This is a genomic window from Pseudomonas sp. FG43, from assembly GCF_057809175.1.
Genome location: NZ_JBMDJL010000030.1, coordinates 1 through 52703, shown reverse-complemented (window position 1 = coordinate 52703; position 52703 = coordinate 1). Strand labels below are relative to the sequence as shown.

At 57.2% G+C, this 52703-nt stretch carries 52 protein-coding genes, 3 tRNA genes, 1 pseudogene and 1 riboswitch; of the genes and pseudogenes, 12 read left to right on the top strand and 44 right to left on the bottom strand.

Annotated elements, in window-relative coordinates; all coding sequences use genetic code 11:
• Window positions 1–140: 140 nt before the first annotated feature.
• From ACODS3_RS25610 to ltaE, 6 genes are all read right to left on the bottom strand, one after another.
• Window positions 141–217: transfer RNA gene (locus tag ACODS3_RS25610), tRNA-Arg, on the bottom strand.
• Window positions 218–326: 109 nt separating this feature from the next.
• Window positions 327–417 (bottom strand) — tRNA-Ser (locus tag ACODS3_RS25605).
• Between the two features lie 62 nt (window positions 418–479).
• Window positions 480–668: a carbon storage regulator CsrA gene (gene csrA / locus ACODS3_RS25600; RefSeq protein ID WP_002554426.1), complete on the bottom strand. Its 189-nt coding sequence runs from the start codon at window positions 666–668 to the stop codon at window positions 480–482.
• Between the two features lie 175 nt (window positions 669–843).
• On the bottom strand, window positions 844–2076 hold the full coding sequence (locus ACODS3_RS25595) for an aspartate kinase (protein ID WP_122313746.1): 1233 nt from the start codon (window positions 2074–2076) through the stop codon (window positions 844–846).
• A 93-nt stretch (window positions 2077–2169) separates the two neighbouring features.
• The gene (gene alaS, locus ACODS3_RS25590; RefSeq protein ID WP_201017835.1) at window positions 2170–4794 is read right to left on the bottom strand and encodes an alanine--tRNA ligase; all 2625 of its coding nucleotides are present in this window, start codon (window positions 4792–4794) and stop codon (window positions 2170–2172) included.
• A 144-nt stretch (window positions 4795–4938) separates the two neighbouring features.
• Window positions 4939–5943: a low-specificity L-threonine aldolase gene (ltaE, locus tag ACODS3_RS25585; RefSeq protein ID WP_201003414.1), complete on the bottom strand. Its 1005-nt coding sequence runs from the start codon at window positions 5941–5943 to the stop codon at window positions 4939–4941.
• Window positions 5944–6155: 212 nt separating this feature from the next.
• Window positions 6156–6324, top strand: a riboswitch (FMN riboswitch).
• A 124-nt stretch (window positions 6325–6448) separates the two neighbouring features.
• On the opposite strand from ltaE, the gene ACODS3_RS25580 reads away from it, so the two are divergent.
• Window positions 6449–6961: a 6,7-dimethyl-8-ribityllumazine synthase gene (locus ACODS3_RS25580; protein WP_201017836.1), complete on the top strand. Its 513-nt coding sequence runs from the start codon at window positions 6449–6451 to the stop codon at window positions 6959–6961.
• Window positions 6962–7031: 70 nt separating this feature from the next.
• Here the strand turns inward: ACODS3_RS25580 and astE are convergent, their stop codons facing one another.
• The 14 genes from astE to acs form a co-directional block, all read right to left on the bottom strand.
• Entirely contained in the window at window positions 7032–8024 is a 993-nt protein-coding gene (gene astE / locus ACODS3_RS25575) for a succinylglutamate desuccinylase (protein WP_201017837.1), read from the bottom strand.
• A gap of 14 nt (window positions 8025–8038) precedes the next feature.
• Window positions 8039–8329: a topoisomerase II gene (locus ACODS3_RS25570; RefSeq protein WP_201003420.1), complete on the bottom strand. Its 291-nt coding sequence runs from the start codon at window positions 8327–8329 to the stop codon at window positions 8039–8041.
• 64 nt (window positions 8330–8393) lie between these two features.
• Window positions 8394–9740 carry an N-succinylarginine dihydrolase gene (astB, locus tag ACODS3_RS25565; protein ID WP_201003421.1) on the bottom strand — a complete coding sequence of 449 codons (1347 nt, stop codon included), beginning with the start codon at window positions 9738–9740 and terminating at the stop codon, window positions 8394–8396.
• Window positions 9741–9794: 54 nt separating this feature from the next.
• A complete protein-coding gene (astD, locus tag ACODS3_RS25560) occupies window positions 9795–11264 on the bottom strand; it encodes a succinylglutamate-semialdehyde dehydrogenase (RefSeq protein ID WP_489036818.1) in 1470 nt (489 codons plus the stop codon).
• A complete protein-coding gene (gene astA, locus ACODS3_RS25555) occupies window positions 11261–12286 on the bottom strand; it encodes an arginine N-succinyltransferase (RefSeq protein WP_201017839.1) in 1026 nt (341 codons plus the stop codon). The genes astD and astA overlap by 4 nt, the downstream gene beginning before the upstream one ends.
• A 61-nt stretch (window positions 12287–12347) precedes the next feature.
• A complete protein-coding gene (gene aruF, locus ACODS3_RS25550) occupies window positions 12348–13379 on the bottom strand; it encodes an arginine/ornithine succinyltransferase subunit alpha (protein WP_201017840.1) in 1032 nt (343 codons plus the stop codon).
• Window positions 13380–13514: 135 nt separating this feature from the next.
• Window positions 13515–14732 carry an aspartate aminotransferase family protein gene (locus tag ACODS3_RS25545; protein WP_201003429.1) on the bottom strand — a complete coding sequence of 406 codons (1218 nt, stop codon included), beginning with the start codon at window positions 14730–14732 and terminating at the stop codon, window positions 13515–13517.
• Window positions 14733–14964: 232 nt separating this feature from the next.
• Window positions 14965–15957 carry a GlxA family transcriptional regulator gene (locus ACODS3_RS25540; protein ID WP_201003431.1) on the bottom strand — a complete coding sequence of 331 codons (993 nt, stop codon included), beginning with the start codon at window positions 15955–15957 and terminating at the stop codon, window positions 14965–14967.
• 132 nt (window positions 15958–16089) lie between these two features.
• On the bottom strand, window positions 16090–16854 hold the full coding sequence (locus tag ACODS3_RS25535) for an ABC transporter ATP-binding protein (protein ID WP_201003433.1): 765 nt from the start codon (window positions 16852–16854) through the stop codon (window positions 16090–16092).
• Window positions 16855–16876: 22 nt separating this feature from the next.
• A complete protein-coding gene (locus ACODS3_RS25530; protein ID WP_201003435.1) occupies window positions 16877–17989 on the bottom strand; it encodes a succinylglutamate desuccinylase/aspartoacylase family protein in 1113 nt (370 codons plus the stop codon).
• A gap of 1 nt (window position 17990) precedes the next feature.
• Window positions 17991–18689, bottom strand: coding sequence for an ABC transporter permease (locus ACODS3_RS25525; protein ID WP_201017841.1), 699 nt, complete (start codon window positions 18687–18689; stop codon window positions 17991–17993).
• Entirely contained in the window at window positions 18686–19375 is a 690-nt protein-coding gene (locus tag ACODS3_RS25520; RefSeq protein WP_201003439.1) for an ABC transporter permease, read from the bottom strand. Before ACODS3_RS25520 ends, ACODS3_RS25525 begins: the two co-directional genes overlap by 4 nt.
• A gap of 84 nt (window positions 19376–19459) precedes the next feature.
• On the bottom strand, window positions 19460–20236 hold the full coding sequence (locus ACODS3_RS25515) for an ABC transporter substrate-binding protein (RefSeq protein ID WP_201017842.1): 777 nt from the start codon (window positions 20234–20236) through the stop codon (window positions 19460–19462).
• A gap of 522 nt (window positions 20237–20758) precedes the next feature.
• A complete protein-coding gene (acs, locus tag ACODS3_RS25510) occupies window positions 20759–22714 on the bottom strand; it encodes an acetate--CoA ligase (protein WP_201003443.1) in 1956 nt (651 codons plus the stop codon).
• Window positions 22715–22940: 226 nt separating this feature from the next.
• Here acs and phhA point away from each other — a divergent pair, with 226 nt between their 5' ends.
• Both phhA and ACODS3_RS25500 read left to right on the top strand, forming a co-directional pair.
• Window positions 22941–23744: a phenylalanine 4-monooxygenase gene (gene phhA, locus ACODS3_RS25505; RefSeq protein WP_489036811.1), complete on the top strand. Its 804-nt coding sequence runs from the start codon at window positions 22941–22943 to the stop codon at window positions 23742–23744.
• Between the two features lie 14 nt (window positions 23745–23758).
• Window positions 23759–24115, top strand: coding sequence for a 4a-hydroxytetrahydrobiopterin dehydratase (locus ACODS3_RS25500; RefSeq protein WP_201003447.1), 357 nt, complete (start codon window positions 23759–23761; stop codon window positions 24113–24115).
• 5 nt (window positions 24116–24120) lie between these two features.
• Here ACODS3_RS25500 and ACODS3_RS25495 read toward each other — a convergent pair whose 3' ends face one another.
• On the bottom strand, window positions 24121–24531 hold the full coding sequence (locus ACODS3_RS25495) for a hypothetical protein (RefSeq protein ID WP_489036809.1): 411 nt from the start codon (window positions 24529–24531) through the stop codon (window positions 24121–24123).
• Here ACODS3_RS25495 and ACODS3_RS25490 point away from each other — a divergent pair.
• Together ACODS3_RS25490 and ACODS3_RS25485 are read left to right on the top strand one after the other, a co-directional pair.
• On the top strand, window positions 24511–24690 hold the full coding sequence (locus ACODS3_RS25490; protein ID WP_201003449.1) for a hypothetical protein: 180 nt from the start codon (window positions 24511–24513) through the stop codon (window positions 24688–24690). The genes ACODS3_RS25495 and ACODS3_RS25490 overlap by 21 nt on opposite strands.
• Before the next feature lie 150 nt (window positions 24691–24840).
• The gene (locus ACODS3_RS25485) at window positions 24841–26055 is read left to right on the top strand and encodes an MFS transporter (RefSeq protein ID WP_201017844.1); all 1215 of its coding nucleotides are present in this window, start codon (window positions 24841–24843) and stop codon (window positions 26053–26055) included.
• Here ACODS3_RS25485 and arfB read toward each other — a convergent pair.
• Window positions 26049–26462, bottom strand: coding sequence for an alternative ribosome rescue aminoacyl-tRNA hydrolase ArfB (gene arfB / locus ACODS3_RS25480; protein ID WP_201003453.1), 414 nt, complete (start codon window positions 26460–26462; stop codon window positions 26049–26051). The genes ACODS3_RS25485 and arfB overlap by 7 nt on opposite strands.
• Before the next feature lie 169 nt (window positions 26463–26631).
• Here arfB and ACODS3_RS25475 point away from each other — a divergent pair, with 169 nt between their 5' ends.
• A complete protein-coding gene (locus tag ACODS3_RS25475) occupies window positions 26632–27540 on the top strand; it encodes a LysR family transcriptional regulator (protein WP_201017845.1) in 909 nt (302 codons plus the stop codon).
• A 105-nt stretch (window positions 27541–27645) separates the two neighbouring features.
• Here the strand turns inward: ACODS3_RS25475 and ACODS3_RS25470 are convergent, their stop codons facing one another.
• The gene (locus tag ACODS3_RS25470; protein WP_489036805.1) at window positions 27646–28662 is read right to left on the bottom strand and encodes an XdhC family protein; all 1017 of its coding nucleotides are present in this window, start codon (window positions 28660–28662) and stop codon (window positions 27646–27648) included.
• Between the two features lie 289 nt (window positions 28663–28951).
• Here ACODS3_RS25470 and ACODS3_RS25465 point away from each other — a divergent pair, with 289 nt between their 5' ends.
• Window positions 28952–29845 carry a LysR family transcriptional regulator gene (locus ACODS3_RS25465; RefSeq protein ID WP_201003458.1) on the top strand — a complete coding sequence of 298 codons (894 nt, stop codon included), beginning with the start codon at window positions 28952–28954 and terminating at the stop codon, window positions 29843–29845.
• 24 nt (window positions 29846–29869) lie between these two features.
• Here ACODS3_RS25465 and ACODS3_RS25460 read toward each other — a convergent pair whose 3' ends face one another.
• From ACODS3_RS25460 to ACODS3_RS25375, 18 genes are all read right to left on the bottom strand, one after another.
• Window positions 29870–30340, bottom strand: a complete 471-nt coding sequence (locus ACODS3_RS25460) for a cyclophilin-like fold protein (protein ID WP_489036803.1) — start codon at window positions 30338–30340, stop codon at window positions 29870–29872.
• A gap of 292 nt (window positions 30341–30632) precedes the next feature.
• Window positions 30633–30708: transfer RNA gene (locus ACODS3_RS25455), tRNA-Lys, on the bottom strand.
• A 63-nt stretch (window positions 30709–30771) separates the two neighbouring features.
• Window positions 30772–31446, bottom strand: coding sequence for a 7-cyano-7-deazaguanine synthase QueC (gene queC / locus ACODS3_RS25450; RefSeq protein WP_201003805.1), 675 nt, complete (start codon window positions 31444–31446; stop codon window positions 30772–30774).
• A 16-nt stretch (window positions 31447–31462) separates the two neighbouring features.
• Entirely contained in the window at window positions 31463–32110 is a 648-nt protein-coding gene (gene queE / locus ACODS3_RS25445) for a 7-carboxy-7-deazaguanine synthase QueE (protein ID WP_201003460.1), read from the bottom strand.
• A 172-nt stretch (window positions 32111–32282) separates the two neighbouring features.
• Window positions 32283–33098 carry a tol-pal system protein YbgF gene (gene ybgF / locus ACODS3_RS25440; RefSeq protein ID WP_201003462.1) on the bottom strand — a complete coding sequence of 272 codons (816 nt, stop codon included), beginning with the start codon at window positions 33096–33098 and terminating at the stop codon, window positions 32283–32285.
• A gap of 6 nt (window positions 33099–33104) precedes the next feature.
• A complete protein-coding gene (pal, locus tag ACODS3_RS25435) occupies window positions 33105–33602 on the bottom strand; it encodes a peptidoglycan-associated lipoprotein Pal (RefSeq protein ID WP_201003464.1) in 498 nt (165 codons plus the stop codon).
• Between the two features lie 52 nt (window positions 33603–33654).
• A complete protein-coding gene (gene tolB, locus ACODS3_RS25430; RefSeq protein ID WP_201003466.1) occupies window positions 33655–34956 on the bottom strand; it encodes a Tol-Pal system beta propeller repeat protein TolB in 1302 nt (433 codons plus the stop codon).
• Complete coding sequence (gene tolA / locus ACODS3_RS25425; protein ID WP_201003467.1) at window positions 34953–36020, bottom strand: cell envelope integrity protein TolA; 1068 nt, start codon at window positions 36018–36020, stop codon at window positions 34953–34955. Before tolA ends, tolB begins: the two co-directional genes overlap by 4 nt.
• The gene (gene tolR, locus ACODS3_RS25420) at window positions 36020–36484 is read right to left on the bottom strand and encodes a protein TolR (protein ID WP_374005020.1); all 465 of its coding nucleotides are present in this window, start codon (window positions 36482–36484) and stop codon (window positions 36020–36022) included. Before tolR ends, tolA begins: the two co-directional genes overlap by 1 nt.
• A 14-nt stretch (window positions 36485–36498) precedes the next feature.
• On the bottom strand, window positions 36499–37194 hold the full coding sequence (tolQ, locus tag ACODS3_RS25415; RefSeq protein ID WP_201003469.1) for a protein TolQ: 696 nt from the start codon (window positions 37192–37194) through the stop codon (window positions 36499–36501).
• A complete protein-coding gene (gene ybgC, locus ACODS3_RS25410) occupies window positions 37184–37651 on the bottom strand; it encodes a tol-pal system-associated acyl-CoA thioesterase (RefSeq protein ID WP_201003471.1) in 468 nt (155 codons plus the stop codon). Before ybgC ends, tolQ begins: the two co-directional genes overlap by 11 nt.
• A 136-nt stretch (window positions 37652–37787) precedes the next feature.
• The gene (gene ruvB, locus ACODS3_RS25405; RefSeq protein ID WP_304575002.1) at window positions 37788–38846 is read right to left on the bottom strand and encodes a Holliday junction branch migration DNA helicase RuvB; all 1059 of its coding nucleotides are present in this window, start codon (window positions 38844–38846) and stop codon (window positions 37788–37790) included.
• Window positions 38847–39455 (bottom strand): Holliday junction branch migration protein RuvA, encoded by a 609-nt coding sequence (gene ruvA / locus ACODS3_RS25400; RefSeq protein ID WP_201003474.1) that lies wholly within the window; start codon window positions 39453–39455, stop codon window positions 38847–38849.
• Between the two features lie 115 nt (window positions 39456–39570).
• Complete coding sequence (gene ruvC / locus ACODS3_RS25395; RefSeq protein ID WP_201003476.1) at window positions 39571–40095, bottom strand: crossover junction endodeoxyribonuclease RuvC; 525 nt, start codon at window positions 40093–40095, stop codon at window positions 39571–39573.
• Between the two features lie 129 nt (window positions 40096–40224).
• Entirely contained in the window at window positions 40225–40971 is a 747-nt protein-coding gene (locus ACODS3_RS25390; RefSeq protein WP_025259001.1) for a YebC/PmpR family DNA-binding transcriptional regulator, read from the bottom strand.
• A gap of 133 nt (window positions 40972–41104) precedes the next feature.
• The gene (aspS, locus tag ACODS3_RS25385) at window positions 41105–42880 is read right to left on the bottom strand and encodes an aspartate--tRNA ligase (RefSeq protein WP_201017857.1); all 1776 of its coding nucleotides are present in this window, start codon (window positions 42878–42880) and stop codon (window positions 41105–41107) included.
• A gap of 266 nt (window positions 42881–43146) precedes the next feature.
• Window positions 43147–43485, bottom strand: coding sequence for a ribbon-helix-helix domain-containing protein (locus tag ACODS3_RS25380; RefSeq protein WP_201003808.1), 339 nt, complete (start codon window positions 43483–43485; stop codon window positions 43147–43149).
• 385 nt (window positions 43486–43870) lie between these two features.
• The gene (locus ACODS3_RS25375; RefSeq protein WP_201003482.1) at window positions 43871–44344 is read right to left on the bottom strand and encodes a Dps family protein; all 474 of its coding nucleotides are present in this window, start codon (window positions 44342–44344) and stop codon (window positions 43871–43873) included.
• A 448-nt stretch (window positions 44345–44792) separates the two neighbouring features.
• Here ACODS3_RS25375 and ACODS3_RS25370 point away from each other — a divergent pair.
• Window positions 44793–45053, top strand: a pseudogene (locus tag ACODS3_RS25370) (cold shock domain-containing protein membrane protein); the annotation flags it as partial.
• Window positions 45054–45161: 108 nt separating this feature from the next.
• Complete coding sequence (locus ACODS3_RS25365) at window positions 45162–45383, top strand: cold shock domain-containing protein (RefSeq protein ID WP_004667445.1); 222 nt, start codon at window positions 45162–45164, stop codon at window positions 45381–45383.
• 67 nt (window positions 45384–45450) lie between these two features.
• On the opposite strand, the gene ACODS3_RS25360 is transcribed toward ACODS3_RS25365, so the two are convergent.
• Both ACODS3_RS25360 and ACODS3_RS25355 read right to left on the bottom strand, forming a co-directional pair.
• The gene (locus ACODS3_RS25360) at window positions 45451–45657 is read right to left on the bottom strand and encodes a SlyX family protein (RefSeq protein ID WP_201003485.1); all 207 of its coding nucleotides are present in this window, start codon (window positions 45655–45657) and stop codon (window positions 45451–45453) included.
• Between the two features lie 2 nt (window positions 45658–45659).
• Entirely contained in the window at window positions 45660–46085 is a 426-nt protein-coding gene (locus ACODS3_RS25355) for an HIT domain-containing protein (RefSeq protein WP_201003487.1), read from the bottom strand.
• A 963-nt stretch (window positions 46086–47048) separates the two neighbouring features.
• Here ACODS3_RS25355 and ACODS3_RS25350 point away from each other — a divergent pair.
• From ACODS3_RS25350 to ACODS3_RS25340, 3 genes are all read left to right on the top strand, one after another.
• Window positions 47049–48395 (top strand): OprD family porin, encoded by a 1347-nt coding sequence (locus ACODS3_RS25350; RefSeq protein ID WP_201017859.1) that lies wholly within the window; start codon window positions 47049–47051, stop codon window positions 48393–48395.
• Window positions 48396–48567: 172 nt separating this feature from the next.
• Window positions 48568–50283 (top strand): proline--tRNA ligase, encoded by a 1716-nt coding sequence (locus ACODS3_RS25345; RefSeq protein ID WP_201003491.1) that lies wholly within the window; start codon window positions 48568–48570, stop codon window positions 50281–50283.
• A gap of 67 nt (window positions 50284–50350) precedes the next feature.
• The gene (locus ACODS3_RS25340) at window positions 50351–51313 is read left to right on the top strand and encodes a hypothetical protein (RefSeq protein WP_201003493.1); all 963 of its coding nucleotides are present in this window, start codon (window positions 50351–50353) and stop codon (window positions 51311–51313) included.
• A gap of 32 nt (window positions 51314–51345) precedes the next feature.
• On the opposite strand, the gene dinB is transcribed toward ACODS3_RS25340, so the two are convergent.
• Entirely contained in the window at window positions 51346–52404 is a 1059-nt protein-coding gene (dinB, locus tag ACODS3_RS25335) for a DNA polymerase IV (protein ID WP_489036794.1), read from the bottom strand.
• Window positions 52405–52703 lie beyond the last annotated feature (299 nt).

The following is a 52703-nucleotide window of genomic DNA, read 5'->3' as shown; positions in this document are numbered from 1 at the left end:
CTGTGACCGCTCGGTTCGTAGCCGAGTACTCTATCCAGCTGAGCTACGAGTGCATTGGTATTTTTAGACCAGATCACCTCTGGTTGAAGCCAGTTATCTGGAAGTCTGTATTTAACTACATCAGACCAGTTAACCTTAAATGGTGCACTCGACAGGATTCGAACCTGTGACCGCTCGGTTCGTAGCCGAGTACTCTATCCAGCTGAGCTACGAGTGCATGTGTTGGTGCCGCGCATTATAGGTCGTTAAATCATTTTGTAAAGCACTTTTTCTAGTAATTTCAACAACTTACAGAAGAAGCCAGATTCAACGCACTACAGAAATAATGGCGGAGAACGGGGGATTCGAACCCCCGACACCCTTGTGAGGTGTACTCCCTTAGCAGGGGAGCGCCTTCGGCCACTCGGCCAGCTCTCCGCAACACGGGGCGTATAATAACCACCCTTTTCCCCGTTTGCAAACCAAAAATTCAATAAAAATTAATGGCTTGGTTCTTCGTCCTTCTCTTTCTTGATGCGCAGGTAAATTTCTTCACGATGCACAGCGACTTCCTTGGGCGCATTGACACCAATACGCACTTGATTACCCTTGACGCCGAGCACAGTCACTGTGATTTCACCATCACCAATGATCAGGCTTTCTGCGCACCGACGAGTCAAAATCAGCATACCTTTCTCCTTATGCATTTCAGGAACAACAGTCTGCAAAACCAGTAGGCACAAGCCTGCGACGAAAAAGCCACGAGCCAAGCCTGAGTATTGACTAACGCGAAGAAAAGAACAGTCTTTGCGTGCAGCACAGGAAAACGAAAGGCGCGGTCAAGCCGCGCCCGTCAATGGCAGATCACTCACCCTGCCGAGGAGCATCCAGCTCAAAGGCTGTGTGCAATGCGCGCACGGCCAGCTCCAGATACTTCTCTTCGATCACCACCGAGACCTTGATTTCCGAAGTGGAGATCATCTGGATGTTGATACCTTCCTTTGCCAGAGCCTCGAACATGCGGCTGGCAACACCTGCGTGGGAACGCATGCCGACGCCGACGATGGAAACCTTGGCAATCTTGGTATCACCGGAAACCTCACGAGCACCGATTTCGCGGGCGGTGGTTTCCAGGACCTGCAACGCCGACTGATAGTCGTTGCGATGGATCGTGAAGGTGAAATCGGTGGTGTTATCGTGCGCGACATTCTGCACGATCATGTCGACTTCGATGTTCGCAGCACTGATCGGGCCGAGAATCTTGAAGGCAACACCCGGCGTGTCTGGCACACCACGGATAGTCAGCTTGGCTTCATCGCGGTTGAAAGCGATGCCGGAAATGATCGGCTGTTCCATGGATTCCTCTTCATCAATGGTAATGAGGGTGCCCGGCCCCTCCTTGAAGCTGTGCAGAACGCGCAGCGGGACGTTGTATTTGCCTGCGAACTCTACCGCACGGATCTGCAGCACCTTGGAACCGAGGCTGGCCATTTCCAGCATCTCTTCGAAGGTGATCTTGTCCAGACGCTGAGCTTGCGAAACGACACGCGGATCGGTGGTATACACGCCATCCACGTCGGTGTAGATCTGGCACTCGTCGGCCTTCAAGGCAGCAGCCAGCGCCACGCCAGTGGTGTCGGAACCGCCACGACCGAGCGTGGTGATGTTGCCGTTCTCGTCGACACCCTGGAAACCGGCGACAACCACGACACGACCTGCCTTGAGGTCGGAGCGGATCTTCTGATCGTCGATCTGAAGGATACGCGCCTTGTTGTGGGCGCTGTCGGTCAGGATACGCACCTGATTACCGGTGTAGGACACCGCAGGCACGCCGCGCTTCATCAGCGCCATCGCCAGCAAGGCAATGGTGACCTGCTCGCCGGTGGACACGATCACATCCAGTTCACGAGGAACCGGCTGATCGCTGATCTGTTTGGCCAGTTCGATCAGGCGATTGGTTTCACCGCTCATGGCCGACAATACGACCACCAGATCATCGCCCGCTTCACGGAACTTCTTAACCTTGTCGGCTACCTGCTCGATGCGCTCTACAGAGCCAACAGAGGTGCCTCCAAATTTTTGTACGATCAAAGCCATCTCAAAGCCGCCTCAGAACCCGTTAAGGGCACCCATTAATTCTCAAATCCAAGTGCCGGGCCTGTCATGCACTGACAGGCCTGGAGGTTCGACTCAGATACCCTGCTCTACAAAAGGAACGGTCAGAGCCAGCGCTGCATCCAGAGCACCGGCATCGACACCACCACCTTGAGCCATGTCAGGACGCCCGCCACCTTTACCACCGACGGCAGCGGCCGCTTGTTTCATCAAATCACCGGCTTTGAGTTGGCCAGTCAGGTCCTTGGTCACGCCTGCAACCAAGACAACCTTGTCCTCATGAACACTGCCGAGCAGGATCACTGCGCGGCCGAGCTTGTTCTTCAACTGGTCGACCAGCGCCAACAGCGCCTTGCCATCCTGACCATCCAGGCGGGTAGCCAGAACCTTGACCCCTTTGACGTCCAGGGCAGCGGCAGACAGATCATCGCCCGCCGCGCTGGCAGCCTTGGCCTGCAACTGCTCCAGTTGTTTTTCCAGCTGACGGTTGCGCTCAAGCACAGCCGACAACTTGTCCAGCAGGTTGTCGCGATTCCCCTTGACCAGGGTCGCGGCTTCCTTGAGTTGATCTTCAGCCGAGTTCAGCCAGGCCAGTGCGGCTGCACCGGTCACAGCTTCGATACGGCGCACGCCTGCGGCCACGCCACCTTCGCTGACAATCTTGAACAGTGCGATATCACCGGTACGGTTGGCGTGAATACCGCCACACAGCTCAACGGAGAATTCACCGCCCATGCTCAGTACGCGCACGCTGTCGCCGTACTTCTCGCCGAACAGCGCCATGGCGCCCTTCTTCTTGGCGGTTTCGATATCGGTTTCTTCAGTGACGACCGGAGTGTTCTTGCGAACCTCAGCGTTGACGATATCTTCCAGAGCCCGCAGTTGCTCGGGCTTGATGGCCTCGAAATGGCTGAAGTCGAAGCGCAGACGCTGACTGTCGACCAGCGAGCCTTTCTGCTGGACATGCTCACCCAGCACCTGACGCAATGCAGCGTGCAGCAAGTGAGTGGCAGAGTGGTTCAGCGAAGTCGCAAGACGAACCTCGGCAGCAACCTGGGCTTCAAGCTGCACACCGACTTTCAGGCTGCCAGCGACAACAACGCCGTGGTGCAGGAATGCGCCGCCGGTCTTGGTGGTATCGCGAACATCGAAACGTACGGCACCCGCCTGCAAGTAACCGCTGTCACCGATCTGACCACCCGATTCGGCATAGAACGGCGTGGTGTCGAGAATCACGACGCCCTCTTCGCCTTCGCTCAACTGCTCGACCGACTGACCGTCCTTATAAAGAGCAACGATCTGTGCTGCACCGCTGGTGGCGGTATAGCCGGTGAACTGGGTCGCGACATCAACCTTGACCAGGCTGTTGTAGTCCATGCCGAACGAACTGGCCGAACGGGCACGCTCACGCTGGGCTTCCATCTCGCGCTCGAAACCCGCCTCGTCGAGGGTCAGGTTACGTTCGCGGGCGATATCGCCCGTCAGGTCCATCGGGAAACCGTAGGTGTCGTAAAGCTTGAACACGATTTCGCCAGGCACAACAGTGCCCTTGAGCTCGGCCAGATCCTGTTCAAGGATTTTCAGGCCCTGCTCCAGAGTCTTGGCAAACTGTTCTTCTTCAGCCTTGAGCACACGCTCGATATGCGCCTGCTGCTGAGTCAGCTCAGGGAATGCAGTGCCCATCTCGGCAACCAGAGCGGCCACGATCTGATGGAAGAAGCTGCCCTTGGCACCCAGCTTGTTGCCATGGCGGCAGGCCCGACGAATGATGCGGCGCAATACATAGCCACGACCTTCGTTGGACGGCAGAACACCATCGGCAATCAGGAAACCGCAGGAGCGAATGTGATCCGCTACGACCTTGAGCGATGCCTGATTGTCGTTGCTGCAACCGATGGCCTTGGCCGAAGCGGCCAGCAGGCTCTGGAACAGGTCGATTTCATAGTTGGAATGCACGTGCTGCAGGACTGCGCTGACACGCTCAAGCCCCATACCGGTATCCACCGACGGTGCTGGCAACGGGTGCAGTACGCCATCGGCAGTACGGTTGAACTGCATGAAAACGTTGTTCCAGATTTCGATGTAACGGTCGCCGTCTTCTTCCGGCGAGCCTGGCGGGCCACCCCAGATTTCAGGGCCGTGATCGAAGAAAATCTCGGAGCAAGGGCCGCACGGGCCGGTATCGCCCATGGTCCAGAAGTTGTCGGACGCATAAGGCGCGCCTTTGTTGTCGCCGATACGGACCATGCGCTCGGCCGGAATGCCGATGTCCTTGGTCCAGATATCGTAGGCTTCGTCATCGGTGGCGTAGACCGTTACCCAGAGTTTTTCCTTGGGCAGGTTCAGCCACTTTTCAGAAGTGAGGAAGGTCCAGGCGTAAGTGATCGCATCGCGCTTGAAATAGTCACCGAAGCTGAAGTTGCCCAGCATCTCGAAGAAAGTATGGTGACGAGCGGTGTAGCCGACGTTTTCCAGATCGTTGTGCTTGCCACCGGCACGCACGCATTTCTGGCTGGTGACAGCGCGGGTATAGGCACGCTTTTCCTGGCCCAGGAAGCAATCCTTGAACTGGTTCATACCTGCGTTGGTGAACAGCAGGGTTGGGTCATTGCCCGGAATCAAGGAGCTGGAGGCGACACGTGTGTGGCCTTGCTCTTCGAAGAAGCCAAGGAAGGCTTCACGGATTTCTGCGCTTTTCATAGGTTCTTCCACGGAGACTGCGGCCAGAAGCAGTGCATGACGCCAAAATGACGTAGCAACGGCAAAGGGCCGCATTATATAGGCGTTGCGTCCTCGGTACAGCGTGTTTGTACGATAGAAACCAGTAACTGGACTATCGGCATCTTATATGCGTGAAAACTCGGCGAATACTGCAATGACCCGTTCAAGCTGAGCACGGGATACATCAAGGTGAGTAACCATGCGCAGGCGTGGCGCAGCGCTGAGCTTGATGTCGCGCTCGGCACAGAATGCCTTGAGCGAATGAGCACGCTCACCCATCTGCACATACACCATGTTGGTCTGCACAGGCTCGACCTCATACCCCAGCTCGCTCAAGCCCGCGGCCAGAAATGCCGCATTGGCATGGTCCTCGGCCAGGCGTTCGACCTGATGATCAAGCGCATACAAACCGGCAGCCGCCAGAATCCCGGCCTGACGCATGCCGCCACCGACCATCTTGCGCAGGCGACGAGCCTTGGCGATCAGTTCCGGTGAGCCGCACAGCACAGACCCCACTGGTGCGCCAAGCCCCTTGGACAGACACACCGACACCGAATCGAAGTAGCCAGCAATTTCACGGGCATCGACGCCAAGCCTGACCGCTGCGTTATATAAACGCGCACCGTCCAGATGCAGGGCCAGACCGTGCTCTTCGGTGAACTTGCGGGCCGCTGCCAGATAGCTCAATGGCAACACCTTGCCCTGCATGGTGTTTTCCAGAGCCAGCAGACGTGTGCGGGCAAAATGAAAATCATCGGGCTTGATGCTTGCCAGCACCTGATTCAGGTCCAGCGAACCATCGGCCTGGACTTCCAGCGGCTGAGGCTGGATCGAACCCAATACCGCCGCTCCGCCACCTTCATATTTATAGGTGTGAGCCTGCTGGCCGACGATGTATTCATCACCACGCTCACAATGCGCCATCAAGGCCAACAGGTTGCTCATCGTACCCGTGGGCACAAACAGAGCCTCAGCAAAACCCAGGCGCTTCGCCAGTGTGGCTTCAAGAAGATTGACTGTGGGGTCCTCACCGTAGACGTCATCCCCGACGGGGGCATGCGCCATAGCGTCAAGCATGCCAGCGGTTGGCTGGGTCACAGTGTCACTACGCAGATCGATAACAGTCACGAAAACGCTCCCTGAAAACTCGAAGGCCGATAATGCAGGCAACCTCAAGGTTGCAACAAGGCATTACTGAGGTTTGACATGATAATCAAGGTCCCAGGCCGACGGCACTCCAATCCTCTTATAAGCAAAAGGTAGGGACACCGTACGAAAGTGTCCATGCATGATGGAAAAAACTGTGATAAAAATCCCGCCCCGACAACAGACAATGTCGGTAACGTTCTCAGGGCGGGGTGTAATTCCCCACCGGCGGTAATGGCGCGCAATGCGTCTAGCCCGCGAGCGCTTGGCGGGATTCAGGCTTGAACTGAAGCTCTTCAAGGTCAGCAGACCCGGTGTGATTCCGGGGCCGACGGTCATAGTCCGGATGAAGAGAGAACGGGATAGCGTCCACAGGACCGTCTGCAAAACCTCTGCATGAACTACAAGGTTCATGAGGTTTTCTTACGTAACCTGCATCCCTTTCGATCCAATGCCCTGTTTTTTTCATAAACAGGAGTCAGAACACGTGCAACCTACTGCAATCGACAGCAAAAGCAAAAACCACTCGAACGAGCGCATTGCCTTTATCCAGGCCTGCTGGCACAAGGATATTGTCGACCAGAGCCGCAAAGGCTTCGTCGCTGAAATGGCCAACCATGGCTACACCGAGAGTGATATCGATTTCTTTGAAGTCGGCGGCGCCTTTGAAATTCCCCTGCATGCAAAACTGCTGGCCAACACTGGCCGCTATGCAGGCATCATCGCTGCCGGTCTGGTGGTGGATGGCGGTATCTATCGTCACGAGTTCGTGGCGCAATCAGTGGTCAGCGCACTGATGCAGGTTCAACTGGAAACCGAAGTGCCGGTTTTCTCGGTGGTCCTGACCCCTCACCATTTCCATGCAGGCGAAGAGCATCACAAGTTCTTCTTCGAGCATTTCGTACACAAGGGTGAGGAAGCGGCCAAGACCTGTGCCGATACCCTGAACAAGGTTCGCGCACTGCGCCGTCTTGAGCCGCTGCAGAAAGCCGCCAGCTGATTTTCGCGAATAAATTCGCTCCTACACCGGTCCAGTAGGAGCGAATTCATTCGCGAAGAAGCCGATAAAGTTACACCGCCGGGACGATCAGAATCCCGGCGCGCAAACCATTCCCGACTTTCGGATTGGGGAAGATGATCCGCGCCCCTTCCTCCTCCACCACCCAGCGCGAGCCACCCGCGTCTTCGGCAAGCACATAGCCTTTTTCCAGCGGCGCAAAATTTTGCACGTCGTCAGGCAGGTTGAGGGTGAATGCATCGCTGCGCTTGATGATCTCCCGCGCCACGCTGAATAGCTGCAAGCCCTCCAGGTCATCGCTCGACTCAGGTTCGACACCTTCGATCATCTGCTCCAGAACCTTGCGCAGAGGCGTGAGGTTAACCTGCTGGTTATGACCAAATGGCCGGGCCTTGCCCAGTTCCAGCGTGAAAGACTCGGCTCCGAGCTGATCGTAGGTATAGGCACTGAATACGATGGAAGGCTTGTTCTGCAGCAGTACCGCGCTCATGCCGGCAGTGCGCAGGCGCGCCAGTTCACGGCGGGAATGCTGGCGTCCTTCTTTCCAGGGATACAGGGCAAACTGCTCGATCTTCGAGCCGCGAATGGCCGTGTGCAGGTCGTAATGCAAGCGATAGCGGTCCGGCACACTGAAAAAGCTGGCCGCCAGACGCTCCAGCTCACAGGCACGCATGGCCTCTGAACCGCCACTTTGCTCATGACGCCCATTGAACAGCCGGTTGACGTCCTGCTCGACATAACGAGCGCCACGTCGCATGGCCTCGGGGTTGCCGAACAGGAACAGAATGCGGGCACGCGGCTTGAGGTCGCCGCGTGCAATGCTGCGGATCAATTCGTCCAGCAGCTCGATGGGCGCTGTTTCGTTGCCATGGATACCGGCGGAAAACAGCAAGTCAGTGCCGTTGTCCAGGTCCTGAGGCGCACGCACTTCCAGCGCACCTTCGCCCAGCCAGCGCATACGCACGCCGCCGACGGTCAGTTGAGTCTTTTCCGTGGGCTCGCGCCCGGCCAGAGTCAGTTCAAGCAGTTTACCGAGGGCGAGCATAGGCAGGCTCCTGATCAGTGATTGCAGTCCGGGCCGTGTACGTGACCGTCTTCTTCAGCGTCACTCGGATCAGCCGGCTCCATTTCCAGTTGCAGGCTGACCAGGTTGGTGGCCAGAGGGCGCAGCAGGAGGTTGGCGTATTCGGCATCGCCTTCTTCAACGTCGACACCAATCAGCAACTGGCCACGGCCGTCTTGCTGAATCCACAGCTCTTTACCCTGCCAGAGGACGGCTACGCGGGTGCAGGAAGTTTCCAGCTGGGTGCCATCGGTGTCTTCAAGGATCAGTTGCAGGGCGTCGCTCATGTTCGGGATTCTCTATAGAGATGGAAATCACGCGCAGGGCATCAGTGCCTGCGCGTCAGAACTTTCAAACCAGTTGAAAGGGGTAAACGCTGCCCAGTTTAAGGATTTGCGTGAGCTCATCCAATGCTGTGCGGCATTCAGTCAACAATTGTGGATCAGCCAGATCGCTTTCGCTCATGCGATCACGGTAGTGCTTATCGACCCATCGGGTCAGGGTTTCGTATAACGGCACGGTCATGATGACGCCAGGGTTGACCGCCGCCAGCTCGGTTTCGTTAAGGGCCACACGCAAGCGCAGACACGCCGGACCACCACCGTTCTGCATGCTTTGCTTGAGGTCGAAGACCTTCACTTCCCGGATCGGGCCGCCATCGGCAAGCAGTCGCTGCAAGTAATTCCAGACGCGCAGATTGGCCTGGCACTCCTGAGGCACGATCAACAGCATCGAACCATCGGCGCGGGACAAGAGCTGGCTGTTGAACAGGTAGGAACGCACGGCGTCCTCGACCGACACTTCGTCTCGCGGCACGCAGATCGCCTGAAACAGGCCACCGGTACGGCTGAGCTTGTCGTGCAGTTCGTTCAGCATCGATTCGGTATTGAGAAACGCATCCTCGTGATGGAACAGCACTTCGCCATTGCCCACCGCGATGACGTCGTTATGAAACACGCCCTGATCGATCACGGCCGGGTTCTGCTGACCGTAGACCACGCCGCTATCACTCAGGCCGTGCAGCCGGGCCACAGCCCTGGACGCTTCAAGGGTCTGCCTGGCCGGGTATTTCTGCGGCGCAGGGTAGCGCGTGTCAAAAGCACTGCGCCCGAACACGAAAAACTCCACCCCCGCCTGGCCATAATCCCGGCAGAAGCGCGTATGGTTAGCCGCACCTTCATCGCCAAACTGTGCAACTGCTGGCAGCGCAGCATGATGGGCAAAATGGTGCTCGTTGGCGAACATCGCGCTCAGCACACGGCTGGTGGTCGGATGCTCGATGCTGCGGTGATATTTGCAGTTCAGGTTGGCGGCCGTGAAATGCACGCGGCCATCGGCGGTGTCGGCACTCGGGCTGACAGTCGCGGCATTGGCGACCCACATGCTCGATGCCGAACAACTGGCGACCAGCAGCGGCATATCATCCTTTGCAGCCTGCTCGATCACCTGAGCATCGCTGCCACTGAAACCCAGTTGACGCAGGCCCGCCACATCAGGACGCTCCTGGGGTGCAAGTACACCCTGGGTAAATCCCATGTCCATCAGCGCCTTCATTTTCGCCAGCCCCTGCAATGCCGCTTCGCGAGGGTTGGAGCACTGCTGGCTATTGCGCTGAGAAGCCACATTACCGTAGGACAGACCGCCGTAGTTGTGAGTAGGCCCAACCAGACCGTCAAAATTGACTTCACAGGATTTCATCGGCAAGGCTCCGTAGATCTGTTTTTATAGGTGCATCTTTGTGCAGTGCTGCTATCAATCAAGCTTGACGCCCGGTGTCAGCGCTGCGGGCAAGGTCAACGCCCCAGCCTCCAGCGACGCTACCGGATAAGCGCAATAATCCGCGGCGTAATAGGCGCTGGCCCGATGATTGCCCGAAGCCCCGACACCACCGAAAGGCGCACTGCTCGCCGCCCCGGTCAGTTGCTTGTTCCAGTTGACGATACCGGCGCGGCTTTGCAGCCAGAACTGCTTGTAACGCGCTTCGGAGTCCGACAGCAGGCCTGCGGCCAGACCATATTGCGTGTCGTTGGCTTCAGCGATGGCGGCATCGAAATCGGCGTAGCGAATCACCTGCAACAACGGGCCGAACAGTTCCTCGTCAGGACGCTCGCTGACAGCGCTCACATCGAGAATACCCGGCGTGAGCAAGGCGGCCTGATCCTGCGGCCGGGTCATTTCCAGCAACGCAACTGCGCCTTTGGCCAGCAGATCCGCCTGAGCGGCAAGCAATGCAGAAGCCGCTTCCAGAGAAATCACCGACCCCATGAACGGCGCAGGCTGCCGGTCGAACGCTCCGACTTCAAGGGTTGCAGTCACTGCCACCAGCCGAGCCAGGAATGCATCGCCCCAGGCACCTTGCGGCACCAGCAAGCGACGGGCGCAGGTACAGCGCTGGCCCGCAGAAATGAAGGCCGATTGAATCACGGTGTACACCGCGGCATCGACATCCTGAACCTGATCGACCACCAGCGGGTTATTGCCACCCATCTCCAGTGCCAGAATCTTGTCCGGACGCCCGGCGAATTGCTGATGCAAGGCATTGCCGGTACGGCTGGAGCCGGTAAAGAACAGGCCGTCGATCCCCGGATTGGCCGCCAGAGCAATACCCGTCTCGCGCCCGCCTTGCAGGAGATTCAATACACCAGCGGGCAAGCCGGCTTCGATCCAGCACTTGACCGTCAACTCGGCAACCTTTGGCGTCAGCTCACTGGGTTTGAACAGCACCGTGTTGCCCGCCAGCAGTGCAGGCACGATATGCCCATTGGGTAAATGGCCGGGGAAATTGTAAGGGCCAAAGACCGCCACCACGCCATGAGGCTTGTGGCGCAACACCGCTGTGGCATCGCCCAGCGGACCACTCTTTTCGCCGGTTCGCTCACGGTAGCTCTGCACCGAGATGGCAATCTTGTTGACCATGCTGGTCACTTCGGTAGCCGACTCCCAGAGCGGCTTGCCGGTTTCCTCACCAATGCAATGCGAAAGTTCGTCCGCATGATTCTTGAGGCTGGCAGCAAACGCTTCCAGCACCGAAATACGATCTTCCAGCGAGCGCGAAGCCCAGCTCGCAAAAGCCTGACGCGCCGCCTGCACGGCCGTCTCGACCTGAGCGGCACTTGCACTCTGACCGGACCACAGCACTTGCTGGGACACCGGGTTCAACGAATCGAATGCTTCGCCCTGTCCGGCCTGCCAGGCACCTGCGATATACAGCGTGCTCATCAAACGCCCTCCCGCACCGCAGACAAAGGCACCGCACGCACATTGTCGCCCGGGCTCATGCGCAGACGCCGGGCCGTCAGCGGGTCGACCACCAGCGCACCGGCCGCCATGCGAGCCTGCCCGATGGTAATCCGGCCCTCTTCGCGCTTGCGGTTATAGATCAGGAATTTCGGCGCATCATCACCGGGCGTACCGATGGCCAGCACCAGTGTCTGGCTGTCACGCACGGCACGGATCCTGGTGGTTTCACACTCGATGGCAGGGCCTGCATCGAAAATGTCGACATAACCCTGATAGTTGAACCCCTCGCTCTTGAGCATCGTCAGAGCGGGTTCGGTGTCAGCATGAACACGGCCAATGACACTGCGCGCATCTTGCGAAAGAAAACAGGTGTACAGCGGAAACTTGGGCATCAATTCGGCGATGAAAGCCTTGTTGCCAACACCGGTCAGGTAATCGGCCTGGCTGAACTCCATCTTGAAGAAGTGTCGCCCCAGACTTTCCCAGAACGGGGAACGCCCGTTCTCATCGGACATGCCGCGCATCTCGGCGATGATCTTGTTGCCGAACAGTTTCGGGAACTCGGCAATGAACAGCATGCGCGCCTTGGACAGCAGGCGGCCATTGAGACCGGTGCGCGAATCGCTGTGCAGGAACAGCGAGCACAGTTCGGAGTTGCCGGTCAGGTCGTTGGCCAGGAACAGGGTCGGAATCTCACGATAGATATTGAGTTCCTGAGAGGCACTGACTGTCAGCCCGACGCGGTAGTTGTACCAGGGCTCGCGCAATCCCACGGCGCCGGCAATGGCAGAAATCCCGATCACACGCCCGTCATCGTCTTCGAGCACGAACAGGTAATCGGCATCGGCACGCTCGGCTTCGCCACGAAAGGACTTCTCTGCCCAACCCACCCGATGCGCCAGGCGCTGCTCATTGGCAGGCAATGTCGTCAGGCCTGCGCCAGTGCTGCGCGCCAACTCGATCAGTGCGGGCAGGTCACTGCTGCGTACGGGGCGAACGATCATGTTATCTCCTCGACCGGGCTCTCATGGAGCCCGGAAAACTGGCTAATCTGCTGGATCGAAATCAGACTGCGACAAGGCGCACACTGGCACCTTCGCCGACACCCAGAGCCTCGGCGGCCTTCAGGCTCAACACCACCGGGCGACCGGGTGCCCAGTCCAGCTCCAGCAAGGTTGCGCGGTAATCCTGCAACAGCCCATTGGTCACCAGATACAGGCGCCCGCCTTTTCCGGCATCGTCCGTTGCGCCGGTGTCGATCTTGACCGGCACCAGACGGCTCTGGGCAATCGAACGAATACCCGATACCCGAGCGTGCAAGGTCGGGCCACCGTCGAAAATATCGATGTAATGATCTGTCTCGAAGCCTTCGCGCATCAGGATGTCGAAGGTGATCTGGGCACGAGGATGTACTTGCCCCATGGCCTCCTGAGCGGCGTCGGTCAGGAGCGGAACATAGATCGGATAATGCGGCATCAGTTCGGCCAGGAAGGTCCGGCTTTTCAGGCCACACAAGCGTTCGGCCTCGGCGTAGTTCAGGTCGAAGAAGTTGCGGCCGATGGCATCCCAGAACGGTGAGTCGCCGTTCTCGTCGCTGTAGCCCACGATCTCGGTCACCACCGAATCGGCGAAACGCTCGGGGTGGCTGGCGACAAACAGCAAGCGGCCGCGGGAATTGAGCTCCGACCAGGCCGTGCCCACCAGTTCGGGGATCACATAGAAGCTGGTCAGCAGGCTGTTGCCGGTCAGGTCATGGCACTGGGACAGGACGTGGATCTTGTTATGGATCTTCAGCTCGCGGGAGGCATGCACGAATGTCTCGTTACGAAAGCTGTAGAACGGCTCGGAGTAACCCGCGGAAGCGACGATGCCGGAACAACCCACCAGACGACCGTTCTCGCTGTCTTCAAGCACAAAGAAGTAGGTTTCTTCGCCATTGAAACTGACTTCAGCCGCGAACGATGCTTCCGAAGCGCTGATCTTGTCGCCCAGGCGACCAGCATCGTCAGGCAGGGACGTCACACCAATCGGACTGTCGGCGGCGAGGCGCTGGACTTCTGCCAGGTCAGCCATTTGCGCGGGGCGCATCACCAGCATGGTGCCACTCCTTACCAGATCACAGGCCGGAAACACCGGCACTAAAAAGAGCACCGAGCAGCCTGAAAGCCGCCCGGCACAGGAAAAATGTCCGGCGCCCGCCACAAGGCGAACACCGGAAGGTCAAGCGATGAATCAGGCTGTCAGTTTGGCGATGGCGCGCTCGAAGCGGTTCAGGCCTTCTTCGATGTCGGCATCTTCGATCACCAGACTTGGCGCGAAGCGAACCACGTCCGGGCCGGCTTGCAGGATCATCAGGTTCTCGGTTTCTGCCGCGTTGAAGATGTCCTTGGCCTTGCCTTTCCAGGCATCGGACAGCACGCAACCGATCAGCAGGCCAAGGCCGCGCACTTCAGTGAACACGCCGTATTGCTGGCCGATCGCTTCCAGACGGGTCTTGAACTTCTGATGCTTGCTTTCTACGCCCTTCAATACCTCAGGGGTATTGACGACATCGATCACCGCCTCGCCTACCGCACAAGCCAGCGGGTTGCCGCCGTAGGTCGTGCCGTGTACGCCAACGGCAAAGTGCTTGGCCAGTTTCTCGGTGGTCAGCATTGCCGCCAGAGGGAAACCGCCACCAATGCTCTTGGCACTGGAAAGGATGTCCGGGGTCACGCCGTAATGCATGTAGGCAAACAGATGGCCGCTACGGCCCATGCCGCTCTGCACTTCATCGAAGATCAGCAATGCATTGTGCTCGTCGCACAGCTTGCGAGCGCCTTGCAGATATTCAAGCTCGGCAGGCAAGACACCGCCCTCGCCCTGGATCGGCTCCAGAACCACGGCGCAGGTCTTGTCAGTCACGGCGGCTTTCAGTGCTTCCAGATCGTTGTATGGCACATGGCTGATACCCGTGATCTTCGGCCCGAAACCATCGGAGTACTTGGGCTGGCCACCGACGCTTACGGTAAACAGGGTGCGGCCGTGGAAGCTGTTCAGGGCCGCGATGATTTCGTACTTTTCCGGGCCATGAAGGTCGTGGGCAACGCGACGCGCCAGTTTGAAGGCCGCTTCGTTGGCCTCGGCACCGGAGTTACAGAAGAACACGCGCTCGGCGAAGGTCGAGTCCACCAGTTTGCGGGCCAGACGCAAGGTCGGCTCGTTGGTGAAGACGTTGGAGACATGCCACAGATTGTTGGCCTGCTCAGTCAATGCACCGACCAGCGCCGGATGGCAATGGCCCAGTACGTTGACGGCAATCCCGCCGGAGAAATCCACCAGCTCACGCCCGGCCTGATCCCAGACCCGGGAGCCCGCGCCACGCACGGGGATGAACCCGGCCGGTGCATAGTTGGGGACCATCACCTGGTCGAAATCGGCGCGTTGCACCGCAGCTTGCTCAACGGACATCGGAGTCTCCTGAAGAGGAACGCCTGCCTGAAACCGGCAAGCGATGGGAAGATTGTAAGGATTGATTTCTGTTCGGCCTTGTCGCCAGGCGACATCTTGTTACAGCGCAAAACCGGTTTTTTTCAGAGTTTTCGGCAATGCGACATATTGCGTCACAAAGGCGCAGTTTATCTGCTTTCGCGAATGAATTCGCTCCTACACCTCGCAGGAGCGAATTCATTCGCGAAGCCCATCAACCACGCTCGGCTGGAACGGAAGATAGCTCGAAAGGGCTGTTGCTGCGGCGCTGGTTGCGGTCTTCACGCGGGGTGGCGCCGAAGAAATTGCGGTAGGCGCTGGAGAAGTGCGGGCCGGAGGAGAAGCCGCAGGACAGGCCGATCTGGATGATCGATTTGCTGGTCTGCATCAGCATCTGCCGCGCCTTGTTGAGACGCAGCTCCAGGTAATACTGACTTGGCACGCGATTGAGGTACTGCTTGAAGATCCGCTCCAGTTGCCGACGCGACACGCAGACATGCTGGGCGATTTCATCGGTGGTCAGCGGCTCTTCGATATTGGCCTCCATCAGCAGGACCGCCTGGGTCAGCTTCGGATGGCTGGAGCCCAGACGATTCTGCAACGGAATGCGCTGGCGCTCGCCGCCTTCGCGAATGCGCTCGACCACCAGCTCTTCGGAGACGGCACCGGCCAGTTCCGCGCCATGATCACGGGACAGGACCGCCAGCAACAGATCCAGCACCGACATACCGCCACAGGCGGTCAGCCGGTCACGATCCCAGTCAAACAAGTGACTGGTCGCAATGACTTTGGGGAAGCGCTCGCTGAAATCGTCCTGCCAGCGCCAGTGCACGGCGGCCCGATAACCGTCGAGCAAGCCAAGCTGAGCCAGCGGGTACACACCGGCAGAAAGACCACCGATCGCACACCCGGCACGCACCACTTGCTTGAGGGCACTGGCCAGGGCCGCCGACATCGGAGCGGGCGGCTCGTCCGCCAGCAGGAACAGCTTCTGAAACCCGTCGATGCGACCGGTCCACGGCTCACCCGGCAATTGCCATGCACCCGCGACAGCAGGTTCGTCGGCAACCTCGGCCTGGAGGAATGACAATTCATAGACCACGTCAGGGTGAACGCTCTGGGCAACACGCAAGGCTTCCTCAGCCAACGCCAGGGTCAAGGCTTTGGTGCCGGGCCAGACAAGGAAACCTATTCGATGGGCAGTCATTGGGACATCCGATACGTATCGCCTCAAGGGCTGAACCTCAACAGGCTCGCTCTGGAGTGGGCAGGTCATGTTGCGTGGTGCGCAGCATGCCCTGTTCTGTTGTAAAAGACATCGCCGAAGCGACGCCGATGATTACTTGAGGCTGCCCGAGAGGAACTGTTGCAAACGCTCGGACTGCGGATTGACCAGCACCTCTCGCGGGTCGCCCCGCTCCAGCACCACACCCTGGTGCAGGAAAATCAGCTGGTTCGACACCTCACGGGCAAAACCCATTTCGTGAGTGACCACCACCATGGTCCGGCCCTCCTGAGCCAGCCCCTGCATGACCTTGAGCACGTCGCCGACCAGCTCCGGGTCCAGCGCAGAGGTCGGTTCATCGAACAGCATGACCTCCGGCTCCATGGCCAAGGCACGGGCTATCGCCACTCGCTGCTGCTCGCCACCGGACATATGACCCGGATAGGCATCCTTGCGATGGGCTACGCCCACCTTGGCCAGATAATGCTCGGCCTTTTCCAGCGCTTCCTTTTTCGGCACGCCCAGCACATGCACCGGCGCTTCGATAATGTTCTGCAAGGCCGTCATGTGCGACCACAGGTTGAAGTGCTGAAACACCATGGACAGACGCGAGCGCATGCGCTGCAACTGCTTGGGGTCGGCCGCCTTCAGGCCGCCTTCCTTGTTCGGCACCAGCTTGAGTTCTTCGTTGTTGAGCAGGATCTTGCCGGCATGGGGTTGTTCAAGCAGATTGATGCAACGCAGAAATGTGCTTTTACCCGAGCCGCTGGAGCCGATGATACTGATGACATCGCCTGCCTTGGCTGTCAGGGAAACTCCCTTGATCACTTCATGACTGCCATAACGCTTGTGCAGGTCCTGGACTTCCAGTTTGTTCATGCTTTCGATTCTCACAAGACAGTCAGTCACTGAGCAGACGCCCGTGACGCAGCGCAGTGCGCCCCGCCACTTTGGCCAGCCAGAAACCCGGTTGAGCATAGCGAAGCCGCTCGATAGCGAATAACACACCGGCAGTATTCGCACAGATGGTGCTGACCCGATCGGATAACGGATCGATGACTTCAAACAAGGGCTCGCCGACCTCGACCCAGCTCCCGGCAGCGCGCAGGAACGTCACCACGCCGGGATGAGGTGCATAGAGCAATTCGGTGCCCTCGAACGGCATGCCTTCGCAGGCCTCTCGATCGGGTTTCGGCCAATCGCCGCTGATAAAGCCCTGCTCGGCCAGAAAAGCCAGAATGCCTTCGGCATGAGCTTCGGCCTCGGCCTTGCCGGTATCGGCCTGACCGCCCAGTTCGATGGTCGTCGCCAGACAGGCCAGGGGAATCTGTGCCTCGGGGAAAATTCGCGAAAGGCGCAACCACGGCAACGAACAGGCTTCATCGAAGGAACTGCCGCCAGAGTCTTCAGCCAGCAGCGCGACCTTCACATCCAGATGCGCCGACAGTGAACGCCACTGCGGCCAGTGTTGCGGCAAGGCATACATGTGCAGCGCCGCATCGGCATCGCAATGCAGATCGAGCACCACATCGGCGGTGCAGGCATGACCGAGCAGCACACGCTGCATGCCTTGCAACTCGCTTTGCGGCGCAGGCAGACGCTCAAGCGCAACGGTCATGGCCTGACGAATCAGTTGAATATTGGCGCGGGGATCGTCACCCAACTGGCCTTCAAGCAACTCGGCGACAGGCTCGCTCAGTTCGGTGAAATCGCGGTTGAAGTTCTTGCCGCTGCCAAACTCGAAACGCCCTTGATGCGCGCCCTGCAGCAGTTGCCCAAGCCCCAGCGGATTGGCCACAGGCACCAGCTCGATAACGCCCTTGAGCGCGCCCTGCTCTTCAAGCTGGCCGAGGCGCTTTTTCAGCTCCCAGGCCGTACGCATACCCGGCAACTCGTCAGCGTGCAGGCTGGCCTGGATATAGGCCTTGCGTTCGCCGCTGCCGAAGCGGAAGACACTCAGTTGACGCTCGGTGCCGAGGCTGCCCCACGGCAATACATGATCGGTTCTTTGCATGTCAGACCTTCCGTGGGGCCAGGTAACCCAGCCAGCGACGTTCAGCTATCTTGAACAGCCGCACCAGAATGAATGTCAGGCACAAATAGAAAACGCCTGCGGTTATATAAGCCTCGAAAGGCAGGTAGTACTGAGCATTGACCGTGCGCGCCGCGCCCGTGATGTCGATGAGGGTCACGATGGAGGCCAGACTGGTGGTCTGCAGCATCATGATGACTTCATTACTGTATTGCGGCAGCGCCCGGCGCAGCGCGGAGGGCAGCAGAATGCGGCGATACATCTTGAACGGAGACATGCCCACAGCCCTGGCCGCTTCGATCTCGCCGGCCGGTGTTGCCTTGAGACTGCCGGCAATGATCTCGGCCGTGTAGGCGCTAGTATTGATCGCAAACGCCAGACAGGCGCAGAAGCTGGCACTGGACAGCAGCGGCCACATGACGCTCTCGCGTACTGCCTCGAACTGGGCCAGCCCGTAATAGATCAGGAACAACTGCACCAGCATAGGCGTGCCACGAATCACGTAGGTATACAGCCATGCCGGCAGATTGACCCAGCGGCGCTTTGATACCCGCATCAAGCCCAGCGGCAAGGCCGCGAGCAAACCGAAAGCCAGGGAAATACCGAGCAGTTTCAGGGTTACCAGCAAGCCGCCAAAGTACAGCGGCAGGCTTTCCCAGACGACGTTGTAGTCGAAGATCATAGGTCAGCCGCCTTTACGCCCACGGAGTAGCGTTTTTCCAGATAACGCAAGGCGAGCAGCGAAACACTGGTAATCACCAGATACATCGCAGCTACCGCCAGGAAAAAGGTAAAAGGCTCGCGGGTGGCATCTGCCGCCTGCTTGGCCTTGAACATCATGTCTTGCAGGCCGACCACGGAAATCAGCGCGGTCGCCTTGGTGAGTACCAGCCAGTTATTGGTAAAACCGGGAATCGCGAGGCGAATCATCTGCGGCACCAGTATCCGGAAAAACACCTTGAGACGGCTCATGCCATAAGCCATGCCTGCCTCGGCCTGCCCCTTGGGAATGGCCATGAAGGCACCGCGAAAGGTTTCGGAGAGGTAGGCACCGAAGATGAACCCCAGCGTACCGATCCCGGCCAGCAAGGGATTGAGGTCGATGTAGTCATCGAAGCCCAGCAAGGGCGCGACCCTGTTGAGCAGGTCCTGACCGCCGTAGAAGATCAGGAGAATCAGGACCAGATCGGGAATGCCGCGAACCACCGTGCAATACAGATCCCCCAGCCACGCCAGCCAGCGCAGCGGCGACAGACGCAGCGCCACGCCAATCAGACCGAGAACGATTGCCAGGGCCATCGATGACAGGGCCAACTGCAAGGTCAGCCAGGCACCTTCGAGGATTACAGCCCCGTAGCCTTTCAACATGTGTGTGCGGTCCTCAAGCATGGGTATAAAAAATGGCGCAATCCAGGCTGCCCTGTTTGCGCCATCCAGATCAGGAACCTGACGTTACTTGCCGTAGATATCGAAATCGAAGTACTTGTCCTGGATTGCCTTGTACTTGCCGTTGGCACGAATCGCAGCGATGGCAGCGTTGATCCGGTCCAGGTTGGCCTTGTCGCCCTTGCGAACGGCGATGCCGATACCTTCACCGAAGTATTTCGGATCGGTGAACGAAGGCCCGGCGAAAGCATAGCCCTTGCCAGCGTCGGTTTTCAGGAAGCCGTCCTGCAACAGAGTCGCGTCAGCCACGGTGCCGTCCAGACGACCAGCGGTGATATCCAGATAGATTTCGTTCTGGGAACCGTAAGGCGTGACTTCTACACCCAGCGGTGCCAGGGCTTCACGGGCAAAACGCTCATGGATCGAGCCACGTTGCACACCGATTTTCTTGCCCTTGAGTTCAGCGAGGCTGTCGCTGACCGCAGTGCCTTCCTTCATCACCAGACGAGCCGGGGAATTGTAGTACTTGCCGGTGAAGTCCACGGACTTCTTGCGATCGTCCGTGATGGACATCGAAGACAGGATTGCGTCGATCTTGCGCACCTTGAGTGCCGGGATCAGGCCGTCGAACTCCTGCTCGACCCAGGTACATTTGACCTTCATCTCTTCACACAGGGCATTACCGATGTCGTAGTCAAAACCCACGATGCTGCCATCGGGTGCTTTGGAGGCGAACGGAGGGTAAGCGGCTTCGATACCGATCTTGAGCGGTTTTTCATCGGCAAAAACCGGCTGGGCAAGCACAGACAACGCCAGCGCGCCAAGAAGCATGAGCTTTTTCATTTACAGGACTCCATCGGTAAAACACGACAAATGGCAAAGTGAGCGGTAGCCCAAGATGCGAAAGAACAATCCGGAGAGAGCGACGCCAGGCAACTGATACCGAATTCCGGCCAGAGGACCTCTGACAAGTGAGGGGCATTTTAGCGGCAGGTACGAAGTCGATATTTCTTCAATGCGACAACTAGTTACAGATGCACCGAGAAACCCACAACACCTCATTGACTTATCAAAAACTTCATGATTCTAAAAATCAAGAAAAGCAGTTAGTGCAGCAAAAATCGCGCCCATTATTGGCAAAGCCTTCTAATACGGCAAGTCCAGCATTGCATACCGCTGACGAGAGGCCAGTAATTGCACCGTATTCCTACAAATCCCTATCAATTCGTCCCACAAGGAAGCACGCCTGATGCGGGCTGAGTGAACGGGTAACACATCGATATATATCCCTTTTCAAAACCATGAATCCGCTCCTGAAAATGAAAACGCCCCGTACTGGACGGGGCGTTTCGTTGGCTCAGGAGGTCATGCAGCGCTCATGGTCTTGTGGGTATCGACCAGATGCTGGACCACGCCCGGATCGGCGAGGGTCGAGATATCGCCCAGTGCGTCGTATTCGCCCGTGGCGATCTTGCGCAGGATACGGCGCATGATCTTGCCAGAACGGGTTTTCGGCAAGCCCGGCGCCCACTGAATGAAATCAGGTGAGGCAATCGGCCCGATTTCCTTGCGCACCCAGTTACGCAACTCGATACGCAATGCTTCGTCCGGCACTTCGCCTGCATTGAGGGTGACGTAAACGTAGATGCCCTGCCCTTTCAGATCATGGGGCACACCCACCACAGCGGCTTCGGCGACTTTCGGGTGCGCAACCATCGCGCTCTCGATCTCGGCAGTACCCATGCGGTGGCCGGAAACGTTGAGCACGTCATCCACGCGCCCGGTGATCCAGTAGTAGCCGTCTTCATCACGACGGGCACCATCACCTGTGAAGTACATGCCACGGAAGGTCTTGAAGTAGGTATCGACGAAACGGTCATGGTCGCCATACAGCGAGCGTGACTGCCCAGGCCAGGAATCCAGAATCACCAGATTGCCTTCAGCCGCACCTTCGATCAGGTTGCCCAGATTGTCCACCAGCGCCGGAATAACGCCGAAGAACGGACGTGTGGCCGAACCGGGTTTCAGGGCTGTTGCACCCGGCAACGGGCTGATCAGGATGCCGCCGGTTTCGGTCTGCCACCAGGTATCGACAATCGGGCAGTTTTTCTTGCCCACGGTGTCGTAGTACCAGCCCCAGGCCTCAGGGTTGATCGGCTCACCCACCGAACCCAGCAGGCGCAGGCTGGAACCGTCTGCCCCCTCCATGGACTTGGTGCCTTCGGCCATCATGGCGCGAATCGCAGTCGGGGCGGTATAGAGGATATTGACCTTGTGCTTGTCGACGATTTTCGACAAGCGAGTGATGTCCGGATAGTTCGGCACGCCCTCGAACAACAGAGTGGTCGCGCCATTGGCCAACGGGCCGTAGACAATGTAGCTGTGACCAGTGACCCAGCCCACGTCCGCCGTACACCAGTAGATTTCGCCTGGCTTGTAGTCGAACACGCGCTCATGGGTCAGCGCGGCATACAACAGATAACCGGCAGTGGTGTGCAGTACGCCTTTGGGCTTGCCGGTGGAGCCGGAGGTGTAAAGGATGAACAGCGACTCTTCAGCGCCCATCTCTTTCGGCGCACAGATGCTCGATGCCACTTCCAGCAGAGCGTGGTACCAGATGTCGCGATGACGGTTCCACTCGATCTCGCCACCGGTACGCTTGCAGACAATGACCTTCTGCACGCTGCTGGTTTCAGGGTTGGTCAATGCCCGGTCGACGTTGGCCTTGAGCGGGGTTTTCTTACCGCCGCGCAAACCTTCGTCGGCGGTGATCACGACCTTGGAATGGCAGTCGATGATCCGGCCGGCCAGCGCTTCAGGCGAGAAGCCGCCGAACACGACCGAGTGAATCGCTCCGATCCGGGCGCACGCCAGCATGGCGACCACAGCCTCGGGGATCATGGGCATATAAATGGTGACGACATCACCGCGATGCACATCCTGACCACGCAGAGCGTTGGCGAACTTGCAGACTTCTTCATGCAACTCGCGGTAGGTGATGTTGCGGTGCTCGGAAGGGTCATCGCCTTCCCAGATGATCGCGATGCTGTCGCCACGCTCTTCCAGATGGCGGTCCAGGCAGTTGTAAGCGACGTTCAGTGTGCCGTCGGCAAACCACTTGATGTCGACCCGGTGATCGTCAAAGGAAGTCTGTTTGACGTTAGTGAATGGTTTGATCCAATCGAGGCGCCCGGCCTGCTCGCGCCAGAAACCGTCGGGGTTGACCACCGACTGTTGATACATGGCCTTGTAGGTCGCCTCATCGGTCAGCGTATTGGCTACGACTTCTGGGCGCACGGGGTACAGAGAAGCTGCACTCATCTTGGATACCTCGGTGGAATAGTTGTTGTTTTATGACTCTGTTGTATCCCGCCACAACTCATGGGGCCATTCGACGATGGTCTTACCGCCTTTACTCTTTCGCGCCCCCATGCGCAAGGGGGACAAGCCGAAGAAAAAAGTTCAGCGCGCCCACAACGGTATGTCGCCGCCAGCCCAATCAGGCTACCCTGTAAAAAAACAATAACTCCCCGAGGGAGAGGTCAGCATGAGCCAGACGCAATACGTGGCCCGCGAACCCGACGCCAGAGGCTTCATTGATTATCCGCCTGCCGAACACGCAGTCTGGAACACCCTGATCACCCGTCAGATGAAGGTGATCGAGAGCCGTGCCTGCCAGGAATATCTGGACGGCATCGAACAGTTGAACCTGCCCCATGAACGCATTCCGCAGCTTGGCGAAATCAACAAGGTGCTGGGTGCCACAACCGGCTGGCAGGTTGAACGTGTACCGGCATTGATTCCCTTCCAGACCTTCTTCGAGCTACTGGCCAGCAAGCGCTTTCCGGTGGCAACCTTCATTCGCACCGAAGAAGAACTCGACTACCTGCAAGAGCCCGATATCTTCCACGAGATCTTCGGCCACTGTCCGTTGCTGACCAACCCCTGGTTCGCCGAATTCACCCACACCTATGGCAAGCTGGGCCTGAACGCGAGCAAGGAGCAGCGCGTCTATCTGGCGCGGCTGTACTGGATGACCATCGAGTTTGGCCTGGTGGATACGGCACAAGGGCGCAGGATATATGGCGGCGGCATCCTTTCTTCACCCAAGGAAGCGGTTTACAGCCTGTCCACGGCACCGGAACATCAGGTTTTCGACCCACTGGAAGCGATGCGCACGCCTTATCGCATCGACATTCTGCAACCCGTTTATTTCGTATTGCCCAGCCTGAAGCGTCTGTTTGATCTGGCTCATGAAGACATCATGAGTCTGGTCGGGCAAGCCATGCAGATGGGCCTGCATTCCCCTAAATTCGAGCCACGGCCGCCCACAAAAAAACATGCGGCCTGAACAGGAGTCCTGGCATGTCATCTCTGAACCAAGCCCATTGCGAAGCCTGCCGCGCCGACGCGCCGCAGGTCAGCGAAACCGAACTGGCCGATCTGATCAAACAGATCCCCGACTGGAACATTGAAGTGCGCGACAGTGTGATGCAGCTTGAGAAGGTCTACCTCTTCAAGAACTTCAGATTCGCTCTGGCCTTTACCAATGCAGTCGGCGAGATTGCCGAAGCCGAAGGCCATCATCCAGGTCTGCTGACCGAATGGGGCAAAGTGACCGTTACCTGGTGGAGCCATTCGATCAAGGGGCTGCATCGCAACGACTTCATCATGGCAGCCCGCACCGACCAGGTTGCACAGGGCGCCGAGGGCCGCAAGTAACGGTTTTACCGGCACCGGAGCGCCTTGCGCCGGACACTGAAAATCGTTTTTTGTTTCACGAATGGACCAACGGACTGAAAAAATATCCGGTTTGTCATTTTCAGTGTTGTATCCTGCAGAAGCTTTTTAAAGCACGGTTCAATCTGCAAACCCTTGCGAGGCGACGACGATGCATGAAATTCCAAACTTCCCCTTCCCAAGTCAACAGGAACCAAAGCAGTCTCCCCTGGCTCAACAGGAGCTTGGTCAAACTGCAGCAATGAAAGCAGCATCGCTGGCTCAAACCAGCCAAAAAGCCCGACGCAAAGACTGAAGGCGATTGTTTTCAGGCGTATGGAAACCGGTTTGACCGAGTTTCGATACGCCTGGAAAACCACCGACGAAAAAACGGATTCATGACCGACTTTACCGAACACCAGGCCAAAGCCCTTATTGGCGCTGCCGAAAAAATGATCAATATCTGGGAACGCCTCAGCCCGGAGAAACAGAGCGCCCTGCTCGCACGTTTCGGCACTCAGGAAAACGCCCTGGCAGCCCTGATCACCACTCAGCTCGTGGCTTCCAGCAACGGGTAAGTCACTCACTGCGCTTTAACCTCGCTTTTATCACCTCTACCCGCCGCTGGATCGTTATCATGGCAACTTCGAGAGCTTGCTAAGGATTTTTCCTGCGCCAGTTTCATGCCCGCCTCTCGCCAATCCGTCGCCAGAAGGGTCCGCCACCCCATGCCCCAGATACAAGACGCCACCCCGCAACCGCCCCTGAAGGTTACGTTGCAGGTCGTTTCCATCGTTTTTTTCACGTTCATCGGTTACCTGAATATCGGTATCCCGCTCGCAGTGCTGCCCGGTTATGTGCATACCGATCTGGGGTTCGGTGCAGTAACGGCCGGGCTGGTCATCAGCGTGCAATATCTGGCCACACTGGTCAGCAGGCCATGGGCAGGCCGCATCATCGATAACCTGGGTTGCAAGAAAGCCGTGCAGTACGGCCTGGCGGGATGCGGGCTCAGCGGCGTCTTCATGTTGCTGCCCATCGGCATGCCCGGCTGGCCTGTTGCGAGCCTGATCAGCCTGTTTGTCGGCCGGATCTTATTGGGCAGCGCCGAAAGCCTCGTGGGCTCCGGGTCGATTGGCTGGGGCATCGGCAGGGTCGGCGCGCACAACACCGCCAAAGTCATTTCCTGGAACGGTATCGCCAGCTATGGCGCATTGGCGATCGGTGCGCCCTTGGGTGTGTGGCTGGTCAAGTCGCTAGGCCTGTGGACCATGGGCGCGAGCATCATTGCACTGTCCTCGCTCGGTCTTCTGCTTACCCTGAAAAAACAGGCAGCGCCTATCGTGCAGGGCGAACGCCTGCCCTTTACCCATGTGCTGAAGCTGGTTTTCCCCCATGGCATGGGCCTGGCGCTGGGCGCTATCGGTTTCGGCACCATCGCGACCTTCATCACCCTGTATTACGCCAGTAACAACTGGCCCGATGCGGTCTTGTGCCTGAGCCTGTTCGGGGCCTGCTTCATCATTGCGCGCCTGCTGTTCGGCAACCTCATCAATCGCCTGGGCGGCTTTCGTGTGGCGATTGCCTGCCTGTCGGTGGAAAGCCTGGGGTTGCTGCTGCTCTGGGTAGCTCCCACGCCAAGCCTGGCGCTGGCCGGAGCGGCCTTGAGCGGTTTTGGCTTTTCGCTGGTCTTCCCGGCACTGGGCGTCGAAGCCGTGAATCTGGTGCCGGCTGCCAGCCGAGGCGCAGCGGTGGGTGCCTACTCGCTGTTCGTCGACTTGTCACTGGGCATCACCGGCCCGCTGGCAGGCGCCATTGCTGCCGGGTTCGGCTTTGTGTCGATCTTCCTGTTCGCGGCGCTGGCCTCGCTGAGCGGGCTGGCCTTGAGCATCTATCTGTACAAACAGGCGCAGGTATTACGGGAACAGAAACTTCATCAGTAATCCACCTTGCCCCGCCCGGCCTTGATCGAACCCCGTTTGCTCTTGGTATCCAGCCGACGGGTCCTGGAACCCAGAGTCGGCTTGGTGGGGCGGCGCTTCTTTTCGACCTTGGTGGCGCTGACGATCAACTCGCTCAGACGCAGCAACGCATCAGCCCGGTTCTGCTCCTGGGTCCGGTACTGTTGCGCCTTGATCACAATGACCCCGTCACCGGTAATGCGGCTGTCGCGCAACGCCAGCAACCTCTCCTTGTAGAACGGCGGCAACGACGAAGCGTTGATGTCGAAACGCAAATGCACCGCGCTGGAAACCTTGTTGACGTTCTGCCCACCCGCGCCCTGCGCACGAATGGCTGTCCACTCGATTTCAGCGTCCGGCAGATGAACATTGTTGGAGATGATTAACATTGGGGTCTCGTGACAATTGCAGAGAGCATCTTACTCGCGATTAAAAAATCACACTGATCAATCTGATTCATGGCCTTATGCAGTCAGACAGGCTTTTATGGATCATGAACAATAGAGGTATGCTGCCCGGACCGGGAGCAGAGCCCGGAACCAGACAAGAGAGTCATAAATGATCAGGGACTTCGCACTGCGAGATTACTTCAGTGGCCTGCTGGCATTCATTGCTGTAGCCCGTGAGCGCAGTTTCACCCGTGGTGCCGCACAACTGGGCCTTTCGCAGTCGGCGGTCAGCCATGCAGTGCGAGGGCTGGAAACCTCACTGGGCGTGCGTCTGCTGGCGCGTAATACCCGCACCGTCATCCCCACCGAAGCCGGTGAGCGGTTGCTGCGCAGTGTCGCACCGCAACTCGAAGAGATCGACGCAGAACTGGCGTCGCTTCAAGAACTGAGAGATACCCCGACCGGCACAATCCGCATCACAGCCTCCGACCATGCCATCCGCAGCGTGCTGTCTGCCAAACTGAAGAAATTTCTGCCCAGATACCCTGCCATCAAGGTCGAGCTTTGCTCCGAGAACCAGATCGTGGACATCGCGGCGCAACGCTACGACGCGGGCGTGCGGCTCGGTGAGTTTCTTGATCAGGACATGATTGCAGTCCGTATCAGCCCCGACATCCGCTTTGCCGTGGTGGGCACCAAGGCCTACTTCGACCGCTACCCAATCCCTCAGACTCCCGACGACCTGGTTAACCAGAACTGCATCAATCTCAGGCTCGCCACTCATGGCGGCCTGTGGCCCTGGGAACTCGAACGCGATGGCAACACACTCAACGTGCGTGTCGAGGGTCAGCTGGTCTACAACAGCATGTATGAAGTCCTGGACGCCGCGATTGCCGGCCTGGGTCTAGCCTATATCGCCGAAGACATGGCCAGCCCCTATATCCGCTCCGGGCATTTCATCCAGTGCCTGGAAGAATGGTGCCCGCTGTGGTCGGGCTTTCACCTGTACTACCCGAGCCGCAGACAGCCTTCGGGAGCAATGTCTCTGCTGATCGCCGCATTGAGGCATGAAGAATGAAAGCAGCTGTAAGCCTTAAGCTACAAGCTACAAGCTACAAGCTACAAGCTACAAGCTACAAGCTTTTGACTTGAAGCTTGCAGCTTGAGGCTTGGCGCTTGAAACTTACAGCTTACAACTTTCCTCCAGCCTCTTCGCAATAGCGACCGAAGCCTCTCTGGGCAGTGGAACATTGTTCTTGGCGGCGAGAATTTCAGCCATGACGCTGACAGCAATTTCCGCCGGGGTTTTGCTGCCGATATAGACACCGATAGGGCCACGCAGGCGCTGCAACGAAGCCTCGGTTTCGCCAAAGTGGGTGATCAACCGTTCTCTGCGGCTCTGGTTATTGCGCCGAGATCCGATTGCGCCAATGTAGAACGCCTGACTTTTCAGAGCCTCCAGCAGCGCAAGATCATCCAGCTTGGGGTCGTGGCTGAGCGCGATAATGCAGGTCCGAAGGTCGGGGCGAAACGCCGCTACCACGTCGTCGGGCATGCCAGTGCTTTTCTCCACGCCATCAACGGCCCAGGTATCCATGTACTCGATTCGCGGGTCGCACACAGTCACCTTGAACCCGTTGAACAGAGCCATGATCGAGACATATTCGGCCAGAGCACCGGCACCGATCAGCAGCATGCGATAGCCAGGGCCAAGGGTATTGACCAGACGCTCATCGTCAAACTTGAGTTCTTCAGGGGTCGGCGTCGCCTCCAGACTCACGCCGCCATCGGCCAGGTTCACGATGCGCCGCACCAGAGAACCCTGCTCAAGCCGGGCAACCAGTTGCTCGAGGGTTTGCAGCGGAGGGCTGAACTCCAGAACCAGCTCCAGTGTGCCGCCACATGGCAGCCCGAACCGGTGCGCTTCGTCGGCGCTGACGCCATAGCGCACCACCTCCGGCGGCCTGTGCGGGATGCTGCCCGAACTGTACGCCGTGGTGTAGCGATGAATCAGATCATCCTCGATGCAGCCACCGGAAACACTGCCAACCGCTCGGCCATCATCGCGAAGCACCATCATCGAACCAACAGGCCTGGGCGATGAACCCCAGGTCCGTACAACCGTGGCAAGCAGAACCTTATGACCACTGGCCAGCCAGTCACAGGCCGTGCGCAGCACCAGCACATCAATACTCGCCATGATCAACGTCCTGTCTATTCAAGATGTGGCGAAAAGCCTGGGCCATGTGTTTACTCATGCCGGGAAATATAGAAGACAGCGCTGAAGTCCGCGCCCCACCCTTTTCGGGATATCACTCATTAGAGAGCCCGGACGCCTGCAAGAAAAGGCCATATGGACGAATATAGTCATGAGCGATATTGATCAATATCGCCGTCATGGGCTGAAACAGAAATGCTGCACAGTTCAAAGCTGCAGCACCGTGTCCGTCTTGATACAGTTGCGCACCTCCCATGCAGAGAGTTGATTAATGCCCAAGGAAAACTACAGTGACCTGCTCGCACTCATTGCAGTTGCGCGCGAGCGCAGCTTCACGCGCGCGGCCTCTCAGTTGGGGATTTCTCAATCCATGCTCAGTCATACGATTCAGGGACTTGAAGCACGATTGGGCGTGCGCCTTCTCACCCGCACCACGCGCAGTGTTTCAGTGACCGAAGCCGGCGAGCGACTGCTGCAAACGGTCGGGCCACGACTCAAGGCAATCGAGGCCGAGTTGATCGCCGTGGCAGAACTCAGCGACACACCTGCAGGCAATATACGCATCACGGCCACCGACCACACCATCGATAGCCTGCTCTGGCCGAAGCTGGCGCAGATCCTGCCCAAGTATCCGCAAATCAACGTAGAGATGTGCATCGACTATGGCTTGACCGATATCGTGGCTGAAAACTTCGACTTCGGCATTCGCCTGGGGGACGGGCTGACGAAAGAAACCGAAGCTGTACGCATAGCGCCGGACATGCGTCTGGTTATTGTGGGTGCGCCGTCCTATCTGGCATCGCGCACCATGCCTGCCAAGCCCCAGGACCTCACAGATCACGACTGCATCAACATGCGATTGCCAACTCGCGGCGGGCTCTATGCCTGGGAACTGAAGAAAGACGGCCAGGAAATCAACGTCAGGGTCAAAGGCAAACTGATTTTCAACGGCATCAAGCAGATCCTCAATGCCGCCGTATCCGGCTTTGGGCTGGCCTACGTTCCCGAAGACATGGCCCAGCCACATTTTGATGACGGCACACTGATCCCGGTCCTGGAAAGCTGGTGGCCGAGCTTTCCGGGCCTGCACCTCTACTACTCCAGCAAGCGGGAAAAATCACGGGCCATGCAGACGCTCATCGATGAGCTGCGCTACGAAGAGTAGCCTGCCATCCTTCGATGGCATGCCCTATGGCTGCAGTGCCCTGCGGATTGTGGCCTTGAATGTACCCGGCTGACGCATCAACTCCACCCCCGAATCTAGACGCCCCAGTTTCACCAGCCCCTTGGAGTAACTGAAGTCCTTGTGGTAGATCGCCAGATTGCCCCAAGGCGCATAGTAGGCCAGGTCGCCGATTCGAGGTGTCACCCCTTCCGGAGCACCATCAGTGGATAAAGGCCTGGGCAGATCACTGACCTTCTCGGTCGCGGCGTAATCCTTGAGGGTCAGCGTCAGGGGTAACAGAGATGCGAAATCCCTGGCCGCTTCACTGTCCTCCAATGTGGCAGTGAGGGTCGTGCCTTCTATTTCGATACTGATGTGCATTGAGTTCTCCTGACGAGTGCTGGCCTGGTCCTGCGTCCCCGCAGCTTCCACGATACCGGCAGCCATCGGGACCACAAGCAGACAGGCCATCAGCGCAGCGGTCCTGATCGGCATGCATGTCTCCTGAAGCGTTCGGATGATGTCGCCATATTTAACGACCTGCCGGATGAAAGCACCCTGCCGGAGCGAATGGAGTCATGAATCAGAGTCATCAAAGGTACTGACTTAAGTCCGCTCGGCTCGTCATTCGGGCAATAGAGAGAAATGATGTGGGGATTGGAAACCATAACGAAAAAGGCCCGGAGACATATGCTCCAGGCCCTATACAATATTTTAAAATTTCCGCCAGATCGCATGATTGGATCTGTTTAGACAAGTCAGAGCGATTTGCTCATGACCAGAAAAATGGTGGGTCGTGTAGGATTCGAACCTACGACCAATTGGTTAAAAGCCAACTGCTCTACCAACTGAGCTAACGACCCTCTGTTGCGTGGCGCGTATATTACTGATTTTTATCAGTAATTCAACACCTTTCTGTAAAAAAATTAAAAATAACGTGTCGGGTCTGCTACACCGGCGGCTGCGAAGCCTTCTGCGCGCAGGCGGCAGCTGTCGCATTTACCGCATGCGCGGCCTTCATCATCGGCCTGATAGCACGAAACAGTGAGTGCATAATCGACGCCCAGAGCTACACCCGCCTTGACGATGTCTGACTTGCTGAGGTTTTGCAGCGGCGCACGGATGGTGAAACCCTGACCCTCAACACCCGCCTTGGTCGCCAGATTCGCCATGCGCTCGAACGACTCGACGAACTCGGGACGGCAATCCGGATAGCCTGAATAATCCACGGCATTGACGCCGATAAAGATATCGCGGGCTTCCAGCACCTCTGCCCAGCCAAGGGCAAGGGACAGGAATACGGTATTGCGTGCAGGTACGTAAGTAACCGGAATGCCTTCAGTCGGCGATTCAGGGACAGCGATGGAGCTGTCGGTCAATGCAGAACCACCAATCCCGTTGAGGTTGAGGCCGATGACCTTGTGCTCGATGGCGCCCAGATCGCGTGCAACACGTGCAGCAGCGTTCAGCTCGGCACGATGGCGCTGCCCATAGTCGAAACTCATGGTGTAGCAGGCGTAGCCTTCGGCTCGGGCCATGGCAACTACAGTGGCTGAATCAAGGCCGCCGGACAGCAGGATTACGGCTCGTTTTTCGGTCATGGTCAATTCACTCATTTCAGCGCCCCGGCTCGTCATCCCAAAGAATTTTGTGCAATTGCATCTGCAAACGGACTGGCAGGTTGTCTGCAACGATCCAGTCCGCCAGGTCCCGCCCTTTCAATTCATGGTGGCTGGCAGAGAACAGTACTTCGCCAGCCCGCTTGTCCAGCCCGTACTGGATCAGCTTGGAAACCGCCCAGTCGTAGTCATCCCTGGAGCAGATCACAAACTTGACCTGATCGTTGGGAGTCAGCAATTCCATGTTTTCGTAGCGATTGCGCGCGACTTCCTTGGAGCCCGGAGTCTTCAAATCGACCACGCGGCTGACACGAGAATCGACAGCCGATATGTCCAGGGCGCCACTGGTTTCCAGCGAAACCTGATAACCGGCATCGCACAGACGCTCAAGCAAGGGAATCGCATTGGGCTGAGCAAGCGGTTCACCACCGGTTACACAGACATAGCGCGGGCGATAGGCAGCGACCTGCTCAAGAATGTCATCCAGCGTATGGATCTTTCCACCGCTGAAAGCATAGGCACTGTCGCAATACTGGCAGCGCAAGGGGCAACCAGTGAGGCGTACGAATACAGTGGGCAGCCCAGCCGTACGGGTTTCACCCTGTAACGAGTAAAATATTTCGGTGATGCGTAATGTGTCTTGCATATAAGCCACGGGCGTAACAGCTAAACAGGCCGTCCGCCTCCGTCAGGCACTTCAAAGCACCCTGCAATCGCAGAATCCAGCGAAGCGTAATAATTACCGGAATTTCGGGTGCGAAATTCTAACGAAAAAAGCCGCGACAAGCGCGGCTTTCTTGAATAACGGGCCTGCAGCATCAGAGACGCTGAAGATCCCGCTGTGCCAATTGTGCAGCGGAACTGCCCGGATATTGGGCAACGACTTGCTGCAAAATGCCTTTGACCTTGTCTGTGTGACCGAGGCGACGCTCGACATCGGCCAGCTTGTAAAGCGAATCAGGCACCTTGGAATGCTTCGGGTACAACTGACTGACCTTGGCAAATGCCTGGCCAGCGCCCTGAAGGTCACCCTTGGCCAGATTCACTTCGCCCAGCCAGTATTGGGCATTGCCCGCATACGAACTGTTTGGGTACTTGCGCAGGAAAGCGGTAAAAGCCTGACTGGCCTTATCGAAATCCTTGGCTTTGATCAAATCGAAGGCCGCTTCGTAATAGAGCTTTTCCTTCGCCGGATCAGGAGGCTCTGTGCCTGCTGCCGGAGCCTGGGCCGCTGGGGCCGAAGGCGTCCCGCTGGCGTCGATACTGCCGCCAGAAGGTTGGGAATTATTGGTAGCTGCAGCGGCTGCGCCACTGGAGATACGAGAATCCAGATCCTGATAACGCTCCAGCGCTTCCTGCTTCATGCGCTGAATATCGTTCTGCTGGACTTCAACGAGACCACGCAAGCGCGCGATTTCTTCCTGCATTTGCTGCAATTGCATGAACAGCTGACCATTTGCCGAGGTCGGGGTCGAAACCCCTCCCCCGGCATAGGCGCCGGACGTGCCATAACCCGCTGGCGGATAACTGCTGCTACCAGAGCCAGAATTGTCATCGACCACAGGAACCGCACCCCACGCTGAAAGCGGGAGGGTGAGGGCCAAAACGGTTAAAGCACGTCGGCACGTTCGCATGTCAAATTACTTACGCAGTTCGACGCGACGGTTTTGAGCCCAGGACTGCTCGTCGTTGCCGGTAGCAACTGGACGCTCTTCGCCGTAGGAAACCAGCTCCAGTTGAGCTGGGGAAACGCCTTGCAGAACCAGGTAGCGCTGAACGGCTTTAGCACGACGCTCGCCCAGGGCGATGTTGTACTCACGAGTACCACGCTCGTCGGTGTTGCCTTCCAGAACGACGCGAGCGCCGTTTGCTTTCAGGTCTTTAGCATGCACGTCCAGGGAGCGCAGTGCTTCTGGCTTCAGATCCGAACTGTCGTATTCGAAGTAGAAGGTGGTGATTGCACGCAGAGCAGCTTCTTCGCTCAGGCTGCCATCTACAGCGCCAGTGTTGGCACCGTAACCAGCGTTAGGGTCAACAGCGCCAGCGCCAGCGTTATCACCGCCTTTGGACGAGCAACCAACAGCTACAGCCATGGCCAGAGCCAGCGCAGCAAACTTACCAAACTTCAACATTTCCATCTTGAAACTCCTAATGAACCCCAGTGTGTTAAGCAAATCGTGTAGCGCCGCGTCAGTTCAGGTAAGGGGACCAGGAAGGTTCTCTGACTTCGCCTTGAGCGGTAGGAAGCGGGAGCCTTACGCGTCCGTTAATGGACACGAGCATCAAGACTCCCCGGCCCTGCTGGCGGGTGGCGTAGATTACCATGGTGCCGTTGGGCGCAACAGTAGGCGACTCATCAAGGTTGCTATCTGTGAGGATTTTTACACTTCCGCGAGCCAAATCCTGCACTGCTACCTTGAAATTAGTGAAGCCGTCCTGCCGGTGAATCATTACCAGCGTCTTTTCATCAGCTGACAATTTCGGGTTGGCATTGTAGTTACCCACGAACGTTACACGCTCGGCACCACCGCCATTGATGTTTGTCTTGTAGATCTGTGGCTTGCCACCACGGTCCGACGTGAAGTACAGCGTAGAGCCATCCTTGCCGAAAAACGGTTCGGTATCGATGGACGAATCGTTGGTCACGCGGCTCAGCTGACGAGTCGCCAGGTTCATCACGTAAACTTCAGGGTTGCCGTCCTTGGACAGCACGAACGCCAGCCTGCTGCCATCAGGCGACCATGCAGGCGCGCCGTTGAGGCCTTCAAAGTTGGTGATCTGCTCACGGCGACCGGTATCGATATGCTGAACGAAGATACGTGGGCGTCTCTGCTCGAACGATACATAGGCGATACGCTTGCCATCAGGAGCAAAGCGTGGCGACAGGATCGGCTCGCGCGATTGCAGCAGCGTCACGGCACGGGCACCGTCGTAGTCCGAACGTTGCAGGGTGTAACGGGTGTTGCTTTCCGAGAAGCGCTCGGCAGTCACGTACAGCATGCGGGTGGAGAACGCGCCCTTGATGCCGGTCAGTTTCTCGAACGACTGGTCGGCAATGTAGTGCGCCATGTCCCGCAACTGGTCGTTGGTACCCGACACGCTACCGGTCAGAACCTGCTGCTCGGTGGCAACGTTGAACAGCGCGTACTGGATCTGCAGACGACCGCCCGCCGGGACAATGTTGCCGACCATGACGTATTGCGCATTCAGGGCCTTCCAGTCACGGAAAATGATTTCGCTGGCCTGGGTCGGCAGGCTGATCATGTTCTGTTTGGGAATCGGCGAGTAGTAACCCGAGTTACGCAGGTCGTTACTGACGATATCGGCCATGTCTTCCGGCAGCACGTTGCCGCCCTGCCAGCCAAAAGGCACGACAGCAATCGGAGTGGCGCGGTCACTTCCGCTGGTGACCATGATGTTCTTTTCTTCTGCAACGGCTAAGCCCGCCGCGCAGCAAAGAACCAAAAGCAGTCCTCGAAGAAGGTTAATCACAAGGCTAGATCCTCAGGTGTGAATGTCATCTTGAATGAACGATAGGGAGCGAAGTCCGCTGGCTTCAAACCCTGCATTTCTGTCAAACGACCAATATTCTTGACCGCTGCCACTGCCGAACTGTCGAACGGACCGTCACCACTAGACTTGGAAACAGTCACCGAAGTCACTGTACCGTCCGGCAACATGCCGATCTGCAATACCACTGCCATGCCCTTGCGCGCCGATGGTGGGCGAGCCCAGCCTTCGGATGCACGCAGACGAATCAGGTCATCGAAGTTACCCGCAGTCTCGTCGCCAAGTTCATCGGCCAGAGCCTGTTGCCGCTGTGGCTTGTCGGAAAGCAGGTCGGCCAGGGCCTGTGCCTTCTTGTCCTCTGCAGCCTTGCGTGCAGCTTCCTGTGCTTTTTTCGCAGAGTCGGCAGCAGCTTTCTTCTTGGCGTCCTCGGCAGCCTTTTTCTTCGCGTCTTCAGCCGCTTTTTTCTTCGCTTCATCGGCAGCCTGTTTCTTGGCTTCCTCGGCGGCGGCTTTCTTCGCGTCTTCCTCGGCTTTCTTCTTCGCTTCTTCTTCGGCTTTCTTCTTGGCTATATCAGCCAATTGTTTCTCTTCAGCCTTTTTCGCATCGGCAGCCTTCTTGGCCTCATCAGCCTTTTTGGCTTCCTCGGCTTTCTGCTCGGCCTTTTTCGCCTCGTCAGCAGCTTTCTGCTCTTCGGCCTTCTGTTCTTCGGCTTTTTGAGCAGCCTCTTCTTTCTTTTGTTCCGCAGCCTTTACAGCTTCCTGTTTCTGCTGCTCGATCTTCTTCTGCTCCAGCTGCTCGACTTCAGTCTGTCGTGCAGCGGCTTTCTTTGCCTCGCCCGCAATCTTCTGGTTGGTCTGGGTCGTCGCCTGGCTCTTGGACTTGAGTTGGTACAGCGTAGCCTGAACGACAGGTTTAGCCTCCGGCAACTCAGGTGTCATGGCAAAGCTCACGAAAAGCATGCCAAAAATCAGGATATGCAGCGCCACAGCCCAGACAGAGGGCCAGAAGTAGCTTTCCGAGGCAGACGGCTCTCGAATCGGCTGCATCAGGGGGCCTCAGTAATCAAGCCAACATTTCCTACCCCAGCCTTCTGCAGCCCGCCCATCGTGCCCATCACAGAACCGTAATCAACGGTCTTGTCGCCACGAATGAAAACCTGCGTCTGCTTGCCGGCATCACGACCGGCTGCGACGATCTTGGTCACGGCTGCAGTCAGTTGAGGCAGTGTCATTGCCTTGTCCATCTGCTTTTCGGTATCGACTTCGCTGCCAAGGTTCCAGTAGTAGGTCTTGTCAGCCTTGATCGAAATGGTCAGGACCTGATTGTTGTTGTCTTGCGGCAAAGCCTCGCTGGAGACCTTGGGCAAGTCGACTTTCACGCCCTGGTTGATCATGGGAGCGGTCACCATGAAGATGACGAGCAGCACCAACATCACGTCGATGTATGGCACTACGTTCATTTCGGCGACCGGCTTGCGTTTTCTGCGACGATCTCGAGCGATTAAAGCCATGGGGAATTACCTGCTCACTCTTCGCTGGTATGCACTTTACGGTGCAGGATCGCCTGGAACTCATCAGCGAACGTGTAGTAACGGCCGATCAGAGTCTCGCTGCGAGCGGCAAAACGGTTGTAAGCGATAACCGCAGGGATTGCCGCGAACAGACCGATGGCCGTTGCAATCAGGGCCTCGGCAATACCGGGAGCCACAGTGGCCAGGGTCGCCTGCTGCGCAGTCGCCAGACCGCGGAAGGAGTTCATGATCCCCCAGACCGTACCGAACAGACCGATATAAGGACTGGTGGAACCCACGGTTGCCAGGTACGGCAGGCCGGCTTCCAGTTTTTCTTCTTCGCGGGAAATGGCAACGCGCATGGCACGGGCCACACCTTCCATCACCGCATCAGGATCGACGCCAGCCTGCTGACGCAGACGGGAGAACTCCTTGAAGCCGGCACGGAAGATCTGCTCGACGCCGGAGTCCGGGTCAGGGTTGCTGCCCGCCTGACGATAGAGCTTGGAAAGATCGATACCGGACCAGAAACGCTCCTCGAAGCTGTCCAGGGCACGCCGACCGGCACGCAGCATGTTGCCGCGCTGAAAGATCACGATCCACGAAGTGACTGAAGCAGCCACAAGCATCAGCATGACCAACTGAACAACAATGCTGGCATTGCTGACCAAACTCCACATGGAGGAATGGTCGACGACGTTAGCTTCCACGCTTTATCTCCTGCTCTGAATGTATGCCCGCGCCGCTCTGGTCGGCAAAGGCCGCTCGCAAAGCTTCGGGAATGGCCCGGGGTTTCAAACTATCGGCGCGTACACACGCCACCAAAAACTGCCCCTCACAGAGCAGCGTTGCATCCGCAGCCAGCCTGACCTGCTGTTTGAAACGCAGGCTGACACGGTTCAATTCGATTACTTCAGCGCTTACCAGCAGCTCATCGTCCAGTCGCGCCGGCTTGTGATAACGAGCCTCACTGGAATGCACGACGAACAGCAGGTCCTCCTTCGCCAGCTCGGACTGGGCAAAACCCAGCGCTCGCAGCTGCTCGGTACGAGCCCGCTCCATGAATTTCAAATAGTTGACGTAGTAGACGATGCCGCCTGCATCGGTGTCTTCGTAATAAACGCGACAGCGATGTGCGAACGACGGAGCCCCGTTTTGCGCGCGCATACTCTAGTGCTTACTCCTCAGGTTGCCAATCGGGTCAGGCAACTGTTTTTCATGGTTTTGCCACTTATTGATGGCTTCAGCCATCACGCTGGCAATCTGACCACCAAAACTACAAATAAATCGGCGGTGGCCACTATTAATCGGTCGAGTCATCCACGAAATCCTCCGACGCAGACATCTCGCTCATTCTCGAAGGAATGTTCAGCCCAAAGTGCAGGTAGGCGTGCCGGGTAACGACTCGTCCACGCGGCGTACGCATGATATAGCCTTGCTGGATCAAATAGGGTTCCAGCACGTCTTCAATGGTGTGCCGCTCCTCACTGATGGCCGCAGCCAGGCTGTCTATGCCAACAGGACCGCCATCGAACTTCTCGATCATGGTCAGCAGAAGACGCCGGTCCTGATGGTCGAAACCATGTTCGTCGACATCCAGCAGGTTCAGTGCCTTGTCTGCCGTTTGCCGGGTGATCTGGCCATTACCGCGTACCTGGGCAAAATCCCGTACGCGCCGCAGCAAGCGGTTGGCAATACGCGGCGTTCCACGAGCACGACGGGCTATTTCAAAGGCCCCCTCAGGCTCGATGACCAGCCCGAGAATACCGGCGGAGCGCGACACGATAGTCGACAGGTCGGCCGTGCTGTAGAACTCAAGGCGCTGGACGATCCCGAAACGATCGCGCAACGGGTTGGTCAGCATGCCAGCGCGAGTCGTCGCCCCCACCAGCGTGAAAGGCGGCAGATCAAGCTTGATCGAGCGAGCGGCAGGCCCCTCACCAATCATGATGTCGAGCTGAAAGTCTTCCATCGCCGGGTACAGAACCTCTTCGACGATAGGCGACAACCGATGGATTTCATCGATGAACAGCACATCATGGGGTTCGAGGTTGGTCAGGATCGCGGCCAGATCCCCGGGACGCTCCAGCACGGGGCCGGACGTGCTTTTGATCGACACCGACATTTCCTGGGCAATGATATTGGCCAGCGTGGTCTTGCCCAGCCCCGGCGGGCCGAAGATCAAGGTGTGATCCAGCGATTCATTGCGCCCACGCGCGGCCTGGATGAACAGCTCCATCTGCTCGCGCACCGTCGGCTGACCAATGTAGTCAGCCAGACTCAGAGGGCGAATGGCGCGGTCCAGTTGTTCTTCACGATCACGACCACTGCTGGCGGTAATCAGGCGATCAGCTTCAATCACTTACGCCATCCCCTTCAAAGCACGTCGGATCAGATCTGCACTGCTCAAGCCTTTTTCCTTGATCGCAGAGACGGCCTTGCTCGCCTCTTGAGGTTTATAGCCCAGGGAAATCAGCGCGCTGACCGCATCGGACTCGGCAGACGCCACCGGCTCGGGCTGATTCGGACCACTGGATACCAGCGTAAATGTGCCGGGTAGTGCCTCCCAGGCCTTGAAACGGTCCTTGAGTTCGACCAACAGACGCTCGGCAGTCTTCTTGCCGACCCCCGGAATCCGGGTCAGGGCCGAAGTATCCTGCGCCTGAACGCAGCGCACCAGCTCATCGACCTCAAGGCCCGACATCAAGGCAAGTGCCAGCTTCGGGCCGACACCATTGAGGCGAATCAGCTCACGAAACAGCTCACGCTCGCGCTTCTCGTAAAAACCATAGAGCAAATGCGCATCTTCGCGAACCACCAGATGGGTATGCAAGGTCACTGGCTCACCCACATGCGGCAAGCGGTAAAGCGTCGTCATGGGTACTTCCAGCTCATAGCCGACGCCATTGACGTCCAGCACCAGATGCGGTGGCTGTTTCTCGGCGAGAAAGCCACGTAAACGTCCAATCACGTATCAGATCCTTTCGTCTTGCCCATCGTTGGCATCGCCAGCGCGAAAAATATGAACACCATCATCACAGGAGTCGCCAGACCTGCAAGTAAAAATATGCATGCGAATGATGCAGTCAGAGACGTAACCGGCCACCGCGGCTGCGCGCAGTCCCCAGACCATGGGGAATCAGGCTTGAACGTGTGTGCGCATGACACAGCGCAATAGCCAGGGCATCGGATGCATCGATCTGGGGTTTCTGGGTCAGCTTGAGCAAATGCATGACCATCATCATCACCTGCTCCTTGTTGGCGCCACCGGTTCCGGCCACCGCCTGCTTGACCTGAGTTGCCGTGTACTCGGCGATCTCCAGGCCTTCCTCGGCACCCGCCACAATGGCCGCCCCCCTGGCCTGCCCCAGCTTCAGTGCAGAATCGGCATTGCGGGCCATGAAGACCTTTTCGATTCCCATGGTGACCGGGCCATAGGTCTGGATGACCTCCCGCACACCGCGAAACACAATCTGCAACCGCTCCTGCAACTCGCCAGCCCCCGTGCGAATGCAGCCCGAAGCCACATAGACACAACCACGCCCGGTATCACGCACAACGCCATAACCGGTGATTCGCGAACCGGGGTCGATACCAAGAATAAGAGTCATAACACCCGCAGCTTGAGAACTAACGCAAAACAATGAATGCAGCATAAAGGCAGAAGCCGGAGGCCGATAGCGGCGTGATGATCACCGCTTCCTGCCCCCGGCCTCCAATGTACAACCGACAACCCTTGATCAGCCAAGCTGTTCCAGGACGTCATCGGGAATTTCCGCATTGGAATAGACGTTCTGCACGTCATCCAGGTCTTCAAGCATGTCGATCAGCTTGAGAACCTTTTCTGCGGTTTCCAGATCGAGCACCGCACTGGTCGTCGGCAACATGACGATTTCTGCGTCGGATGCCTTGAAACCAGCTGCTTCCAGCGCATTGCGAACCGCGTAGAAACCGGCGAACGACGTAAACACGTCGATGGAGCCATCTTCATTGCTCACGACGTCATCGGCATCAGCCTCCATCGCCGCTTCGATCAGTGCATCTTCATCGACACCGGCAGCAAACGAGATCTGCCCCTTGCGATCGAACAGATAAGCTACGGAACCGTCAGTACCCAGGTTGCCGCCACACTTGGTAAAGGCATGACGTACGGCAGCGGCGGTACGGTTACGGTTGTCGGTCATGGCCTCGACCATGATAGCGACACCGCCAGGACCATAGCCCTCGTAACCCAGCTCCTCGACATCATTGCCATCGTCCGCACCGACACCACGCGCAACAGCACGGTCGATGGTGTCACGGGTCATGTTGGCGCCAAGGGCCTTGTCCAGCGCCAGACGCAGACGCGGGTTGGAACCTGGATCACCGCCACCCTGACGGGCAGCGACAGTCAGTTCACGAATCCACTTGGTGAAGATCTTGCCTTTCTTGGCATCCTGACGCTCTTTGCGGTGCTTGATGTTCGCCCACTTAGAATGACCTGCCATTTCTCGCTCCAGATTCTTTTTGAAACACCTTCACCTTTCACCCGCACACACGGGCAAAAGGCTTTTTACTCGACAAGGCACAGCCTGGAAAACCTGCAATGCGGGACGCATCAAGAATGCGCCCCGCCCCGCATCACTCGGCCTTCTGCTGCTCGCGCAGACGAATGTGCAGCTCACGCAGAGCCTTGGCATCCACGACACCAGGAGCCTGGGTCATGACGTCGGCAGCGCTCTGGGTTTTCGGGAAGGCGATCACTTCACGGATCGACTGGGCACCTGTCATCAGCATCACCAGACGGTCCAGGCCGAAAGCCAGACCGCCATGAGGTGGTGCGCCGTACTTCAGAGCGTCGAGCAGGAAGCCGAACTTCTCTTGCTGCTCGTCTTCCTTGATGCCCAGCAGACGGAATACCGCTTGCTGCATTTCCTTGCGGTGGATACGGATCGAACCACCGCCCAGCTCGGTACCGTTGAGCACCATGTCGTAAGCGCGGGACAGCGCCTTGCCAGGGTTGGCTTCCAGCTCTTCAGGGGTACACTTTGGTGCCGTGAAGGGGTGGTGCAACGCGCTGAAGCTGCCGTCGTCGTTCTCTTCGAACATCGGGAAGTCGACGACCCACATCGGAGCCCACTCGCAGGTGTGCAGCTTGAAATCGTTACCAACCTTGATACGCAGCGCACCCAGGGCCTCGCTGACGATCTTGGCCTTGTCCGCGCCGAAGAACACGATATCGCCATCAACCGCGCCAACGCGATCGAGGATCACATTGAGGTTGGCTTCCGGGATGTTCTTGACGATTGGCGATTGCAGGCCATCAACGCCATTGGCGCGCTCGTTGACCTTGATGTACGCCAGGCCCTTGGCACCGTAGATGCTGACGAACTTTGTATAATCGTCGATCTGTTTACGCGGAATACTTGCACCGCCTGGAACGCGCAATGCGGCAATCCGGCATTTCGGATCGTTGGCAGGACCGCTGAAAACCTTGAACTCGACTTCCTTGAGCTGATCGGCAACATCGACCAGTTCCAGAGGGTTGCGCAGGTCCGGCTTGTCGGAGCCATAGCGACGCATGGCTTCTTCAAAGGTCATGTGCGGGAATTCACCGAATTCCAGATCCAGCACTTCCTTGAACAGCTGACGAACCATTTTCTCGGTCAGACCGATGATGTCTTCTTCATTGAGGAAGCTGGTCTCGATGTCGATCTGAGTGAACTCAGGCTGACGGTCGGCACGCAGGTCTTCGTCACGGAAGCATTTGGCGATCTGGTAGTAACGGTCGAAGCCGGCCACCATCAGCAACTGCTTGAACAGTTGAGGCGATTGCGGCAGGGCAAAGAAACTGCCCGGGTGTGTGCGGCTTGGCACCAGATAGTCGCGAGCGCCTTCAGGCGTGGCGCGAGTCAGGATAGGCGTCTCGACGTCCAGGAAGCCGTTGTCGTCGAGATAGCGACGGATGCTGGTGGTGATGCGCGAGCGCAGACGCAGCTTCTCGGCCATTTCCGGGCGACGCAGATCGATGAAGCGATAACGCAGGCGCGTCTCTTCACCGACATCGGAATATTCGTTCAGCGGGAACGGCGGAGTCTCCGATTCGTTCAGGACTTCCAGCTCGTAACCCAGCACTTCAATGGCACCGGAGGCCATATTGGCGTTGACGGCACCCGCCGGGCGGGCACGCACCTTGCCGACGACCTTGACGACATATTCGCTGCGCACACGGTCGGCAGCGGCAAAGGTATCGGCACGATCCGGATCGAACACCACCTGGGCCATGCCTTCACGGTCGCGGATATCGAGGAAGATAACGCCCCCGTGGTCACGACGACGGTGGACCCATCCGCAAAGGGTAATTTCCTGACCTTCCAGACTTTCGTTCAGTTGGCCGCAATAATGGCTGCGCATCATGATGGTGTGTTCACTTCTCGTAATTCGAAATTCGGTGGGGCATTCGCTCCTGGCCTGCGCTCGATAGTGCAATGCACCGGCACCCGGTTCAAGCCAGACCCTGCAACGCAGAGCCATGCCCGCCAGCAAGGCGAAGGATTATATAGAGTTAATCGAGGCCGTGCAGCCGAACGAACTCATCCTGTCTGGATAAGTTCGTATTCGTGCCGGGCAACAGGCTTGCGACACCGCTCGAAAGGCCCGCCAGAGGCGAACCCGAAGAAACATCAGGCCTGAGCCTCAAGACGATCGGCCTTCAAAAGGTGAGCGACGCAGACAACGCGGATCAGCCCGCTAAAGTTCTTTACACCGCCGTAACGCAAGTGAACCTCCCTGTCGATATAGGAGAGCACTGCATTCACGGAGCAATTATTGGATCGGGCAATCGCCGACAGTATGTTCCAGTAGACCTTTTCCAGACGCAGGCAGGTCGCCAACCCATTAAGCCGCACCGATTTGGAGTGCGGCTGTGCCAGATTCATATTGAAGTCTTCGACAAAAGGATCATTGCGTATAGACGAATGCCTGCTTAAATCTTTGACCTCACGTTCAACACCTCTAACCATGGCCGATCCACCTTCTAAAAAATCAATTCGAACACTAATAAGAAACATTTAAAAATAAATAAATGCGACTCCTATAAGGCCCGATTAAAGATCTTATATCCAGTAGAACCAACACCTTGACGTTGTAGGAGATGACTACAAGAGAACAAGGAAGAAAGAATTCAAGACAGCGCTATAACTTAAGTGCGACAACCAAATGCGTTTAATATTTATATTTTACATTTGCATAACAAGCGACGAGAACACACGGCGCAGGGTTGGCCAAAGGCCCGATACAGGCCGAATGCCCTGACAGAATGATCGCCGCAAGACGCGCGTCGCCATCTGCAAAAACGGCAACGCGCCCTGAGACGAGCAGCAGGCAGGCGCTGCTGCTCTTCAGCTGTTACCTGGACTCAAGCATCGAACGCAACATCCACGCAGTTTTCTCGTGAACCTGCATGCGCTGTGTCAGCAAGTCGGCAGTAGGCTCGTCACTGGCTGTCTCCAGCAGAGGAAAAAGGCTACGTGCTGTGCGGACAACAGCCTCTTGGCCCTGAACCAGACTTTTGATCATATCTTCAGCACTTGGCACACCTTCTTCTTCCTTGATCGAAGACAGGCGAGCATAAGTCGAATACGTGCCCGGCGCCGGGAACCCGAGAGCACGAATACGTTCAGCGATGGAGTCTACCGCCAGTGCCAACTCGTTATATTGCTCTTCAAACATCAGGTGCAGTGTGCGAAACATCGGCCCACTGACATTCCAGTGAAAGTTGTGAGTCTTGAGGTAAAGTACATAAGTATCTGCAAGCAGATGCGAAAGACCGTCTACGATCGATTTGCGATCCTCTTCACTGATACCGATATCGATTGCCATGTTTCATGCCCTTTTAGATGAGGATTGGAAAGCAGTAACAGCGCTACTTTATCAAGAGACGCCAACGGGCGCAGCCTTCTATTGGTGCACTCGCTCAAATAGGCACATCCATACAGGAAAGTAGCACCTGAATCGTCAAGCCTGTCTGACTCCCTGACGGCAAAACGAGTTCCATGAATTCGCCAGAACCCGGCCAGAGGCTCTATCTCAAGGCTATCGAAGAGGACGCTTTATTGGCGCCAACAAAGCAGCAAGGCCGCACAGGTACTTGATTTGAGTAGACTTCGGCTTTGCTGTTAAATACACAACGTGTCGCTACCGATCCTGCCATCCGGCTGTAGCGCATAGGCTGGACCATCGCTCGTGCATCACGCCTCCACTTTTTCAGAAGCGTACCGGGCGCTACCAGCTATTTCCTTGTGATCCTTCTTAATGTGAGCTTTTTAAAATGTTGAAAATCGTCCACCTGGTAACGGGAGCAGCAGCCTTGCTGCTTTCCTTCATACCCAGCCTGCGCAGTGAAATGCTGCAACCCGATGCGCTTTATCTGGCTTTCTTCGGGCTTCTCAACCTGGTGCTTGCTCCAGTGATTCCCTATTGGAACCGGGGACCACGTCACAACCTGCAAAATCTGGTCAGTGCACTGCTTGTTCTTGCCGTCATCATACAAATCCTTACCCTGCTCGTTCCGCTCGATAAAATCGCTGGTCAACCGGCAATCATCATCAGCCTGATTGTCGCCATAGTTGCCGTTGCACTTCATCTGGGAGTCAGCTTCTACAGATCCTCGCCTTCACCGGCACCTCAAAGCCACGACCTGGGCAATCGCGATACAGGCACCGTGAAGTGGTTCAATACCTCCAAGGGCTTCGGTTTCATCTCGCGCGATTCCGGCGACGATATCTTCGTACACTTTCGTGCCATCCGCGGTGAAGGTCACCGCGTACTCGTCGAAGGTCAGCGCGTAGAGTTCTCCGTGATGAACCGCGACAAAGGCCTGCAAGCCGAAGACGTCATCGCCGCATTGCCGCGCCGCTGATTTCTGCCGCCCCATAAAAAACCGCGCCTTCCTCAGGGAAAGCGCGGTTTTTTTATTGCTGCAAACATCAGTAATGAGGCGGCGGAGCGTCCTCTACGAACGTATCGAACTGGCTACCCATTTCTTCCTGACGCTTGAGCATCGCGGTCATTTGCAACTGCAATCGATCCAGCTCACGTCGCTGTATCACCAGCACATCATTCAACGCCTGAAGCGTATCCTCCTGAAAAGTCAGGCGGCTTTCCAACTCCATGACTCGCTCATCAAGGTTCATGATCACTCACCCTCAAATCGGAAATCTTGCGTCAATACCGGCCTCAATCGCTCGAGAACGGCTGCGAACTGTTCGTCTGTATAAGGAAGGGCCGGATGCTTGCCCCACACAGGCGCGGGCCAGGCTGCATCATCACGCTTGCGAACGATGACATGCATGTGAAGCTGACTGACGACATTACCCAGCGCCGCAACATTGAGTTTATCAGCGTCGAATGCACTCTTCAGGATTTGAGACAGAGCGGTGGTTTCCTGCCACAACTGCAATTGATCCTGAGCCTCAAGCTGAAAGACTTCGCTGATATCAGCGCGACGCGGCACCAGGATGAACCATGGGTAGCGCGAGTCATTGGACAATAAAAGCCTGCACAACGGGAAATCACCGACAGGCAAAGAGTCCTGCTTGAGACGCGAATCCAGAACGAACACGATAAAACCCCCGATTTGCCAGGTTGAATGTCTAACCTGCCCCGCAAGAGTGCGGCGCCTCGTATAGCCCGGCAGGATACGCAGGATCGGACAGCGCTTCACCCTTCTGAGCACATTTCATCACGATCCGCCGATACGCCCCCCGGCAAACCGGCGCACCACCCTGCCCCACCTCCAATGAAAACCGCACCAGTTTGATACCGGAAGCCACTCGTCAGCCGGCGAGGCACTTGCAGGTGAAGGCAGAAGAAAACCGGCAAAAACCGGCACATGAACATAAAAATGAAACAACGTCGTGCCAACCCTATTGGCAGGCAAAGACCGGGATCCATGTTATGGCAGCCTTTCGGAGCGGCGCACCAAAACGAAACACTTTGGTATACCAAAAAGAGCGCTGATCTGCGATTTACTCAAATCCCGGTGCAGTCAGTAACATTTCCTGACTTCCCGACACCTCAACCGGTCATTGATCGGTCCGCAAAGCCCGTTTTTCACAGAAAAAATAAATCAATCAAAATCATATGCTTACGACAAAAACCCCAAGTAAAAACTGAAATCTCACATTTTTTTTCAAATATTTTGAACTTTGTGCACGCTTGTTGCTTCAACACTCACACGACCTGAATGACTCTGGCGGAAAACAGGGACATCAGGACCAAGGGAATAGCAGTTCACAGCTTTGAGCACCTATCCTGAAAGGCGATCTGTAGCTGGATCATTTCAACGCGGATACAAGGGCCTGAAGATAGCAAAGCTGGATACATGATAAGGAAATGATGCATTTGCGACCTGCGTGAAACTTTTAGCGACAACGCCGTAAAGATTCTGGAAAGACAGGGCAGCAACTATCGTAACTACCGTCAGCGTGAGATAGATTTTCGCCGACAAAAAAAGAAAGAGCCGCCCAGATAAAAAAACAGGTGGGACGGCCTGAATCTTCTTAAAACCAAAGGAGCAATCACGATGAGAGTGATGAAGTGGAGCGCAATCGCACTGGCAATTACTGCAGCCAGCGCCCAAATGGCAACAGCAGCACCGTTCGTCAGTGACCAGTCTGAAGCCAAGGGCTTTGTAGAGGGCAGCACTCTTGACCTGAAGTTGCGCAACTACTATTACGACCGTGACAAGAAAAACACCACTGGCCCTAGCCGTCGCGACGACAAAGACTGGACTCAAGGTCTGTGGGTCAACTATAGCTCCGGCTACACCCAAGGCACCGTTGGCGTCGGCGTAGAAGCATTCGGCTACTTCGGCCTGAAACTGGACGGCCAGAAAAAATACTCCGGTTCCGGCAACCTGGTAACCAGCTCCGACGGCACCAACGAAGACAGTTTTGGTAAAGGCGGCGGCGCAGTCAAATTCCGCGTCTCGAAAACCGAACTGAAAGTCGGCGACATGCAACCTGCCAACCCGGTATTTGCCGTCGGCGGCTCCCGCCTCCTGCCTCAGACTGCCAGCGGTATCAGCCTGCAAAGCAGCGAGATCGCTGGGCTTGACTTGGAAGCGGGCCATTTCTACTCTGGCACCAGCCAGGATGACACCAACCGTAGCGGCAAGATTTTTGCGAGCTACGCCAATAACTTTGATGGTGAAGAAGCCAATAGCGCAGATTTCATTGGTGGCAAATATGCAATCACCGAGAACCTTGGCGTAGCGTTCTACGCTTCAAGACTTGAAGACATCTGGAATCAGTACTACGGCAACGTGAATTACGCCCTGCCTCTGGGTGGCGATCAGTCTCTGGCATTCGACGCCAATATCTATCGCACTCTCGACGAAGGCAGCGCCAAGGCTGGCTCGATCAATAACACTGCAGCCTCCGGCTCTGTCGCTTACTCCTTCGCAGCGGCTCACACAGTCACTCTGGCCTTCCAGAAGATCGACGGTAATACTCCGTTCGACTACATCGGTATCGGTGACAACAACCGCGCTGCTGACTCGATCTTCCTGAACAACTCCGTTCAGTACTCCGACTTCAACGCCCCTAACGAGAAGTCCTGGCAGGCTCGCTACGACCTGAACATGGCTCCTTACGGCGTACCGGGTCTGAGCTTCATGACTCGCTACCTGCGCGGCTATGACATCGATGGCACCAAGACCCCTACTAACAGCGCATATGCTGGTATGTATGGCGAAGACGGCAAACACCACGAAACCAACCTTGAAGCCAAATACGTCGTACAAGCCGGCCCGGCCAAGGACTTGTCCTTCCGTATCCGTCAAGCATGGCACCGTGGCAACGATGCTCAGGCAGACGGCGACGTCAACGAGTTCCGCCTGATCGTCGACTACCCGATTTCGGTCCTGTAATCACAGGCCGGTCTCTGCTACTTGAAAAAGCCCGGCTCGATTGCCGGGTTTTTTCATATCGCCACAAAAGTACTACCCTGAGACTCACCGCCAGCCGCGCGCTGTACGCGACCGGCACACCACCGTACAATGCCGGGTCATTTCCAGTCCCAGCAACAGACAACGGCCAACCATGCGCACCAGTCAATTTTTGCTCGCCACACAGAAAGAAACCCCTTCAGATGCAGTCGTGGTCAGCCATCAGCTGATGCTGCGTGCTGGCATGATCCGCAAGCTGGCTTCCGGCCTCTACACCTGGCTGCCCATGGGCCTGCGCGTATTGCGCAAGGTAGAAGCCATCGTTCGTGAAGAAATGGACGCTGCCGGCGCACTCGAAATACTGATGCCGGGTATCCAGCCCGCAGAACTGTGGCAGGAATCCGGTCGCTGGGAGCAATACGGCCCCGAGCTGATGCGCCTGGTAGATCGCCACAACCGTGATTTCTGCCTGGGCCCGACCCACGAAGAGGTCATTACCGATCTGGCACGCAACGAGCTCAACAGCTACAAGCAGTTGCCGATCAACATGTACCAGATCCAGACCAAGTTCCGCGACGAGATCCGCCCACGCTTCGGCTTGATGCGCGGTCGCGAATTCGTCATGAAGGACGCCTATTCGTTCCACGCCGATCATGCTTCGTTGCAGGAAACCTACGACCGCATGCATCTGGCCTACAGCAACGTATTCACCCGTCTGGGCCTGAAGTTCCGCCCTGTCGAGGCCGATAACGGCTCCATCGGCGGCGCTGGCTCCCACGAGTTCCACGTGCTGGCAGACTCCGGTGAAGACGACATCGTCTTCAGCAATGGCTCCGATTACGCAGCCAACATCGAGAAGGCCGAAGCAATACCACGCGAGAAGTCCCGCGGTGCTGCAACTGAAGAGCTGCGACTGGTCGACACCCCGGATGCAAAGACCATCGCGCAACTGGTCGAAGGCTTCAACCTGCCAATCGAAAAGACCGTCAAGACACTGGTCGTCCACGCTGCCGAAGAAGGCAAGCTGGTCGCGCTGATCATTCGTGGCGACCACGAACTCAACGAGATCAAGGCCGCCAACCTGGAACAGGTCGCCAGCCCGCTGGTGATGGCATCCGAAGCCGAACTGCGTGACGCCATCGGCGCAGGCGCAGGCTCCCTGGGCCCACTGAATCTGCCACTGCCCTGCATCATCGACCGCTCTGTCGAGCTGATGAGCGACTTTGCCGTTGGCGCCAACATCGACGACAAGCACTACTTTGGCGTCAACTGGGAACGCGACCTGCCTGTACCTGCCGTTGCCGACCTGCGCAACGTTGTCGCCGGCGACCCGAGCCCGGACGGCAAAGGCACGCTTGAAATCAAGCGCGGCATTGAAGTCGGCCATATCTTCCAGCTGGGCACCAAGTACAGCGAAGCGATGAAGTGCCAGGTACTGGGCGAAAACGGCAAGCCAGTCAACCTGACCATGGGTTGCTACGGTATCGGCGTTTCCCGCGTTGTCGCAGCTGCCATCGAGCAGAACAGCGATGAAAACGGGATCATCTGGAACGACACCCTGACGCCTTTCCATATTGCACTGGTTCCATTGCGCTATGAGACGGAAGCCGTTCGTGAAGCGACAGACAAGCTGTATGCCGAGCTGACCGCCGCGGGCTTTGAAGTACTGCTCGATGACCGCGACAAGAAAACCAGCCCAGGCATCAAGTTCGCCGACATGGAGCTGATCGGTATTCCGCATCGCATCGTGGTCAGTGATCGTGGTCTGGCCGAAGGCAATCTGGAATACAAGAGCCGAATCGAGTCGCAACCACAAGCCATTGCGGTCGCCGACGTGCTGTCGTTCATCCAGGGCCGTGTGAAGCGCTGAGTCACAGGTGCGCCCGTTCATGCGGGCGCGCCACTCATCACATGCCCAATCCGCATCAAGAGATCCCATGTTCAGACGAAGCACCCTAAGCCTCGGCAGCGCCGTTCTATGCGGTACTTTCCTCGTCAGCGGTTGTGCCAATCAGTTGTCACAACGCAGCGAGCACGAAGAACGCATAGAGCGCAAACTGCTGGAACACACTCTGCAGATCGATATCGGCGAGCCCAAGACGCTTGAGCTGCCACAGCGCCGGGTGCGGATTCACGAGCATAAGTCCTTTGAAGTCACTGACTTTGAAGTGACCCGCCATTACGACCGCTACACCCCCTATCAACCCTGGCGGGAAATCTACGAAATTCCGCTGGGAGCCGTTGCCGTGGTGGCCGGCATCGGCGCCAACGTGGTCAATGTCTTCGCTCTCGGCACACTGCCCGACAGCGTGACCAAAGACTGGATCAATTACGGCGTTGCCGGCCTCAATCCTTTCATGAACGCACCGTCCCATGGCCGGGCGCAGCAGAACCTGGCCAGCATCGATGAAGTCCAGAAGGACAAGAGAATCGAGAACTCCACCCTGCCCTGGAACGAACGCCCGGTCATGGTGAAGGCAGGCAACGAAACCCACGAACTGAATACGGATCGCAACGGGGTTCTGCGTCTCAACCTGCTCGACAGCCCGTTTGCCGAACAGGATCTGAGCCGCGTCACTCGCCTGTACCTCAATATCGAGGATGATCAGGACAACGCGCATGCCAATGCCAGCCTGCCTATCAGCCAGTCACTGCGGGGCAAGCTGCTGGAAGCTCATGAGCTGATCTACGACGATCTGGAAGACGATGAAGTCAAACAGTGGGTCCATCGGGTCAAGCGTCTTTCGGAACTGGGCCTTGAAGAAGAAGCCAGCGAGCTGGAGCAGAGCCTGATCGAGCTGACACGCAACGATCCTCAACTGCAAAACGAGTTTCTCAAGTCCCTGGCCAAGGATGCTGGCCGCCTTGTGGCACCTGCCACAGATCCTGATAGCGAATAACGAGCAGGCTCCTTGCAAGGAGCCTGCAACTATCAGGTAAACAGCTCCAACTGCTCATGAGCGCCGCGCAAATCATGCAGGCGCACACCGATCCCCAGCAATCGCACCGGCTTGGCGCCACGCGCAAAAGCCTGGGTCAGCAATTGCTCATAACTGCCCAGATCCCGCCCGGCTCCCGACTGCTCCAGTGTGGTCTGGGTAAAGTCATGGAACTTCACTTTGACGAACGGCTTGCCGGGACGATATTGACCGGCCATTCGCTCCATGCGTACGCCCAGGGTTTCCAGTAAGGCTGGCAATTTCTCCAGGCAACTGGCCAGATCGGGCAAATCCGTGTCGTAGGTATTTTCGACACTCACAGACTGGCGCCTGCTGTCATTCTGCACCGGACGATCATCGATCCCGAACGCCAGATTCCAGAGCCGCTCGCCAAAACTGCCGAACTCACGCACCAGCGCCAGCTTGCTCCAGCGACGCAAGTCCATACAACTGATGATGCCCAGCCTCCCCAGCTTGTCAGCGGTGACCTTGCCGACACCGTGCAGCTTGCTGACCGGCAGCGAGGCGACAAAATCCTCGACCTGATCGGGCGTTATCACAAACAGCCCGTTGGGTTTCTTCCAGTCACTGGCGATCTTGGCCAGAAACTTGTTGGGCGCCACGCCAGCCGAAACCGTGATGTGCAACTGGTTCGAGACCCTGCGCCGGATATCCTGAGCGATACGAGTCGCACTACCGGAGAAATGGCTGGCATCGGACACATCCAGAAAAGCCTCGTCCAGCGATAGCGGTTCGATAAGGTCGGTGTAATCGCGAAAAATGCCCTGGATTTCCCGAGAAGCTTCTTTATAGGCATCCATGCGCGGCTTGACGATGTTCAGGTCCGGGCACAGCGTCAAAGCGTGACGCGAGGACATCGCCGAACGCACCCCATAAGCACGGGCTTCATAGTTGCAGGTCGCAATCACCCCTCTCTTGTCCGGCGACCCACCGACAGCCAGCGGCTTGCTGGCAAGGCTCGGGTCGTCTCGCATTTCGATGGCTGCATAAAAGCAGTCACAGTCGATATGGATGATTTTGCGCTGAGTCATGAAAGGCGATTTTGCAATCAATGGCCGTGCAGTATCGCATTGGTGTCAGGAAGTGACACTCATGATGCCAAATCAATGCATCGGAAAAGCGGCCCCACACTGGCACACAGAGCTTTCAGCCCGTCAGACAAGCCTCCATATCCGATGTACCGCAAGCCTTGCATCGCTAACCATTTGAAGAAAAAAGCATTTTTTGAAACTAATGATTGACAGCCATGCGTTCCCCTGTAGAATGCCGCCCTATCAGACGCGGGATGGAGCAGCCTGGTAGCTCGTCGGGCTCATAACCCGAAGGTCGT

What these genes read in the sequence shown, in the direction of transcription:
- csrA (WP_002554426.1), bottom strand. Translation starts at nt 668, where the DNA reads ATGCTGATTTTGACTCGTCGGTGCGCAGAAAGCCTGATCATTGGTGAT.
- ACODS3_RS25595 (WP_122313746.1), bottom strand. Translation starts at nt 2,076, where the DNA reads ATGGCTTTGATCGTACAAAAATTTGGAGGCACCTCTGTTGGCTCTGTA.
- alaS (WP_201017835.1), bottom strand. Translation starts at nt 4,794, where the DNA reads ATGAAAAGCGCAGAAATCCGTGAAGCCTTCCTTGGCTTCTTCGAAGAG.
- astE (WP_201017837.1), bottom strand. Translation starts at nt 8,024, where the DNA reads ATGCTCGCCCTCGGTAAACTGCTTGAACTGACTCTGGCCGGGCGCGAG.
- ACODS3_RS25570 (WP_201003420.1), bottom strand. Translation starts at nt 8,329, where the DNA reads ATGAGCGACGCCCTGCAACTGATCCTTGAAGACACCGATGGCACCCAG.
- astB (WP_201003421.1), bottom strand. Translation starts at nt 9,740, where the DNA reads ATGAAATCCTGTGAAGTCAATTTTGACGGTCTGGTTGGGCCTACTCAC.
- astA (WP_201017839.1), bottom strand. Translation starts at nt 12,286, where the DNA reads ATGATCGTTCGCCCCGTACGCAGCAGTGACCTGCCCGCACTGATCGAG.
- aruF (WP_201017840.1), bottom strand. Translation starts at nt 13,379, where the DNA reads ATGCTGGTGATGCGCCCCGCGCAAATGGCTGACCTGGCAGAAGTCCAG.
- ACODS3_RS25545 (WP_201003429.1), bottom strand. Translation starts at nt 14,732, where the DNA reads ATGTCCGTTGAGCAAGCTGCGGTGCAACGCGCCGATTTCGACCAGGTG.
- ACODS3_RS25540 (WP_201003431.1), bottom strand. Translation starts at nt 15,957, where the DNA reads ATGACTGCCCATCGAATAGGTTTCCTTGTCTGGCCCGGCACCAAAGCC.
- ACODS3_RS25535 (WP_201003433.1), bottom strand. Translation starts at nt 16,854, where the DNA reads ATGAACAAACTGGAAGTCCAGGACCTGCACAAGCGTTATGGCAGTCAT.
- ACODS3_RS25530 (WP_201003435.1), bottom strand. Translation starts at nt 17,989, where the DNA reads ATGCAAAGAACCGATCATGTATTGCCGTGGGGCAGCCTCGGCACCGAG.
- ACODS3_RS25525 (WP_201017841.1), bottom strand. Translation starts at nt 18,689, where the DNA reads ATGATCTTCGACTACAACGTCGTCTGGGAAAGCCTGCCGCTGTACTTT.
- ACODS3_RS25520 (WP_201003439.1), bottom strand. Translation starts at nt 19,375, where the DNA reads ATGTTGAAAGGCTACGGGGCTGTAATCCTCGAAGGTGCCTGGCTGACC.
- ACODS3_RS25515 (WP_201017842.1), bottom strand. Translation starts at nt 20,236, where the DNA reads ATGAAAAAGCTCATGCTTCTTGGCGCGCTGGCGTTGTCTGTGCTTGCC.
- acs (WP_201003443.1), bottom strand. Translation starts at nt 22,714, where the DNA reads ATGAGTGCAGCTTCTCTGTACCCCGTGCGCCCAGAAGTCGTAGCCAAT.
- phhA (WP_489036811.1), top strand. Translation starts at nt 22,941, where the DNA reads ATGAGCCAGACGCAATACGTGGCCCGCGAACCCGACGCCAGAGGCTTC.
- ACODS3_RS25500 (WP_201003447.1), top strand. Translation starts at nt 23,759, where the DNA reads ATGTCATCTCTGAACCAAGCCCATTGCGAAGCCTGCCGCGCCGACGCG.
- ACODS3_RS25490 (WP_201003449.1), top strand. Translation starts at nt 24,511, where the DNA reads ATGACCGACTTTACCGAACACCAGGCCAAAGCCCTTATTGGCGCTGCC.
- ACODS3_RS25485 (WP_201017844.1), top strand. Translation starts at nt 24,841, where the DNA reads ATGCCCCAGATACAAGACGCCACCCCGCAACCGCCCCTGAAGGTTACG.
- arfB (WP_201003453.1), bottom strand. Translation starts at nt 26,462, where the DNA reads ATGTTAATCATCTCCAACAATGTTCATCTGCCGGACGCTGAAATCGAG.
- ACODS3_RS25475 (WP_201017845.1), top strand. Translation starts at nt 26,632, where the DNA reads ATGATCAGGGACTTCGCACTGCGAGATTACTTCAGTGGCCTGCTGGCA.
- ACODS3_RS25470 (WP_489036805.1), bottom strand. Translation starts at nt 28,662, where the DNA reads ATGGCGAGTATTGATGTGCTGGTGCTGCGCACGGCCTGTGACTGGCTG.
- ACODS3_RS25465 (WP_201003458.1), top strand. Translation starts at nt 28,952, where the DNA reads ATGCCCAAGGAAAACTACAGTGACCTGCTCGCACTCATTGCAGTTGCG.
- ACODS3_RS25460 (WP_489036803.1), bottom strand. Translation starts at nt 30,340, where the DNA reads ATGCCGATCAGGACCGCTGCGCTGATGGCCTGTCTGCTTGTGGTCCCG.
- queC (WP_201003805.1), bottom strand. Translation starts at nt 31,446, where the DNA reads ATGACCGAAAAACGAGCCGTAATCCTGCTGTCCGGCGGCCTTGATTCA.
- queE (WP_201003460.1), bottom strand. Translation starts at nt 32,110, where the DNA reads ATGCAAGACACATTACGCATCACCGAAATATTTTACTCGTTACAGGGT.
- ybgF (WP_201003462.1), bottom strand. Translation starts at nt 33,098, where the DNA reads ATGCGAACGTGCCGACGTGCTTTAACCGTTTTGGCCCTCACCCTCCCG.
- pal (WP_201003464.1), bottom strand. Translation starts at nt 33,602, where the DNA reads ATGGAAATGTTGAAGTTTGGTAAGTTTGCTGCGCTGGCTCTGGCCATG.
- tolA (WP_201003467.1), bottom strand. Translation starts at nt 36,020, where the DNA reads ATGCAGCCGATTCGAGAGCCGTCTGCCTCGGAAAGCTACTTCTGGCCC.
- tolR (WP_374005020.1), bottom strand. Translation starts at nt 36,484, where the DNA reads ATGGCTTTAATCGCTCGAGATCGTCGCAGAAAACGCAAGCCGGTCGCC.
- ybgC (WP_201003471.1), bottom strand. Translation starts at nt 37,651, where the DNA reads ATGCGCGCGCAAAACGGGGCTCCGTCGTTCGCACATCGCTGTCGCGTT.
- ruvC (WP_201003476.1), bottom strand. Translation starts at nt 40,095, where the DNA reads ATGACTCTTATTCTTGGTATCGACCCCGGTTCGCGAATCACCGGTTAT.
- ACODS3_RS25390 (WP_025259001.1), bottom strand. Translation starts at nt 40,971, where the DNA reads ATGGCAGGTCATTCTAAGTGGGCGAACATCAAGCACCGCAAAGAGCGT.
- aspS (WP_201017857.1), bottom strand. Translation starts at nt 42,880, where the DNA reads ATGATGCGCAGCCATTATTGCGGCCAACTGAACGAAAGTCTGGAAGGT.
- ACODS3_RS25380 (WP_201003808.1), bottom strand. Translation starts at nt 43,485, where the DNA reads ATGGTTAGAGGTGTTGAACGTGAGGTCAAAGATTTAAGCAGGCATTCG.
- ACODS3_RS25375 (WP_201003482.1), bottom strand. Translation starts at nt 44,344, where the DNA reads ATGGCAATCGATATCGGTATCAGTGAAGAGGATCGCAAATCGATCGTA.
- ACODS3_RS25360 (WP_201003485.1), bottom strand. Translation starts at nt 45,657, where the DNA reads ATGAACCTTGATGAGCGAGTCATGGAGTTGGAAAGCCGCCTGACTTTT.
- ACODS3_RS25350 (WP_201017859.1), top strand. Translation starts at nt 47,049, where the DNA reads ATGAGAGTGATGAAGTGGAGCGCAATCGCACTGGCAATTACTGCAGCC.
- ACODS3_RS25345 (WP_201003491.1), top strand. Translation starts at nt 48,568, where the DNA reads ATGCGCACCAGTCAATTTTTGCTCGCCACACAGAAAGAAACCCCTTCA.
- ACODS3_RS25340 (WP_201003493.1), top strand. Translation starts at nt 50,351, where the DNA reads ATGTTCAGACGAAGCACCCTAAGCCTCGGCAGCGCCGTTCTATGCGGT.
- dinB (WP_489036794.1), bottom strand. Translation starts at nt 52,404, where the DNA reads ATGACTCAGCGCAAAATCATCCATATCGACTGTGACTGCTTTTATGCA.